Here is a 57,671-nt window from a genome sequence, read left to right on the forward strand (position 1 = left end):
AGTCAACGGCTTTCGCTGGGGTTTCGCGCCCGACTTTCGAAGGCGGACTGGGCTTTGGCTTTAAATGGAACATGGGCTGGATGCATGACAGTCTGCATTACATCAGCAAGGATCCAGCTTATCGCAAGTATCACCATGGTGAGCTGACCTTCTCAATGGTTTATGCCTACGATGAGAACTTTGTATTGCCTCTGTCCCATGATGAAGTGGTGCATGGTAAGGGCAGTATCTTGCGGAAAATGCCAGGTGATGAGTGGCAGGCTGCGGCGAATATGCGCGCTTATATGGCCTTCATGTACGCCCACCCGGGTAAAAAACTCAATTTTATGGGTAATGAACTTGGCCAGGCTGAAGAGTGGAATCATGACAGTTCTGTGCAGTGGCACCTACTGGACTATCCAAAGCACAGCGGTATTCAAAATCTATTTAGAGATTTGAACCATGCTTACCGTGATACGCCAGCTATGTATGAGCTGGACACTAGTCATGAAGGCTTTGAATGGGTGGACCATGAAGATGCCGATAACAGCATCGTGTCATTTATCCGTAAAGCGAAATCGATAGATGAAGATGTGATTGTCATTTCTAACTTCACTCCAATTCCTCGTGATGGTTACCGTTTGGGAGTTAATCTGCCCGGCCGATACCAGGTTATTGTCAATAGTGATAGCGAGTATTACTGGGGTAGTAACTACGATTGTGGGGAATTTTTCGAAACAGAAGAGATGCCGTGGCATGGTCGTGAACAATCTCTGATGATTAACTTGCCAGCACTGTCTACACTTTATCTGAAAAGGGTAAAGTAAAATAACTCGCAGTATTGAGGCCACCCTAGGGTGGCCTTTTTTATTTTGGGGAGGCGAATATGGATATGGCCGCTAAACGATCTAAAGATACAAAGGCGTGCTTGTCGACAATGACGACAGGGGTGCCGCAGCCATTAGGAAGCTCTTTGCAACAGAATGGTTGCAACTTCTCTGTGTATGCTCCTGATGCTGAAAAGGTTGAATTGTGCTTGTTTAACGAGGCGGAAGAGGAGGTTTGCCGCCTCTCCATGCCTGGTAAAACAGGCGCTTTCTGGCATGGTTTTGTGCCCGGACTATTGGCCGGAGCACTTTACGGTTATCGCGTGCATGGTCCAGATAATCCCAAACCCGGCACTGCTTTTGATGGCACCAAATTGCTTATAGATCCTTATGCCAAGGAGCTTAATCGCCCAGTCATTTGGCATCCAGATCTGTATCAGGGTGACAGTCAATTTATGGTGCCCAAAGGGGTTGTCATTAATGATGATTTTGATTGGCAAGGCGTTAGCAAACCCAGGATCGCAGACCATGAGCGGATATTGTACGAATTGCATGTAAAAGGTTTTACCAGGCTAAAATCCAAGTTACCTAAATTACAACGTGGTACCTATTTAGGTTTGGCTCACACGGAAACTTTAAAGTACCTAAAATCGCTGGGGGTAACCTCATTACAGCTGATGCCAGTGGCGAGCTATATGAGTGAGCCAAGGTTGCAGGAGATGGGGTTAAGCAATTTCTGGGGTTACAACACGATTAACTTTTTCGCTCCTGATGCCAGGTATGCTGCGGATAGTCCGGTGGTTGAGTTTAAGACCATGGTTCGTGAGCTGCATAGAAAGGGGATAGAAGTAATACTGGATGTTGTCTTTAATCACACCGCTGAAGGGGGGGTAGGGGGCCCAACCATCTCCTTTAGAGGGCTTGATAATCGTGGTTTTTATCTGTTTGAGCACCAGCACGGTGAGCCCGATTATGAACGTAGTGTCAACAACACGGGATGTGGTAATAGCGTTAATTTCGATAATCCCGAAACCCTGACCATGGTGCTTAACGCCTTACGTTATTGGGCGACAGAGATGCAGGTTGACGGTTTTCGTTTTGATTTGGCGGTCAGTTTGGCCAGAGAGCATGGTCAATACAAACACAGCTCCGCCTTTTTTAAAGCTATTTATCAAGATCCTGTATTAAGTGAATGCGTGCTGATTGCTGAGCCTTGGGATATAGGGGAGGGGGGATACCAGCTCGGTCAGTTCCCCGAGCCTTGGCTGGAATGTAACGATCGTTATCGCGATACGCTACGCGCCTTTTGGCGCGGAGATGCTGGTTATATTGGCGACTTCGCCACTCGGGTGGCAGGCTCTAGGGATATTTTTTGTAAAGGCGTCAGGCCTGTCAATGCGTCAGTGAATTTCATTACTTATCACGATGGTTTTACCCTCGAAGATACTGTTTCTTATGCTGAACGGCATAACTTGGCTAATGGCGAGAACAACCGTGATGGTCATAGCCATAATTTGTCATGCAATCATGGTGTTGAAGGTGAGACAGACAAAGCCGATGTCTTAGCCGCGAGGCAGCAACACAAACGCAATTTGTTGGCTTCGTTACTGCTTTCTGTCGGCACGCCGCACCTACTTGCGGGCGATGAAATCGGTAGAACACAACAGGGCAATAACAACGCTTATTGTCAAGATAATGCGCTTAACTGGCTAGATTGGCGCTTGATTGACGAACAGGGCACATTATTGCGTTATGTGCGTAAATTGATCCAGTTGCGGAAAAAATTACCGATACTGACGGCGCTTAACCTGCACGATGATCACTATTGGCACAACAGTTACGGGCATGAACTGCATTGGCATAAACCCGAAGGGGGGCTGCTGCATGAAGCTGATTGGCATGAGCCTGCCAATTGTGTGTTGGGGTTAGAGGTATTTGATCACGGCAATACGCATCACCCTGATACACAACGCATATTTCTAATGTTTAATGGCAGCCAATATCCGATCAGCTTTTTATTAATCGAGTTACCTAAAGGTCAGTATTGGTATCGAACGTTGGATACGGCTTCGGATGAGGGCTTAGCAAACAACCGGAGGATCCGCGCGCAACGCTATCTTTTACAGCCGCACTCCATCTCTTTACTGGAAAGGAGATTTATCAACGGCAGTTGAGTCTATATAATCGACCCTCTTTTGCCGACATCAACCGCTTTACCGGTCCTAAACAAGGAACTTTTTGCATGAGCGATCAACAACCACTTTGCGATATAGGCTTTATCGGCTTAGGCGTGATGGGGAAAAACCTAGTTCTAAACCTCGCTGACAATGGCTACAAAGTAGCTGCATTTGACCTTGATAAAGATAAGGTTGATGCAGTGCTGGCGGCAGAAGCATCGGAAAGAGCTGAGGGGATCGAGCAAAGGGTCTTTGGTTGTTCAGAGATGAACGAGCTGGTGACGAGGGTGAAAAAGCCCCATCTATTCATTCTATCTGTACCAGCCGGAGAAGCTGTCGATCGTGTTTGTAGTGCGCTGCTCGCTGCAGGTGTTGGTGCCGAAGATGTCATCATCGATACTGGCAACAGCTTATGGACAGATACGGTTCGGCGCGAAGCTAGCTATCGCGGTCAATTTGTATTTTTCAGTACCGCAGTGTCTGGTGGCGAAGTCGGGGCTCGTTTTGGTCCGTCGTTGATGCCTAGTGGTGATAAGAAAGCTTGGGCGATGATTGAGCCGGTACTAGAAGCGATCTCTGCCAAAGTGGACGCCAATAGCGGATTACCGCTGGAGCGCACGCAGCCGGGTCAAGTGATCACTGAGGGTGAGCCTTGTGCAACCTACATTGGACCTGCAGGCGCGGGCCATTATGTGAAGATGGTGCACAATGGTATTGAATATGCGGATATGCAGTTAATTTGTGAAGCTTACCATCTGCTCCGTGATGCTCTGGGCATGACTGCTAAAGAGATTGGTGAGATTTTTCAGACTTGGGACAAAGGTGTCCTAAATAGCTATCTGATGGAGATCAGTGCCGAGGTATTGCTGCAGGACGATCCGGAGACGGGTGCGCCTTTGGTTGAAATGATCCTGGATAAAGCGGGTCAAAAGGGCACAGGGTTGTGGACCGCTGTCAGTAGCTTAGAGCAAGGTACGCCAGCCCCCACCATCACTCAGGCGGTATTTGCTCGAGCCTTGAGTACGTTGAAGTCTGAACGTATCGCAGCAGCAGAGGTGTTGCAAGGGCCGAAGAGTGAACCGGTATCTGAAGCGGAAAAGCAGGCTTTTATTGAGTCACTCCATGACGCCCTATATTGCTCGAAGATCTGTGCTTATGCACAGGGGTTTGCATTGATGGCGTCAGCGTCTGACGAACACGATTGGGGGCTGGATTTTGCTGCAATAGCTAAGATCTGGCGGGCGGGGTGCATTATTCGGGCAGTATTTTTGCAGTCAATCACGCAAGCGTATCAGGCCAAACCTAAGCTAGCTAACTTGCTGTTAGATCCTTTCTTTCAACAACAGGTTGAGCAAAAGCAGATGAATTGGCGTCGAACCGTTGCTAAGGCGACGTTGATGGGCATACCTTGTCCGGCGTTTAGTTCTGCTATTAGCTATTTTGATTCTTATCGTACCGCGGTACTGCCAGCGAACTTACTACAGGGGCAGCGTGACTTTTTTGGTGCGCATACGTTTGAGCGAACGGATAAACCGAGTGGAGAAAAATTCCACCTTAACTGGTCCAGCCCTGCACGGGATCTGACGCAAGTTTAGCGGCCAGATAATTGAAAAAAGGAGGGCTAACTTTAAAAGTTAGCCCTTTTTCTTTGCGCATCATATGAATAACGCTACCATTTCGAAGAGTCTCTACAGGTAGTGATAATGAAGATTTGGGATATTAATCCGGGCTATTTAGGTCGTCAGCAGTTGTTAACAGAACACACTGAGCTGCACTCTCTTGCGCAAGTGATTGAGTCGCAACTCGATGGCGTTGGAAAAATGAACTCAGCGGTGTTGCGTTGGGCTTACCATCCGGCGGCGGTCGCCCTTCGTCACGCTATTGTGGTTGAAGAGATGAAAATGCGCGATATCGAGCATAAAACGCCTATCGCCGTGCCGTCCACTGCCTGTGAGTGGCCGACATTAGAGGGGGATTGGACTGCTGCTACGCAATATGCGGAGTTGGCAGATAAAGGTGTTGCGGGGCGGATCCCTTTGCCTATGTCTTCCGTACAGTTATGGGAGCAACATGCTTACTCGGTGATGGCTCGCGATTTACCGTTATTTAAAGAGTTACAGTCCCAGGTTGAGAGTAAAGCTATTGCCTTTGATGAATTAGCTGATCTATTGGTGGAGACATTGCGACGCCCGTGTCATCAACATCACTGGGATAAAGTCGTCATGGGTATGTGGGAGCCTTGTTTGGTGGCTTCTGAAGCATCTGACTATCGTTCCAGCTTTGGACGTCCCGATCGATTGCTTCGCGGTATACAATATTTGTCGGCTCAGTATCAATGGCCAGAACTTTGGCAGGCAACAGCACTGACAGAACTAGCATGTGCAGTGAGGGTGAATTAGTGAGTGATGGTGAAAAATGGCGGGAGCAGTTAACGCCAGAACAGTTTGCAGTTTGTTGGGAAAAAGGCACAGAGCGCCCATTTAGCGGTGCATTGCTGCATAACTCCGAAACGGGGATATACCACTGTGTTTGCTGCAACAGTGCGCTATTTGACTCAACATCTAAGTTCGACGCGGGTTGCGGTTGGCCAAGTTTCAATAAGGCGTTAGAGGGAGCGGTACGATATGAACGTGATATGACCCACGTGATGATCCGTACCGAGATATTATGCAGTCAATGTGGATCCCATCTGGGTCATGTGTTTGATGATGGCCCCCAGCCTACCGGTCAGCGTTATTGTGTTAACTCACTGTCTTTGGATTTTGCGAAGGGTAAAGGTTAAATTTTGGGTTCCGGCAGGCTAAATTTTCCCTCTTTTAGGGTGTCATAAATCTCTTCTGCTCTTTGGTCTAGTGCTCTGCGTTGCTCTGTGTTGACCCTTAAATATCTACTGTTTGCTTCGATATCTATAGATTCAACTTCAGCCAGTTCGCCTATCTTCATCCATAGGTAGGCGAGTTCATTTTTCCGTTGCTGGGTAAAAATGGTCGCTAACATAGTGATGATGCTGGCTTGGTACTTGGTTTCCCCTTGGCTCAGGTAAAGCGCCTTGTATAGCTTGTTAACTGCGACTTGTGGCTCGCTCTTGCTATATGCGCTTGCGAGGCGCATTTGCATGTCAGTGCGCTCTAGCAAGCCTTTTGCATCTTGCTCTAACAAAAGTTGATGCGCTTTCTTATCACCGTGTCTGCTCCAGTGGTAATAGAGTAGATCGGAAGTTGTATCCCCTTCGGTTTCTGCACTAACTTTCTCTATCTGTGCCAGTGCCGCGAGATAACCATTGACGCGCTGTGTTGTTTGCTCTTTGTTGTTGCTGTGCTGGATTTGGGAGGCGCGCTCTATACAGTCACGGTAGTCCTCTAGATGCATCAATAGTTGGTATCTATTGTCACCTGAGGGAGAGACTTGGACTTGATAGCGTTGCTTGATAAGGTCGGCGCGCTCATATCTACACCAGCCGTCCTTATTCAGATCGTCACATAGTTCTGGGAATTTTTTGCATATGCCCCTTACACTCCCTAAGTCCTCACAGGAAGAAAGTAGCATTACGCAAGCGATGACTAAAAACTGACGAAAATACATGGCGACTCCGAGCTGAATACGCCGCAACATTATGGCATATCAACTCTAAGTAATTGTTAATGTTTTCCTTACTTAGGAACCTATTCTGTTAACTAAGGTCAATTATGTTTCAACAACGAACAATTATTGACCCAAACAATAGGGATTTGTCACCCGCTATCGCTAATTCTATATTGATTGGTGATATCATTGGCTTATAAGACAAATAGTAGACCCTTTGGGTCTTTAAATGAAAAAAGTCGTGTTCTTCTGCGAAGGACGCGAGCTTTTTGTTATCCCTAATCTAAGCTTGTTCAAAATAGCTTTTTCACGTTTAGTCCTATCGAGGAGATAAGCTGCATGCCTGGTTTTGAGTTATTCGGTCCCGAAGAGCAGAAAGAAGTTAAAGACGTAATGGAGCAGGGGTTCACCTTCCGTTACAACTTTGATGCCATGCGAAACGGTCATTGGAAGGCACGCGATATGGAGCAGATGCTCCAGGAAAAGATGGGTGTTAAACACGCGCACCTACTATCCAGTGGTACCGCTGCGTTACAGACCGCTTTAGCTGCATCGGGCATTGGTGCCGGTGATGAGGTGATTGTACCGCCGTTCACTTTTGTTGCTTCCGTCGAAGCTGTCATTATGGCCGGTGCTGTCCCCGTCTTCGCAGAAATTGATGAAACTCTATGTTTATCTCCCGAAGGGATTAAGGCCGCCATTACGCCACGTACTCGCGCGGTTAATTTAGTACATATGTGTGGCTCCATGGCGAAGATGGACGAGATTAAAGCTATCTGTAAGGAACATGATCTGGTTCTGATGGAAGACGCTTGTCAAGCCATTGGTGGTAGCTACAAAGGTCAGATGCTAGGCAGTATCGGTGATGTAGGTTGCTTCTCTTTTGATTCGGTGAAGACCATTACGTGCGGTGAAGGTGGCGCGGTTATCACCAACAATGAGGCTATCTATAATCATAGCCACATGTTTACTGACCATGGTCACGATCATGTGGGTAGTGATCGTGGCGCTGAAAGTCATCCCATCATGGGCTTGAACTTCCGTATCTCAGAGATGAATGCGGCCGTTGGTGTGGCGCAGTTACGTAAGCTGGACAAGATTGTTGAGATCCAGCGCCGCAATAAGAAGCTGATCAAAAGTGCGATGGCGGATATTGCTGATATCAGTTTTAGAGAGATCCCTGACGAGTCTGGTGATTCAGCGGGCTTCTTGAGTTTTATGCTTCCTACAGAAGCGCGTGCGGTAGAGATTAACCAAAAATTAGCTGAAAACGGCGTAGATGGTTGTTTCTATTGGTATGTGAACAACTGGCATTACTTGAAAAACTGGTCGCATATTCAAAATCTAAAGTCACCCGCCAAATTGGCGATAGAACTCTTACCAGAGCGTCCTGACTATACTCAAGTCTCCACGCCTAAGTCTGACGCTATCATGAGTCGCACGATTTCGATGTTGATTAAGCTGTCTTGGAGTGAAGAAGAGATCGCGCAACGTATAGAGAACATTAAGAAAGCTTTTGCCTAAAACGGTGACGGAGCCTACACCATGAGTTTTAAGAATTTTAAAGTTGTACCAAAAATGATTTTTGGCCGCGGGTCATTTGCTCAGCTGGATGAGGTTTTGGCTGAAGAGCGTAAGCAAGCCAATGACTTCGTTGTGTTTCTGGTTGATGACGTGCATAAAGATAAGCCGCTAGCTGACCGTGTGCCGGTAAAGCCACAAGATAAGCTTATTTGGGTTAATGTCGATGATGAACCATCCACCAAACAAGTGGATGAGTTAACACTGGAAGTGCAGGCGCATAGCGATTCTCTTGCTGTCAGCGTGGTTGGTATCGGTGGTGGCTCTGCTATGGATTTAGCTAAGGCCGTGGCGCTGATGTTAACCAATGAAGGTGGCTCTGCTAAGTATCAAGGGTGGGATCTGATTGAAAACCCTGCTGTACATCATATCGGTATTCCTACGCTATCTGGTACCGGTGCTGAAGCATCGCGCACCACGGTACTGTGCGGACCTGAACGTAAGCTCGGCATGAACTCTGATTACACTGTATTCGATCAGATCATCATGGATCCCGAGTTAATTAAAGATGCGCCGACAGATCAGTGGTTTTATACCGGTATGGATTGCTATATCCACTGTATCGAGTCGCTGGAAGGTACTTATCTGAATGAGTTTTCCAAAGCTTACGGTGAGAAGTCATTAGCACTTTGTCGTCAGGTCTATTTGGATGATCATCCTGAAAGTGATGATAAGTTGATGATGGCGTCGTTTATGGGTGGCATGAGCATCGCTTATAGTCAGGTTGGCGCATGTCATGCGCTGTCTTATGGTTTGTCGTATGTGCTTGGTTATCACCATGGGATAGGCAACTGTATTGCCTTTGATGTACTTGATGAGTTTTACCCTGAAGGGGTGAAAGAGTTCCGGCAGATGATGGAAAAGCATAACATCACACTGCCGAAAGGGATCTGCAAAGATCTGCCTGACGAAACCATCGCAAAAATGGTTAAAGTTGCCAAGAGCCTGGGGCCATTGTGGCATAACGTTTATGGTGATGGCTGGGAAGAGAAGGTGACTGACCAGTTGCTAACCGATCTGTATCGTCGCATTTAGTGAGCGGTATTATTCTTATTTGAGCCACGGCATGAAAAGTGTCGTGGCTCTCTTTCTATCAGGTAGATGAAAATGAGTGTAACCGTATTAATCCCTGCGCGTTATGGCTCTAGCCGGTTTCCTGGCAAGCCGTTGGCAATGATCCATCATAAACCAATGATACAACACGTTTATGAGCGTGCTTTGCAAGCCAAGTTAGTTGATGAAGTGTATGTCGCTACTGATGATGACTTGATTAAAAATACCGTAGAAGGATTTGGCGGCAAGGTTGTCATGACCAGTGCCGAAGCTGCATCGGGTACCGATCGTATTGATGATGCGGCAACTCGTTTAGGCTTGGTTGATGACGATTTGATTATCAATGTACAAGGTGATCAACCGCTAATTGATCCCGCATCAATAGATCAGGTCGTTGCGCTGTTCAACGATGGGGCTGCTGATTTTGAGATGGCTACCTTGGCCTATCGCATTACCAATCTCGCAGAGCGAGATGATCCCATGCACGTTAAGATGGTATTTGATAAGCGTTTTAATGCCCTCTATTTCTCGCGTTCATGTATTCCGTTCAACCGCGATGGCGATGAGGATTATCCGGTTTATAAGCATCTAGGTGTTTATGGCTATACCCGTCGTTTTGTTAAGGCTTTTGGCAAATGGCCGGTTAGTGAACTGGAGCACTTGGAGAAATTGGAGCAGCTAAGGGCACTAGAGTTTGGTGAAAAAATCAAAGTCGCCGTGGCTGCATCTGATTCGCCAGAAGTGGATACATTGGAAGACATCCGTAAATGTGAAGATGTACTGAACAGCCAAGAGTAGCCGTTAACTACCGCAGATGTAAAAAAGCCGAGCATGTTTTGCTCGGCTTTTTATTAACGTTGAATGACTGTTTAGCCGCCCCAGGTATCTCTTAGCGCGACAGTGAGGTTAAACACCAGTCCATCTTCGCTTGAGTCTTGGTTGTCGGCACAGAAGTAGCCTTCACGCTCAAACTGGTAAGCTTGTTCAACCTTGGCCATTTTAAGCGACTGTTCAGCAAATCCTTGCTTAATTACCAAGGACTCCGGGTTTAATACTTCATGGAAGTCGTCGGCTGCAGCAGGATTAGCTACCGAGAACAAACGGTCGTAAATGCGAAACTCTGCAGGCACGGACTGTGTTGCAGATACCCAGTGGATAACCCCTTTAACTTTACGACCATCCGCTGGATTAACACCCAAGGTCTCTGGATCGTAGGTACAATGGATCTCTTGGATTTCTCCCTTGTCGTCCTTGATAACCTCATCTGCACGCACCACATAGGCATTACGCAGACGAACCTCTTTTCCGAGTACCAGACGTTTATATTTCTTGTTAGCTTCTTCCCGGAAATCTGCACGGTCAATAAAGATCTCTTTAGTGAACGGCAGTTGGCGGACACCCATGCTTTCATCTTTGGGGTGCACCGGCGCACTGAGCATTTCGTTATGCTCTGGAGCTAAGTTACTGATAACCAGTTTTACTGGGTCAATCACTGCCATAGCCCGTGGGGCGCTGTGCTCAAGATCTTCACGGATACAAGCTTCTAACATGCCGATTTCAATCATGTTTTCTTGCTTGGTGATACCGATGCGCTTGCTGAACTCTTGAATCGACCCAGGTGTGTAACCGCGACGACGTAAGCCTGCAATTGTCGGCATACGTGGGTCATTCCAACCGGATACCAGCTTCTCTGTCACCAGCGAGTTAAGCTTGCGCTTAGACATTACTGTGTATTCTAGATTCAGACGAGAGAACTCATACTGACGCGGGTGGCAGTCGATGGTGATGTTGTCGAGTACCCAGTCATAAAGCTGGCGGTTATCCTGAAATTCTAATGTACACAGAGAATGGGTGATCCCCTCCAACGCATCAGAGATGCAGTGGGTGAAATCGTACATAGGATAGATACACCATTTGTCGCCAGTTTGGTGATGATGGGCAAACTTCACTCGGTAAAGCACTGGATCACGCATACACATGACCGGTGATGCCATATTGATCTTGGCTCTAAGGCAGCAACTACCTTCTGCAAATTCACCTGCACGCATCTTTTCAAACTGGGCAAGGTTTTCTTCCGGTGAAGTGTCACGATATGGGCTGTTCTTACCAGGCGCCGTTAGCGTGCCGCGATATTCACGGATCTCATCAGGTGATAATTTATCAACGTACGCCAAGCCCTTTTCAATTAGCTCGACGGCATACTGATAAAGTTGATCAAAGTAGTTTGATGAATAGCAAATCTCGCCATTCCATTGGAAGCCTAACCAATTAACGTCGTCCATGATTGAATGAACGTAATCGATTTCCTCTTTCTCTGGATTGGTATCATCAAATCGCAGGTTACATTGCCCTTGATAATCTTGCGCAATACCGAAGTTCAGACAGATCGATTTAGCGTGCCCAATATGCAAGTAACCATTGGGTTCGGGAGGAAATCGAGTGTGTACCGAATTGTGTTTACCTGACGCCAGATCTTTGTCGATGATCTGACGAATAAAGTTACTCGGTTTGGTCGTGACGGCATCCGCCTCTGACATGGAAAAGACCCCTAATGCTCAAAGTGACAGTTTAACCGGTCTATGATCCATGATTGTGGGCTTTAACTCAATAAAAATAGGGTAATGGTGCCGAATAGTGGCTAGAAGTTTGTAAAACGACGATGGCAGATCCTATCTACCATCGTCAATCAGCGATTATTGAATGTTGATATCGAGCTCTTTCACCAGTTCAGGCTTAATCAGCGTGGTTTCTGCTTTTATTGGGCTGAGCAGCTCGGTTTTCGCTTGGAACATCCGTTTGCCTTCAGCAACCTGTGCTTTTCTGGCGCGCTCATACCAACCATCTCGCATAACGTGCAGCAACGGCATATGTAAGCGCTGAGACTTGCGTTTCGCCTCATATTCGACGTTTATTTCTCGCAATGCGTCATCAAAGGCTCTAACAAATGCAGCGAGTTGTTCATCTTCATGATGCCCCACCAGCTCTAAGCGGAGTAGGTAGCGACTCTCTTCTGTATAGGCCTCAGCTTTGAAATGCTCCGCCAATACACCGCTGCTGATACTGGCTTTTTGCACCGCGTCTATCACCTGATTGACACTCAGCTTTTCGCCGGTGATATTGGTCATACCGCGTCCCTTTCTAAGGAAACGTATCTTAGGCGCGTTTTTATAGAAGCCCTCAACCGTTATTACGTCATTGATATCATAGCGGTAGAGTCCACCCGTGGTGGTTAGGAAAATATAGTATTCACCGCCAGTTTTAAGGCCATCGATGGTGATGAAGTTCCATTGGCTTGGATCATTCGGTGCGTTGAGTACGTCGTCTGCTTGTACAAATTCATAGAAATTAACATCTAATGCCAATGGCCCTGCACAGCCCCTGTCTGATAACGGTACCGAGCAACGAGCTTCACTGGATAAGAAACCCCAATCGCGAATTTGCTTTGGCGTGTTACCGTCGGGATCGAACCAGCTGGGAAATTTATCCAAATAGTGGCCAACGGTACCGCCTTTCCAACAACCGATCAGAGCCAACTCAGGCCAGTAATCACCGGGAAGTAATCGTCCATCTCGCTTGTCATGCTGCTGCTGTAAAAATGCAGCACGGTTTGGGTTGGGTTCAATCTTGGCTTCTAATGCCTGGCGTAATTCTGCCGCCATTTTGAATTTATTGTTGAGCGTACCCTGGCGGATATCATCTATTAGCAGCTGACCGTATTCGTCAGCTTTTTCGCACATCTTCAGGATGGAAGAGGGGTTAGCGGTTGCCAGTAGTGAAACCTTTTCACTGAGCGCAAAACGCATTAATGCGTAGTATTTTGACTCGTAATCCTCAATTTCAAACACTTCATAGGGGATGGCATATATCTTTTGCACGATCCCTGGCATCTGCCGGTAAATGTGGCCGGAGGTAGAGCCGAAGCTCAATCCTGATTCGGTATAGCCCTCAATGGCAGGGGAGACTAAAGAAACAATTTTTCCAGCATAAAGATCAGGGTGTGCCCGTTTAGCGTGATACATCCATGCTCGCATCATGTCAGATGATGCGGCGCGCTGACAGCTTGGGGTCACTGGAATGAATTTAGCCTTACCTGTGGTGCCACTGGTTTGAGCGAACATCACCGGCGATTCGGCAGTAAGAATATTGCTTTCACCAGCCGTCATTCGTTCGATTTCTGGGCGGATATCTTCATATGAAACGAGAGGTAATGCCGCTTGGTATTCGGCGATGGTGTTAATTTTCGAAAAGCCGTAACGTTTACCGTATTCGGTTTCGGCATTTTGCTTGATGATCCTGTTGAGTAGGGCTTTTTGCGTATCTAAGCCTCCTTCAGCAGATTTACGAAAACGGCTGGCAGATATTTTTGCCAAGAAATGAATGATGTAACCGATCATAGTGCTTGTCACTCCTTTAATTTGTGCCGTTATTTATGCTGTTTCGAGATATCTCTTCCAGCGTACTACTTCCGGTTGAATGCCAAAGCCTGTGCCTGCCTGCAAATTAGCCATCCCGCCGGCACCTAACTGAACAATGGGTTGCATAGGGTCATCTTCCAGCAATAGTTGCCCGAAGCAGCCTTCACGCCACTTTAAGGTAGGAACGAGGTTGGCGAGCACTAAACCCGCAGATGACAGTATGCTGGTTTCACCCACTTGGGCGCCTAATTGACAATCAATACCGTTGTCGGCCGCTTTCTTGGCAAGCGCCAGTGAATTGCTGATGCCGCCACATTTTGAAATGCGTAAATTGAACAGGTGGCACGCCTTTTCATCGATAAGCGTTTGCGCGTCTGCGCGACTGCAGATCGATTCATCGACCATCACGGGGGTGATATTGGCAGAAGTAAGTTGCGCCAGCCCGTTGATATCTTGAGCAGGCAAGGGCTGTTCAATGGATTCCATTTGGTATTTTGACAGTGCAGAAAGCTGCCGTTCTGCTTCGTCTGCTGATTGCCAGGCAGCGTTAGCGTCGCCTCTGAGTGACATTGAATCACCAAGCGCTGCTCTGACGGTGGTAAGAATTTTGTGGTTATGCTGCAGGTCTGAGACCAGTTTGACCTTGCATGCCTTGACGCCGAACTGCTTAATCATTGCCGCACTGGCTGCAACATTCTCTATTTTCTCACTAGCAATTACCGCGCTGTAACGTTGCGGTTGTTGCGGTTGGGCACTGAATAGCTGTAATACCGATTGTTCTGTACTGCGAGCATAGAGATCTAGCAGCGCCAGTTCTAATGTGCAAAATGCTGCGTGTTCGTTGCGCGGTAGTGTTGTCAGAGCGGATGCAATCCAAGCCTGCAATTCGCTAAAATTAGTGAACTTAAGCCCCTGAACTTTAGGAAACCAACGTTCATTCAACGCAGAGACCACGCTGTCGATGGATTCGCCACTTACATACTCGCGAGGGCAGCACTCTCCATAGGCTTTTAGACCGTTCTCGTCGGTCAGACAAACGATGACATTACGTGCCAGTGAGCGAGAAGCTAACGCGTGCTGTACTTCGAAATTCATTGGAATGGCGAGAATTGATATTTCCGCCTGTTTAATTTGCATTCTCAACTCCTTGTTGGCTTAACCATTGGGCGATTAGACGGCTAAGTTGGTCTGGGGTTTCAAATTGAAGTGAATGGATCTGGTCTTTATAGTCTGTTTGCTCAATTGATGAGCGACTTCTGTTTAAAAGTTCAACGACCCCCTGATTGTCGACAATATCATCGTTTTCTGCGAGGTGAAGTTGAATAGGTAATGAGAAGCTGTCTATTTCCGCGGCGATATAGTTATCGATGGTTCGCGTCGCCCACAGGAAGCTGGCACTGACACGGCTATTTCTGAGCGGGTCATTGCTGATATATTCGACGAATGCGGGATCGTCAGTGAACATTGAAGGGCTAATTAGTCCGGGAAATAACCGTTTGTCGCAGAGCCAAGCACAAAAGCCAATTTGCATTTTTTGCCATACTGAATAATCCACTTTGGCGACTAAGCCGGGCGTAATCAGTATCAAGCCGTCTATCTCGTCTGGATAGCTCATAGCGTAACGCAGTGCCAGCTTCCCCCCCCATGACAGGCCAATCAGATAACGTTTCTTATAACCGCGGGTGCGCTGTTCAACTAAATGCTGCAAATCTTCAATTAGTTGCAGTTCCGATGCAGCGTAGCCTGGACTTAGCCCCATATCTTGTCGATTGGTACCACTACCTCGACGGTCTGGCATGATAACGTCATAGCCCATACCGGCTAATCTGGCACCCACCAAATGAAACCAACCAGCGTGACTTTCTATGCCATGTAGATAGATAAGCGCAGTGTCGCTATCTGTTGCTGAAATATGCTGAAAGTAATTTAGCGGCTGCTCTTGGGCACCGATAAATTGTGCGGGTTGTCTATGGGTTAGCCATTGTTCAAGCTCTGCCTTTAGGGCTTGATTCTCTATATCAGTATTAGCGAGAGCCATGGGCGTCACCATGAGTGCGAGTAAAATAAAAACTGGATACAGGAAAAGATTCATAGGCTATTCAGTGCCTCTGATATGGGTTCTTTACTGGTCTCTTGCTTACTTAATAGTGGCGAAGAATACTTTTGCCACCAGTTTTTTGCGTGCTGTTGTGACCAAGGGTGTATGCGCTGAAGTGGTTCCAGTATTTCAATGATCTCAAAGATATCTCTGGGGCGCTGTGCTGGCTCTCGGCTGACACATTGCATCACCAACGCTGCTAACTTGGCTTCAATCGGACTGGGGACTACCTCAGTGATTGGTACTGGTTTCTCTTTTAATGCAGCTAAGGCGATTTGCAGCGCGTTGGTGCCAGTAAACAGATCTTTTCCCGAAAGCATATTATAGGCCACAGCACCTAACGCATAGATATCGGTTCTGGGATCGCAGATCTTAGGATCTTGTAGTCGTTCCGGCGCAATGTAAGAGGGCGTACCAGCAATTGACTGTGTTTGTGTAAGCTGAGTTGCTTCCGGATCTGAGATGTCTTTGACTAAGCCAAAGTCGAGCACTTTGACATGGTCAAAAATTCCGCCTTGCTCTGACAGCATGATATTGGGCGGCTTGATATCTCGATGAATGAGACCGCGGCTATGCGCTTCAGCAAGTGAACCGCACACTTGTAACAAAATCGCGATCACTCGCTCCTGCGGCATAGCACCAAATTCACTGATGTAATCGGCGAGGGTAAAGCCGCGAACATACTCCATGGCGTAGTAGAAAGTCCCGTCAGGGCTTAGGCCATAGTCATAGACCTGGATTGTATTTGGGTGGCCAAGCAGTGCCGTTTGTTGCACCTCTAATTCGAATCGGTCAATGACCTCTTCAGAAAGCAAACTACGTTTTAGAACTTTAAGCGCTGTCGGTCGGCGCAATAGGGCGTGCTGCGCTAAATAGACGCTGCCAATACCACCTTCTCCAATTTTCTTTTCTAACTTGTACTGGCCCAATTTTTCAAAAGCGTTTACCTGATCATCCAGACGCCGCAAACGCATTTGATAAATCACCATGGCGATGGCACTGAGCGTCAGTAGAGCAAACATCATTAATTCGGTGAACAAGAGCGGTGAAAGCAGCTGCAGCATCTCCTCTTTATTTACCTCTACAACTAGACCGATATTGAGCTCATCCACCCAAATCCAAACGCCAAGCACATCTTCATCGCGGTAGCTGCGGTAATGCTCAAATTTTGTCGCGTTGCCGATCGATAAAGCATGTTGAACAGGAAATATTGGCAGTTGACTCTTGCTCACCGGATCGACCAACTTAACATTGAGGATCGTTGAATTGATCTGGTCGTTGAGCAGCAATCCTCGCTGTTTTATCTCTGCCAAAAGCGGGCTTTCAGAGATCATCAAACCGTCGCTATTGAAATAGTACATCTCGATCTGTTCGTCACTGCGATACAGTGAAGTGATGGCATTAAACTCAATGGATGCGTCCAGCAATTCCACCAGGTAGTAATACCCTCGGTTTTCCATCTGCTCTATACGCGTGGCTATCAGCAAGATTGGGGGAAGGTTTTGGTCTGGCAAAAAGTCGTCTGAATGCATCACTTCACTCAGCCTGAATGTGCTTTCACTGACAACTTCGATGAGCCTGACCGATGCCCGGGGCAACTGCTGGTTTATATGGCCTCGATTTGTGGATGCAACGACATAGCCGTCTTTGTTGATAATGAGAAAACCTGCAGAATCAGAAAATGACAACTCTTGGTCAACGATTTCACTTAACGACTTTTGTAATTCAGCTTTTTTTGTCACCGAGGCAGATTCTATCTGTTGTAGAAGCTTCAATACTCGATGACGTGACGCGATCCGCGTGGCGAGATTGGTCTCTGTTTTCAGCCAAAATTTCAGTGCTGCACTTTGCGAATCCAGTTGTTGCTTAATTTTTGATTCAAAAAGATCTTCGGCGGCTTCGATAAGGTGAAAACGCAAGAACAAGCCGAGTGCAATGAGAATGATGCTGGTGATAGCGATATGTCGATAAAACGCCAACCTTCTCGGTCGTTGATAGTGCGTATTGTCTATCTTCGCGTAGGTACGCACCAAGCGTTGCTGCAGTTGTTTTGGAAGAGGAGGCTTTGCCAAGCTATATTTCCCTATAAAAATAGATGGTTAGCTTACAAAACCTGAGTTTAGCCGAAACCGCTCAATAGGGCGAGTTTTCGGCTAGATAGGCGTCACTATTTGTTCTTGTTGCAGCAATCTTCTTTAGTGCAATGGCCGTAGAGGTAGAGGCTGTGATTAGTGAGATCAATGTTGTGGGACTTTGATATCTCCCGCTGGCGTTGTTCGATGGTTTCATCGACAAACTCTACAACGTCGCCGCAATCTAGGCAGACTAGATGATCATGATGATGGCTGGTGGATAATTCAAAAACAGACTTACCGCCTTCAAAATGGTGGCGAGCAACAATACCAGCGTCGTCAAACTGGTTAAGTACACGATAAACGGTCGCCAAACCGATCTCTTCACCGTGATCAATCAACTTTTTGTAAAGATCTTCAGCGCTTACGTGTTGATTGTCAGGGTGCTGCAACAGCTCAAGTATTTTAACCCGGGGCAAGGTTACCTTAAGTCCGGCTTTCTTGAGTGCTTGGTTTTCGTCGGTCATCCCAAATCCCATATTCTTATGAAGCACAATCGCTGTGCATTTATCTGTCTGATTATATGTTTATCCGCCCTAAAATAAACCACAAATCCGGTAACTTATTCTGTTTCTCTTGAATTATGGGGTACGCCTATAATATCTTGATTGTGGTCAGACCAGTATGAGTGAAAAATGAGAGCAGTATTTAAACGACCACAGTTACTGAAAACGTTATTAAACCTTTGGCCACCTTTTCTTTTTTGTGGCATTCGGATTGAATCACTGAGCGATGATTACCTAAAGTGCCGTGTTGGCTTGAGGCTCAGTCGTTGGAATCGGAATGCTAACGGTACCCATTTTGGCGGCAGTCTGTTTTCGATGTCAGATCCTATTTATGCACTGATGTTAATGGGGTTATTGGGTGACCGCTATCTGATTTGTGATCAATCAGCTGATATCAATTTCATTAAGCCCGGTAGAGGCCGCGTTTATGCCGATTTCGAGCTGACACAGCAACGTATCGATGAGATCCGCGAAGCCACTGCTGCTGGTGCCAAACATCTGCCTGAGTTTGTGATTAACGTGATTGATGAACAGGGTGATCTCGTTGCCAAACTGCGGCGCACCCTTTATGTGCGTCATAAAAAGTCCAAGTAGTTTTAGCTAGGGAAGGACACAAAAAAGGCCGCGTTTGCGGCCTAGAGACAGTTTGCTACAGACTTGTTTGTTAAGCAAAAGAGTCCAAAGACATCTCTTCGCTGATCTGTTTGCACCATTTTTCAACGCGTTCCTGGGTGAGTTCAGGCTGACGATCTTCATCGATCCCTAAACCTACGAAATGGTCTTCGTCCGCCATCGCTTTGGACGCTTCATAGTCGTAACCTTCGGTGCTCCAATGGCCGACGATGGTGGCGCCTTTCGCTTCGACGATATCACGGATAGTTCCCATGGCGTCGAGGAAGTACTCTGCGTAGTCTTCTTGATCGCCACAGCCGAAGATGCCGACGATTTTATCACTGAAATCTACCTGCTCAAGCTCGGGAAAGAAGTCGTCCCAGTCGCATTGGCTTTCGCCGTAATACCAAGTCGGAATGCCTAATAGGAGGAAATTGTACTTATCGATGTCATCGCGGCTGACTTTAGCAATGTCATGTATGTCAGCGATCCCTTTACCCAAATTCTTTTGGATCATCTTGGCCACGGCTTCCGTGTTACCAGTATCGCTTCCGAAAAAGATACCTACAATCGACATGAATATTTCCTGTACGCTTTGATTTTTAGTTACTTTAGTAGAGGACCTTGCTTAGGCAAAGTCGTTCATTCCGATAATGCATTTTGCAATATTAACGCGATCATGGCACTTCGATTCAGTGCGTGTTGTTCGCATTGTGCATCTAACTGATCAATCAGTGTTTGATGCAGTTTAACTTCTACGCGTTTCAGCCCATTGGCTTTGTCGCGTTTAAGTTGGTTACGTTTATTGATCTTTAGTTGGGCATCACGGGACAAAGGACTGGTTTTAGGGCGTCCTGGACGTCTTTGTTGCTCAAATAGATCTATGGTTGTTCGGTCGGTATTTTCTTTAGCCATGTTCAGCCATTGACTCCACTACCACTTTCCATAATGAACTGAATAACTCCCTTTGCAATGAACCCTGCACAACCAAAAAACAGTACCAACCAAACTACTGCGCGCCCAAATTTAGGCACATCGCCTTTTTTCAACACATCTTGAATGGCAAGTCCGATAAGTAAGAAGATGGCTGCAAAGAACAGGTTAAGGCCAATCGCCTCTATCTGTTCAAAATGCTCTGCGAGCATATCAGGCTCCTGATGGCAAAGAGGCGCGCACTATATCACAGGGATAAAGTTGGGTTAATCCTCATCTGGTAGCAAAAACTGTTCAACTAAGCGATTAAACAAGCCTGGTTTTTCGGCATGCAGCCAATGCCCTGTTCCCTGGATGATTTTCGCTGTTGCATTAGGGAATCTCGCCATAATGGCTGGACGATGTTCCGGCAAGATATAATCGGACTGCTCACCTTTAATAAACAGGGTAGGTCCAATAAATGCGGGCTGCGCTGAGGTCGGCTCTCGGATAGCGTCGTAACTGGCTAAGGTACCGCGGTAATTGAATTGCCATATCAAGCCGACATCTGAGCGCGTGACATTTCGCAACAGAAACTGGCGTACGCCGACATCGGGTAAAAATTCCTGCAAAATCTGATCGGCTTGCTGTCGGTTTGCCACGGGTAACTGCTGGTTGAGAGCGGCCAGCCCTTTTAACACCTGAACATGATGGCTGGGATATTTAACTGGGGCGATATCTGCGACGACTATTCGTTTAAAGCGGTGGGGGGCTAGCATGGCTAACTCCATGGCGACTTTGCCGCCCATAGAGTGACCAACACAATGCGCTCGCTCAATGTTTAGCGCGTCCATAGTCTCTATTATGTCGCCCGCCATATCGATGTAGTTGGTGGCATCCTTATGACCAGAGCGACCATGGTTGATCAGATCAACACTGACGACATCAAAATGAGTTTGTAGATGTCGGCTCAGGGCGCCTAAGTTTTCCAGGCTGCCGAATAGGCCGTGAATAAGGATAACGGTAGGTCCTTGACCTTGGCGCTGAAAATGTAATTGCATGCTCTGTTCTCGTTTCTTTTAGCGTGGCGAAGTTTGCCTTTGGAATCGGGGCTGGGCAAGTAATCATTGCATTGGCTGAATTAGCGAAGTGGGAATTTCAGTGCGGGTATGTATAATGTTGCCCATTTTGTGCCAGCGCAAACGGAAGCGGTGACAAGAAGAATGAAAACCATCGAAGTAGATGAAGACCTATACCAGTTTATAGCGAGTAAGACGGAGCGCATCGGTGAGAGTGCTTCGGATATCCTCCGCCGCTTAGTGGCAATGGACGAAGAAGCGGCCAAGCCGGTTGAAGAAACGTCCGTTGGTGCGCCAAAAGAGGTGGTGCCTACCACTTCAGATTTTTCCATTGATAGTCGCCAACTAGCCAGTCAAAAAGGGGCGGTTGGGCGGTTCGTTTACCTTTTATCTTTGCTTCATAAGTATGCGCCTAAGCAATTCTCGTCGGTACTAGAAATCAAGGGGCGTAACCGCATCTATTTTGCCACCAGCCAATCTGAGTTGATGGCGGCGGGGAGCAGCACTGCGCCTCGTCAAATCCCAGATTCCCCCTATTGGGTTATTACGAATACAAATACCGGAAAGAAACGCGCCATGCTTAAGCGTGTTGCGGGCATGTTGGCGTTGAATGAAACACAGACCGAGCTGTTATTAAAAAGCTTGCCTGTGGTCGCCGGCAAGAAATCCAAGAGATAGTTTCATAATAGAGTAGGGTAGGTAATACCTATGGCATTACATCCACAAGCCGGCAAACCCGCTGGTGCAGAGCAGTTGTGTAATATTCCACGGCTAATGGCTGCGTACTATCAGTATCAGCCTGACGTCAGTGAAGCATCACAATTGGTGAGCTTTGGTACCTCTGGGCATCGAGGCTCTTCATTAAAGCGTTCGTTTAACGAAGCGCACATTCTCGCTATCACTCAAGCTTTAGTGGAATATCGTGCAGAACAAGGCACGACTGGACCTATGTTCGTAGGTTTTGATACCCACGCATTGTCTGAAGCTGCGTTTGGTTCAGCACTGCAAGTGCTTATAGCAAATGGTATTGAGGTGCGTTACCAAGAAGGGTTGGGATACACTCCTACGCCAGTGATCTCCCATGCGATTTTAAGCTACAACCAAGATCGTAGTGAAGGTCTCGCTGATGGTGTCGTGATCACGCCTTCTCACAATCCACCTGAAGATGGCGGTTTTAAATATAACCCCACCAACGGTGGACCAGCAGATGGCACGGCAACGGCCATCGTTCAGGCGAGAGCTAACCAGCTGTTGGCTGCCCACTTGGATGGCGTTAACATCGTCACCACGGAAGAGGCGATGGCCTCTCCGCTTGCTGTCGCTTATGACTACGTCACGCCTTATGTTGATGATTTAGGAAAAGTTATCGACATGGAAGCGATCAAAAAGGCGGGTGTTAAGTTAGGTGTAGATCCTCTCGGTGGCTCTGGTATCGCTTTCTGGCCTGCGATTAAAGCCAAGTATGGTATCGATATCGAAGTCGTTAACGACCGTGTTGACCCAGCGTTTGCCTTTATGACCGTTGATAAGGATGGCAAGATCCGCATGGATTGCTCCAGCCCCTATGCAATGGCAAGCCTAATCGAGCTAAAAGATAAGTTTGATGTGGCAGTCAGTAATGATCCTGATAATGATCGTCATGGCATTGTGACAAAAAGCGTTGGCTTGATGAATCCAAATCATTATCTCGCCGTTGCCATCGAATACCTGTTTACCCATCGTAAAGATTGGGGCGCAGATATGGCGATTGGTAAGACGCTTGTCTCTAGCTCGATGATCGACCGCGTGGCGGAGAGTTTAGGTCGTAAGCTATGTGAAGTCCCTGTTGGCTTTAAATGGTTTGTTGACGGCTTGTTTGATGGCAGCTTTGGCTTTGGTGGTGAAGAGAGCGCTGGTGCCTCATTCCAGCGTTTTGATGGCACTGTATGGAGTACCGATAAGGACGGCATCATTCTGGCGCTACTCGCAGCAGAAATCACCGCTGTCACGGGGAAAGATCCAGGGCAGTTGTACCAGCAGCTTGAAGCTAAGTTTGGCAGTCCCGTCTATGAACGCCTAGACGCGCCAGCCAACCACGAACAGAAAAAAGTGCTCTCTAACCTCACTCCTGAGATGGTCGAAGCTGCAACACTGGCAGGTGAGCCAATTGTTGCTAAGCTGACACATGCTCAAGGAAATGGTGCAGCTATTGGTGGCCTAAAAGTGGTTACGGAAAATGGCTGGTTTGCAGCACGTCCGTCAGGAACGGAAGAAATCTACAAAATTTATACAGAAAGCTTCATTGGTCGAGATCATTTGAAGCAGATCCAAGAGGAAGCTCAGCAGATTGTTGCGGCTGCTTTTGCAAAATCAGGCTGTTAATGCTGCTTTTTTGTACTGTTTTCACGGTTTTATTGAAAAATGATGAAAACTCATTACAGTAAAGCCGCGAAAAATCAGACTTGGATCAAAAAAATATAGTGTGTCACCCGTTACGATTTGGCACCTTTGAAATTTTACAACAGAATGTTTGCTCGATTTTTAATCGGTAAGCAACAGTATGTCCCGTAACAACTTAACGAAGGACAGTAATACCATGGCAACCAAGAAAACTACTGCTAGTGCAAAAAAGAAGGCGGCTCCTGCAGCGTCATTCTCTTTGAACACAACAGATTTTAAGGAAAGCATCCTGAAGCATCTGCACTCAACTTTGGGTACAGATGAAAACAAGGCAAGCAATCGTGCATGGGCTGAAGCAACTGCTGCAGCTGCAAACGATTTCGTATACGAGCGTCTGCGTCAAACACAGAAAGCTCACTTCGAAGCAGATACCCGTGCAGTGCACTATCTGTCTGCTGAATTCCTTATGGGTCGTCTGCTTTCAAACAACCTCCATAACCTGGGTGTATTTGATGCAGCCGCAGATGCGCTTAAAGATCTTGGTCAAGACATCTCTGTAATTCTTGATGAAGAGCCAGACATGGCATTGGGTAACGGTGGTTTAGGCCGCCTTGCAGCATGTTTCATTGACTCGCTTGCAACCCTGAACTACCCAGCTATCGGTTACGGTATCCACTACGAGCACGGTTTATTCCGTCAGGAATTCCGTGATAACCGTCAGATTGAGCGCCCAGATGAGTGGCGTGAGTACGGCAGCCCGTTCGAAATCTGCCGTCCTGAGTCTGTACAGCAGGTTCCTCTGTTCGGTTACGTTGAAACTGTATTCGACGAAACTGGTAACATGAAGAAGAAGTGGCACCCTGGCCGCGTGATCAAGGGTATTCCTTGGGATGTTCCAATTGTTGGTTACGGTGCAGAAACTGTAAACATTCTGCGTCTGTGGGAATCACGTGCTTCTGATTTCTTCAACTGGGATGTATTCAACGCTGGTGGTTACATCGATTCACAAGCAGAGAACGCAGAAGCTGAAGCAGTTTCTAAAGTTCTTTACCCGAACGATGAAACTGAAGCTGGTAAGCAGTTACGTCTTATTCAGCAGTACTTCTTCTGTGCATGTTCACTGAAAGATATCATCCGTCGTTATAGCCGTGCACACGGTAACGATTGGAGCAAGTTCTCTACTCAGAACGTGATGCAGCTGAACGATACTCACCCTGCGGTAGCTATCCCTGAGTTGATGCGTCTGTTGGTTGACGAGCATGACCTGAACTGGGATGACGCTTGGACTATCTGTCGTGAGTCATTCGCATACACTAACCACACTCTGCTGCCAGAAGCATTGGAGAAGTGGGACGTATCTTTGTTCGAGCGTGTTCTTCCTCGTCACCTTGAGATCATTTACGAAATCAACCGTCGCTTCCTGGAAGACGAAGTTGAAGTTAAGTGGCCTGGCAACGATGAAATCAAAGCTAAGCTTTCTATCATCGAAGAAGGCGACTCTCGTAAAGTTCGCATGGGCCACCTGTCTGTTGTTGGTTCATTCAAGGTTAACGGTGTTGCTCAAATTCACTCTGAACTGGTTAAGAAAGACTTGTTCCCAGAGTACGACGCACTGTTCCCAGGCAAATTCACTAACGTGACTAACGGTATTACACCGCGTCGTTGGTTGAAGGCTTGTAACCCACGCCTGTCTGCATTGCTGACTGAAAAAGTTGGTGAAAACTGGCCGCGTGACCTTGAGTTGCTTCGTGATATCGCTAAGTACGCTGATGATCCTGCATTCCAAAAAGAATACATGGATATCAAACTTGCCAACAAAGTTGACATGGCTGCGACTATCCTTGAACTGACCGGTGTTGAAGTTGACCCAACGGCTATCTTCGATATTCAGATCAAGCGTCTTCACGAGTACAAGCGTCAGCAGATGAACCTGTTGCACATCTTGGCTCTGTACCGTCGTCTGTTGGAAAACCCAGACTACGACATGAATCCTCGTGTTGTTATCTTCGGTTCTAAAGCAGCACCTGGCTACAAGCTGGCGAAAGACATCATCTACGCACTGAACTGCATTGCAGAGAAAGTGAACAGTGATGCACGCATCAAAGGTAAGTTGAAGGTTGTATTCCTGCCTAACTACCGTGTAACTATTGCTGAGAAATTGATCCCTGCAGCTGACTTGTCACAGCAGATCTCTCTGGCCGGTTACGAAGCTTCAGGTACTGGTAACATGAAGCTGGCTCTGAACGGTGCCTTGACTGTTGGTACACTTGACGGTGCTAACATCGAGATCGCTGAAGAAGCTGGTGAAGAGAACGTATGTATCTTCGGTATGAACGTTGATGAAGTTCAGGCGTTGCAGGCTCAGGGTTACAACCCTTGGGACTACTACTACAGCAACCCAGAGCTGAAAGCTGTTCTGGATTGGTTAGATACTGACTACTTCACACCTGGTAAGCCTGGTGAACTGTCTAGCATCAAGCGCAGCTTGCTTGACGGTGGTGACCCGTACATGGCTCTGGCTGACTTCCAGTCTTACTCAGATGCTCAGAAAGATGCTGACAGCCGTTATAGCGACAAAGCTGGCTGGGCACGTGCAATGATCATCAATACAGCGACTATGGGTAAATTTAACTCAGACCGCTCTATGGAAGATTACGTACGTGACATCTGGAAGCTGACCAAGTGTCCAGTAAAATAATTCTTTAGATAATAAAGAACGTTGAAAAAGCCACCTTCGGGTGGCTTTTTTATTGCCCTAGCAGCGGCAACTGATTATCCATTTATGGTTGGTTGGTGTTGCAAGCAGGGAAATGGTTTGGCGGAGCGCTGAACGGTGGCTTACTAAATCGAATACTATTCAGCGACGACTTGGTTCCTACCGGAATCTTTGGCTTGATAAAGTCTCGCGTCAGCACGTTTTAGCCAACTGTCAGTGGTTTCGTTCAGTACTAACTCGGCAACACCAAAGCTTGCCGTTAGTTTTATATCGTTGGGTAATGCAATGTTTGTTATTGCATTACGTAGCTTTTCTGCCACAGCCATGGCATCCATCTGCTCGGTCTCAGGCAATAAGATGGCAAACTCTTCACCGCCAAAGCGGTACAGATGATCGGTTTTTCGTAGCTCTTTCTTTAAGCACTGGGTCGACAACTTAAGCACATCATCGCCGACAGTATGACCATGTTCGTCGTTTACTCGTTTGAAGTGATCAAGGTCAACACAGATAAGCGTGTAATGCCTGTGGTATCTGAGTTTCAGACGGATCGCCTCCTGCAGCGCGGGCTTCATTGCTCGGCGGTTCAGCGCGCCGGTGAGGGGATCCCGATTTGCCTGTTGTTCTAATGCGTCGTTTTTATCTTCTACCTGATAAGCGAAGAAGGCGGTAAAAATCAGTGATAGGGCTAAACCGATGGCAAATTTCAACACCATGATCGCGGGCGCACTATTGAGTGCTGCGAGCAGGGCAAAACTGGTAAAACAGATACTGAGTATTAAGCCGAGGCGGAAGCCAAAGACAAAGAACAGCATGGATGTTAAACCAAAACAGAAAATTAGCCCTCTAATACCGAGGAGATAGCAGATAGCAAGCATGCCTCCGCTGGCCAGTAAGATAAAAATGCGGCTGTAGAGAACGTTGTTTTTACTTTGGGCTAACCTGACTGTTGAAAGAATGAGTGGCAGTGCGATGAGCATCAGCAGAGTGCCGACAATGATGTTTTCTTTGAACAAGTGGTATAAGCCGTAGCCAACGATGGGCACCAGCATCACCAAATGCAGTGGAATAGATATTTTCTTCGACAGGCCTGAGCTCAGCATCCGTTTGATAAATAGTCCGCCGTACCAATAGGTTAAGCGTACTACCTATTTGTCTAATTAGTAGTAACTATCGCTGATATAGATAGGAAATGTGAGGGGGCTTACATATGTTGGCGGAGTGACCTGGTGCTAGTTGAGCGAGAAGGGGACGACTGATTGCCATCCCCGTTCTTAACGATTCAATGAAATTGGCGCATTTTAGCTTAGTGTCTCGGCGAGACGGGCGACTAAGGAGCGAGTGGCGCTGCGTGCTTCTGTTAATACCACAGTTATCTGGTCGGCAAGCTTCAATGCCACTTCCTGTTTTATTTTGAGGGTTCCGGCATCACGGTCGATCTCTAGCTCTTCTTTTTTACTGTGAATAAGAGAGGCCGGTACAAACGCCATCGCGCCATTATCAAGTAACCTTACGCGCGCGCCGCCACGATTAAGATCGATAATTTCTGCGCTGAATTCAGTTTTCTCTTTTACCGCTTTTTCGAGAAAATTCACATACAACCAATCCGACATAGAGCGCTCGGCTTGGCGGTTACGCTTGCGCTGAAGGGTAAGGTGGTCGACGAGTTCTGCAGTGGGTTTCGACACAACCTCGGTTTTATTGGCCAGAACCGCTTTTAATAACCGATGATTGATCATATCGCCGTATTTTCTGATTGGTGATGTCCACGTCGCATAGCTTTCGAAACCCAAGCCATAGTGTGGGCCCGGCTCATGGTGGATCAGGCTATAACTCTGTTTGGAGCGGATCCGCGCATCGAGGTAGCCGGTCTCCTGTGCATCAAGCCAACGCCGAAGATCGCAGAAGCCATCTAACGTCAGCAGGGTTTCGCGATTAAAATTGCCGCCTTGCTCATTCACTATCGCAATAACGTCATCAACCTTCTCTGGATCAAGCCCGTTGTGAACATTGAAGATGCCACTGTTTAGTTCTGCTTTCAGCCAGTTTGCAGCGCTTACATTGGCCACCAACATAGATTCTTCAACCATGCGATGGGCAATGTTTCTATGCTCAACATGGATTGCTTCAACCTCTCCCTGAGCATTCACTTCAAAGCGGTAATCGGGGCGTTCAGGGAATATTAATGCATGTTCGTGACGCCAATTGCTGCGTGCCAGGGTAAATTGGTGCAGCGCTTTAAGTTGTGCCGATAAAGCATCATCGGGTTGCCAGTTGAGGGTATCGTTGTCTGAGCTTTGCGCTGTGTTGTCACCTAAGAAAGCGGCGACATTACTGTAACTGAGTTTGTGTTGCGATTTAATCCAGGCGAGGAAGAATTCGCTATTTCCGCTTAGGGCGCCATCCTCATTTATGGTGACACGACAACATAATGCTGGGCGTTTCTCTCCTGCCACCAATGAGCATAACTCTTCGCTCAATTTCGGCGGTAGCATAGACACATTGTGTCCGGGAAGGTAGAGGGTAAATGCCCGTTGCTTAGCTTCTTCGTCCAGTGCAGAGCCATCTGCAATGTAAGCGGTTGGATCGGCGATAGCGATGGTCAGTTCCCAACCATTGCCCGTTTCGCGGATCATCAAGGCGTCGTCCATATCCTTGGTCGATGCACTATCGATGGTAAAGAAAGGTTGCTCGGTCAGGTCCAGACGTTCGCTTTCATCCTGAAGTTGCTCGTAGGCTTGTTCTGCCGGCGGTTGATCCGGTAACTCGTGCGTGGCTGGAACTACCTTCCATGCCGCCAGTTTATCATTTGCACTGGTGATCTTTCGTTCGATACTGGCAAAAAACGTGTTATCACCTTTAAGCGGATGGCGTTGCAGGCGAGCAACCACCCAATCTCCCTCTTCGAAAGTAACGTCTTGACCCGCCTCATTTCGAGCGTTGATCTGGGTTTTGATTTGCGGATGGTCAGCAACAAGCGCAGGGCGGCGGTCTTTACGATATTTAATGCGGGCGATAAATCTGTCTAGCCCTGCTTCGAGCAAACTGTCTGGCTCAACACTCTCTTTCTCGCCATCTTTACGCAGTACAGCGACAACCCGGTCTCCATGCAGCACGGTTTTCATTGCCGGAGGCGGGACAAAGTAGCGTTTGCCTTTGTCGGTCTCTAAAAAACCGTAACTTTTGTCTGTGCCACGAATTGTGCCTTCGACCTTAGGTGCAGCCGCTTTGATCTCGCTTTTCAGCTGTTGCAGAAGAGGGTTATCTTTAAACATATTTTTCCTAAATAAACTTTACTGGTCGCCGAGATAGAGACTATCAAGGAGATTAATGCACCGTGTTAGTAGAAGAGGCCTCGACTGGAGCTTCTTCATCATTCGGCATCAATACACCATTATCATTACACTCACCAACGACCTGCTCGATTATTTCACTGGTCTGGGTAAAGAAATGTTCAAACTGTTTGAGCGTGACCCCTGCGCCCACATACAGGGATTGACTGACGACAAGGCGGGGTAAAGTCGAATCCTGAATATCGACAAAGATCTTCGTGGTGGGGTAAGTTGCATTGAGATTCCCCATTTCTCCCAGCAGCGGCAGTAAGCCCGTGGGTTTTAATTCTGCCTCACAGGAAAGCAATACCCATTCAGGATCGGTGAATAGGCGTGCTTCCATTACCCCTTCGCAGCGCTGCAAAGCGGTTAAGTGAATAGCTTGGCAGTTGTCGCAGAGATAGGTTTCTACGCTGAAAGAGTCGAGCCAATGCTGAATTTGATCCCGGTCGGGACGGATTAAGGTGTCGACCATCTATCTGGTGATCCCGTGATGATAAAGTGAAGAGTGTAGGTGAGAATACTGGATAAAAACCTACACCTGTCATACAGACGTTACAGCGCCGAAGTATACGCATTTTGCAGCTTTTAAGACAGCCCTTGCCGCGTGTTGTAACGCCGTTATAGTAAAGGTCTGTTGGCACTTAGCTGTGAAAAAGGATAAAAGCTTGAACGCTCAGCACCTACTCGATAATAGTGATTTTCTAACCGAGCTTCTTTCTGCAGCAGGGAACGACTCTGCGCAACTGAACTGGCAACATCGTGGCGTTCAATATGCTTGGCTCGGCGAGGGCATACTCTTGTTGGAGCCATTAGCTAAGGCCGCGCAGACAGATTTGGTGTTGTCCTGTGGGATCCATGGGAATGAAACGGCGCCAATTGAGATCTGCAACCGACTGGTGAATGCGATCGTGAATGGCACATTGACGTTGGGCGTTAGGCTACTGGTGATTGTTGGCAATATTCCAGCGATGAAGCAGGGCACCCGTTTTGTTGATGAGAATTTAAATAGGTTATTCAAACCCGAACAGTTAACGGGTGATGCCAATCAGGAGCAGTGTCGGGCCACTGAGCTGATGGCGGTATTAGATCAGTTTTATACTGCCGCAGGTGCTGGCCGGCGTCGTATTCATCTGGATCTACACACGGCAATTCGTGGTTCTAAGCATGAGAAATTTGCCGTACATCCTTTCCTTCATGGTCAACCTTATTGTGCCGAATTTATCCAGCTACTGGCTGCACTTGAGTGCTCGGCCATCCTGTTGTCCCACGAGCCAACCGGGACATTTAGCTATTTCAGTTCGCGGCAATATGCTGCTCAAGCAGCTACCGTTGAGCTTGGAAAAGTAAAACCGTTTGGTGAAAACCGACTGCAAGATTATCTCGCTACTGAGCATGTTTTGCAGGAACTAATCGCTGAGCGATTCTCGCCGTCATCTGCTGGCTTGCCATCTACTGTGAGCTTCTTCCAGGTGTGCCGCTCTATTCATAAACGCTCTGACGAGTTTCACCTGAGTTTTGCTGACGATATTGATAATTTCACTGGTTTTGCCAAGGGAGAGCGCTTGTGTCATGACGGTGATGTTAGTTATGTCGCCGAGCATGAGGGTGAAGCGATAGTGTTTCCTAATGCTGGCGTTGCGATTGGTCAGCGCGCTTTATTGACGCTTAAACGGTTAGATGATCCGGTTGCGCATCTGCCCTTAGCATAAGCTGTCCCGTTTGAAGTAGCGCCGAAACATTAGATAACAATGATCCAAATGCCTCGCTCCCGGTGAATAACTGGTAAGCGCTCTCTATTTGTGAGAACAAAGCGGCGATATGCCGTGATATAATGCGCCCCCTTTTAAGTTTAAGCGGCGAGAGATTGGCATTTCATGATACCCAAGATAGGTCATCAACACCTGCTGGCGCCTGAGTGTCTGGCATACCTACAAGCCTTAGAGCAAGCCGGTTTTGAAGGCGATATTGAAAAGCAATATGGCAGTCGGTTAGCTGTTGCTACCGACAACAGTGTTTATCAGCAGCTTCCCCAAGGGGTTTTGTTCCCTAAGCATCATCAAGATGTGCAGCTGATGACCGCATTAGCCAATGAAAAACGTTTTCAGGCTATTACTTTTAGCGCTCGTGGCGGCGGTACCGGCACCAATGGACAATCCTTAACACCTGGCTTAGTCGTGGATCTGTCGCGACACATGAATCGCGTGCTGGAAGTCAACGCTGAAGAGGGCTGGGTTCGGGTCGAAACCGGTGTGGTTAAAGACCAACTCAATGATGCGCTCCGCCCCCATGGTTTGTTTTTCTCACCGGATCTCTCCACGTCAAACCGTGCCACCGTTGGCGGCATGATCAATACCGATGCCTCAGGGCAGGGTTCACTGGTTTATGGCAAAACCAGTGACCACATTCTAGGATTGCGATCTGTACTGGTCGACGGCACCGAAATTGACACCCTGCCGATCCCCCTGGCCGAGGCGGAAACCTTAGCTGCAGGTGAGGGCACGGTCGCCAAACTTTATCGTCAAATTCTGGCCAGTTGTCGTGATAAGCGTCAGGCTGTCTTGGATAAGTTCCCCCCATTGAACCGCTTTTTGACTGGCTATGATCTCAAGCATGCGTTAAATGATGATCAGACTGAAGTGGATGCAAGTCGCTTGCTGGCGGGCTCGGAAGGCTCTTTAGCAATAATCACAGAAGCCAAGCTTAATACAACGGTGATACCTAAGCATCGTGCTCTGGTTAACGTGAAGTACGACAGTTTTGAATCGGCCTTACGTAATGCGCCTGTAATGGTGAAAGCGGATGCATTGTCGGTTGAGACGATCGACTCAAGGGTACTGAATTTAGCCAAAGAAGATATCGTTTGGCACTCGGTGAAAGAGTTGATCACCGACGTTCCGGGTAAAGAGTTGCTTGGTATTAATATTGTTGAGTTTGCCGATCACAGTGCTGATGATCAGCAAGCCAAACTGCAGGCTTTACGTGTGCAGTTGGACAAACTGATCGCCGATGAGCAAGGCGGCGTGATTGGTTATCAGGTCACAGAAGATCTGGCTTCCATTAACCGCATTTATGGTATGCGCAAGAAAGCTGTGGGCCTGCTCGGCGCTGCCAAAGGGCGTAAAAAGCCGATCGCTTTTGCTGAAGATACCTGTGTGCCCCCAGAAAACTTGGCAGACTTCATCATGGAGTTTCGCCAGCTACTGGATGATCATCAGCTTAACTACGGTATGTTTGGACATGTGGATGCGGGTGTGTTGCATGTGCGTCCGGCGCTGGACATGTGTGATCCCGAACAGGAAGTGTTGCTGCGTAAGATCTCCGATCAAGTGGTGGCATTGACTGCCAAGTATGGCGGATTGATGTGGGGTGAGCATGGCAAAGGCTATCGTAGCGAATATTCACCAGCGTTTTTCGGTGACGAACTATGGGGTGAGTTACGCAAGATTAAATCCGCATTTGACCCATTTAACCGCTTAAATCCTGGCAAGATCTGTACGCCGTTTGAATCTGACGCTCAGCTGGTGTCGGTGGATGCAACTAAGCGTGGTTTTTACGATCGCCAGATCCCAGTTAAGGTGCGTGATAGCTTCACCCAAACCGTTGATTGCAATGGTAATGGCCTGTGCTTTAACTACGATCTGACTAGCCCAATGTGCCCATCGATGAAGATCACCAAAGATCGTCGTCATTCGCCGAAAGGGCGTGCCGGTTTAGTGCGCGAATGGTTGCGTTTAGCTGAAAACGAAGGGGTGGATGTACTCGCTCTCGAACAGCAAACGCAGCGTGGCGGATTAAGCATTAAGCATCTGGTAGATAAAGTGGGTAACACATGGCGCAAGTCGCAGGGCGAATACGATTACGCCCACGAAGTGATGGAAGCGATGAAAGGTTGCTTGGCGTGTAAAGCCTGTACCAGCCAGTGTCCTATCAAAGTCGATGTACCGACATTCCGTGCCCGCTTTATGAACCTGTATCACACGCGATATTTGCGTCCCGCGCGTGATTATCTGGTTGCGAATATCGAAAAAGCGCTGCCGTTGATGGCCAAATTCCCAGGGTTTATTAACTTCTTCCTTAAGCAAGCTTGGGTTAAGTTTTTGACCAAGAAAACCGTAGGATTTGTGGACGCGCCGTTGATCAGTACACCGACGTTAAAGCAGTCAATGCACGGCCATGCTGCCTTAGGCTATGAACTGTCTGATCTGCAGGCGATCCCAGAAGCGCAACGCGGTGAGTATCTGCTGGTGGTACAGGATCCGTTCACCACCTATTACGATGCCGATGTTGTCCGTGATCTGCTATTGCTGATCGAAAAACTGGGTTATAAGCCAGTGCTACTGCCATTCAAACCCAATGGTAAACCACAGCATGTGAAAGGCTTTTTGACTGCATTTGCCAAAACGGCTAAAGACAGTGCTGAGTTTTTGCAACAGGTCTATGAGCTGGGCATGCCTATGGTCGGGGTAGATCCATCGCTGGTGATGACCTATCGCGATGAATATGTTCATGCGCTGGGAGAAGCTCGTGGTGATTTCGAGGTGATGCTGTTCCAGGAGTGGTTCCTGAAAACCCAGCCGGAGCCGCCGAAACCGACAGTGGAACTGAGTAAGCAACCAGCCTACAAACTGTTTGGTCACTGCACAGAAAAAACCGCGTTACCTACCAGTGACAGCGATTGGCAGAAGATCTTCGAACTGTTTGGGATTCCGCTGGCAAATCAGCCAGTAGGGTGTTGTGGCATGGCGGGTACCTATGGTCATGAAGCGCCAAACTATGACAATTCGAAAGGGATCTACGAACTTAGTTGGCAAGATCCAATTAAGGATAATCCTACTGAGGCTGTACTTGCTACCGGTTACTCATGCCGTAGTCAGGTGAAGCGTTTTGACGGCTTTAAACCTAAGCATCCAGTGCAAGCGTTGTTGGCGCTTTATCAATAGGCCCTAGCGGCACGCATCGCATGTTGTGTTAATAAAAGCCACTTGGGTCAAACCAAGTGGCTTTTATTGTGGTGTCAGTTTATCGGATAGCGGGTTAGTGCGATAAGAAATTGATTGACTGATGATTTTTGGCTGTTTTTAAATGGGTCTAGTTGTGGGCGTGTTTATATCAGTGCATGATCCGGTTAAACGCGGTGAATAGTGTTGCCGCTTACATGACAAATTATGTGTGCCAGTGGGCGCTGTTATTTTAGATATAAGGGAAGCTGATGGAAGACCGTCAAATGGATGATGACAAAAAATATCAGGGAATCGGAGGGTGGCTGATCTTAGTGGCTATCGGTGTGGTGCTGAAGCCCATAGTTTTACTTGTGAAAACCTTACCTATCTTTGTTCCTATTTTTATCGACGATACGTGGCAGCAGCTAACCACGGCCGGCTCTGAGTATTACCATCCAATGTGGGCACCATTAATTATTGGTGAGGTGACGTTCAACATAGGGATGCTGATTGCTTCTGTTGCGCTGCTGTATCTGTTTTTTACTAAGCACTACCGTTTTCCGTTGCTGTTCATTCTGGTTTCAGTTGTTTCATTGGGTGTGTTGCCTTTGGACGCATGGCTTACCTCATTCCTATTTCCAGATGAACCGATATTTGACCCGGCAACTGTGAAAGAGTTAGCGCAGACAGCGATTGTGGCGCTTATCTGGATCCCTTACATGTTGGTGTCAAAAAGAGTGCGAGCGACCTTTATCGAGAAACGGCCAATCGCTGCTGATGGCCTCACGGAGCAATCAAGCGTCAATACTATCGGTTAATGTAAGCATGTTTCTGTACTATATTTTGCGGTTAGCTCTGGCTCATGTGGAATTTTTGTATTGAAATCCTTGCTTGGTGTGCTGGCTGTGCGTGACTTAGGAGCAAGTCAGCACAGCAAATTTGCCATTGATCAGACGTCGTAAATCAGTTGCAGCCAGCTCGATCTCTAATCCCCGTTTTCCGGCGCTGACATAGATGGTATTGAAGGCGTTTGCTGACTCATCGATTAGCGTGCGGAGGCGTTTCTTTTGCCCTAAGGGGCTGACGCCACCGAGGATATATCCGGTCGCTCTTTCTACCGCTTGTTGCGGTGCCATGACTGCTTTCTTGGCGTTACAGCTTTTCGCTAACGATTTCATACTGAGTTTATGACACACAGGGATCACGGCAACGACAAGCTCCTTAGTCTCTAGCTGTACAACCAATGTTTTGAATACCTTCTCAGCGTCAACGTCGAGTTTCTCCGCTGCTTCCAGGCCATAGGAGTCAGTTGCGGGATCGTGTTTGTACTGATGGACCCAGTGCACTATCGCCTGCTGCTTGGCAAGGTTAATCGCTGGCGTCATTGGTCATTCTCGTTAGGTTAGTCATTGGTTATTCAGTTACCCCTTATAGTTCGTGCGGCTATTATTTATTTCTAAATAATATTTTTAAACTTTTCAACGCAATAGCTGTTTTCGATGCTCTCAGGTTCGCCATCTACCGCTTTGTTGTCTAGGGTCTGTATAGGGTAGTTCCCAATCGACGTAACAGGGATGTGGCGACATGATTGCAGATGCACTGGAGTATATACGCAGAGAGGTCAGAGAGTATCTCAGCCTTGCAGATACTGAGGTGACGCTGGGACATGCCCATGAACTAAAAGATATTGGTAGTGCGGGTGTCCGGCTTACTCTGGTGAGTCTGGCTGAAGAATCAGCCCTTAGAAATCAAAGTCACACGGTAAGAACGCTCAACTCATTCGAATATCAACAGCCCCCTGTATTACTCAATTTGTTTCTATTGATCTCATTTGATTTTAGCCAATATGAAACCAGCCTTTTGCGTTTGTCGCAGACGGTTGAGCGGTTTCAATCCCAGCGCTATTTTGATCATAACAATGCCTCTGATCCCAACCTTTGGCCCGCCGGGCTGGAGCGACTTGTATTCGATCTGCATAACGTCGGATTCGAGCAGTTAAACCAGTTATGGGGGGTCTTGGGGGGCAGCTACTACCCGTCGATTTTGTACAAAGTGCGACTAGTGAAAATCCAAGCGCAAGAATCAGTGTCAGGCCCTGAAATTACCTCAATGCAAGTGAATACGAGGTTGATTAAGCCATGAGTTTTCGCCGTGATTATCTGCCTCTGTTTAGTATCGAATTAGTCGACAATGACAGCGGCTTGCCTATTGCTGCTAGATTCTCTCCGACTGGGCGTTGTAGTAAGCGAATGGCCAATCACGGTTTGCTATTTAGGAAACGCAACAATATGGCTGAGGTGTATTACAGTCGTAACCCGTGGGCGGAGTCCCCCGTTATTGGCGCGATCAGCGCGCTAACCCAGTTTGATTTTTCTATCCGTTTACCTGACGGCTTTTATCAACGCTATCAAGCTGATTTCGCAGGCCTTGGCTTGCGACATATGCACCTGCAGAACCGGGCTGCCGATGGCAGTCTTCGCCAAACGGCAGTGGCTTCTCTCAGTCAAACAGCGCTGCTGGGTGAGCAGGATGGTGCACTCATTGTTTCCCAGCACTACCAAGCGCGTATGAACTTGCCTATTGGCGCTTCAGCGATAGATATCAGGGCACAATTTTCGGAAACCATTGTGAAATCTATTGCGGTAACACAGGTAGGTAGCGATACCCCTGTTTCTGTCGATTTTTCCGGCTTGCCGTTTGGCCGATACACCTTGGCGCCTAACAATGCGCCGGCACAAAGGCTGACAGTTTATTTTGACGATAATCTGGTAGGCGATGGGGGGCATGGATTGGTGGCGGTATTTATCAATCAATCTCAAGCGCTCGCGCCTGCCCAAGGTTATCGTTTTGTGGCTCGTGTAGAACCCCGTTAGCAAGGGACCTTGTCCGAAGTCTGTTGATGGTATTTAACAACCGTTAACCCTGTGGCTAATGAAAGCCGCAGTAAGAGGACTGATTATGGCTTCGTATAATACCCCCGGGGTCTATATTGAAGAGATCACCAAGTTCCCTCCCTCCGTTGCCGCTGTGGAGACTGCCATTCCTGCCTTTATTGGATTTACCGAAAAGGCGGAGGATGAAAATGGCAACCCGATCCCCAATACCCCCACTCGAATTACCTCCATGGTGGAATATGAGGCGCGATTTGGGCGGGCGCCATTGCAAGCTTTTAGTGTCGATGTCTCACAGAAGGTGTTGAGCACCGGCAATAAACTGCTTTCAACCACGGTGAGCTTTGATGGCACTAAGCCAAGGTTTCCCCCTTATATGCTCTATTACAGCATGCTGCTGTACTTTGCCAATGGTGGCGGCCCTTGTTATGTGGTCTCTATTGGTGACACATCCAGCACGGCGTACAGCACGGGGTTGTTTACGGCAGCGATCACCAAACTGGAAGAGTACGATGAGCCGACGCTTTATCTCTTTCCTGATGCCTGTTCTCACCGCGCCAGCAATGAAGGCACGGACAGCGGGGTGGGGGATATTATTGATGCGGCTTTGACTAGCTGCGCCAAACTGCAGGATCGGTTTACCATTGCCGATGTCCGTAATGCGGTTACTGGCGGCACAGATACGAATGCAGAAGTCACCACCCATCTGCGAGGGCAGGTGCTGTCTGACAAAGATATCATCAAGTATGGCGCCGCCTACTTTCCTTACCTTGATACTTCGATCGATTTCCTCACCGGCGATGGCGCGATCACTATCAATACCCACACAGTGATCAGCGTGGCTGATGATGGCACAGAAACCTCCGCTCCAGGCCCGATCGCTGCGGATACCCTGCTCAGCGACGCGTCAGTGGTGCAGAGCCAAACCACGGTTTACAACGCGGTCAAAGCCTTTCTTCGAAACAACGGCAAAGTGACTCTGCCGCCAAGCGCTGCAGTGGCCGGTGTGTATGCCCGCGTTGATGCCAGCCGAGGCGTATGGAAAGCGCCTGCAAATGTCGGCTTAGCCCTCGTCGATAAGCCTGCGGTTACTATCACCAACGATATTAACGACGGGCTCAACGTCGATCCGGGGTCGGGTAAGTCGGTCAATGCGATCCGTGCGTTTGCCGGTAAAGGTGTGTTGGTGTGGGGCGCTCGCACCCTGGCCGGTAACGATAATGAGTGGCGCTATGTGCCAGTCAGGCGCTTTTTTAACTTTGTTGAAGAGTCGATTAAGAAAGCCACCTCGGCGTTCGTGTTTGAACCAAATGACGCTAATACCTGGGTCAAGGTCAGAACCATGATCGAAAACTTCCTGGTACTGCAGTGGCGCGATGGCGCGCTTGCTGGCGCAAAACCAGAAGATGCTTTCTACGTCCATATAGGCCTCAATCAAACGATGACAGCCGACGACATTTTGAATGGTTACATGAATGTCGAGATAGGTATGGCGGTAGTGCGTCCTGCGGAGTTCATTGTGCTGAAGTTCTCCCACAAGATGCAGGAATCATGAGCGGTTACCCAACTTTGAATGTGAGGAATGATCATGGCTAATAACTACCCCTTACCCAAGTTTCACTTTTCCGTGGAGTGGGGCGGACAGTCCATCGCTTTTTCAGAAGTGAGTGGGCTGGATGTTGAAACCGAAGTGATTGAATACCGCAGTGGCGCGCATCCCGAATACAGCAAAATCAAGATGCCCGGTATGCAGAAGTTCAGCAACGTCACCATGAAGCGTGGTGTGTTCAAGTCTGATAACGAGTATTTCGCTTGGTACAACAGCGTCAAAATGAACACCATTGAGCGCCGAGACGTCATTATCAGTCTGCTGAATGAAGAGCATGAGCCCGTGATGGTTTGGAAAATCAAGAACGCGTGGCCAACTAAGATCCAATCGACTGATTTGAAAGCGGAAGGTAACGAAGTCGCGATAGAAAGTATCGAGTTGGTGCACGAAGGTTTGGTGATCCAAAACGACTAGCGAGGGTGCTTGAACGATGGTGCAGTCTGGCGTTGGTTATCCCATGGTGGGGTTTCATTTCCGAGTGGAGTTCGCTCTCTCCTCGGCCTCCTATGATATGCAGTTTCGTGATGTCTCTGGCTTATCGATGGAATTAGATGAGGAGAGTGTCACCGAGGGGGGAGAAAACCGTTTTATTCAGCGCCTACCCAAGCGAGCCAAATATCCAGACCTGGTATTGAAGCGGGGCATGCTGCAGGACTCAGAGTTAAGAGAGTGGTGCCGAGCCGCGATCCAGGAAATGGATATTCAGCCGGTCACGGTCTGGGTCACTCTGCTGAATGAACAACATGAACCCCTGCAAACCTACACCTTTATTAACGCTTGGCCGAAGCGTTGGCAGCTGTCGGATCTGAACGCCGAAAGTAGCGCGGTCGTTATCGAAACCCTAGAGCTGGCTTACCAGTATTTTACCGTGAATTGATGCGAATAATGCTTACTCATACTCCCACAGGAGGTTGCGATGCCCATTGTCATTGATGAATTGATCGTGACAGCTGAAGTGACGTCACCTTCGGGTGCAGAAACAACGACGGAGCAGGCGTTGTCTGATCTCGATCGTGAGCAGTTGATCCGCGAGTGTGTGGATGAAGTGTTGGCGGTATTAGAACGTCAGTCAGAACGATAGTGGCAGACAGATAGAGCGGAGAATCTATTGTGGTTGATGGTTACCTCGAAAAGCTCAAAATTACCCCCTTTTTACAGGGCGAAGGCGTTCAGTCCTCCTTACCTGGTGGTGCGCCGTTTCTTGTTCAATTTAATCCAGAGAGCTTTTCTGTCAAAAACGATGTCAAACTCAATAGTGGTCAGGTTGCCACCGGAGCAACAGCGAAAGAAGCGAAGCAGGTATCTATCCCGCCCCGTGAATTCAATTTTGATTTCCTGCTTGATGGCACAGGTGCCAGTGGCCCAAGCCCTGATGTGACGGTGCAAATAAAGCTGTTTGAGAAGACCACCGGATTCACCGGGCAAACCCATAGGAACCACTTTTTGGTATTGCAGTGGGGGCAGTTTGTCGTCAGTTGCGTACTGAAGTCATTCACTATCAAGTACACGCTATTTCGTCCCAACGGTACGCCATTGCGAGCCAATTTGTCGGCGGTGTTTGTTGAGCATAAACCGAAGCAGCAGCAGAACCTTGAAAACAACCTCAAGTCCCCTGATGTGACCCATACCCATCGGGTTCAGGGCGATGAACACCTAGCGACTTTATGCCACCAATATTACCGCGATCCGACGCTCTACTATCGGGTGGCTGCCGCTAATCAGTTAAATAATTTGCGGCAGATCAGCGCCGCCGACGAGCTGCTCTTCCCACCAGTAGAAGGGAAGCGCTGATGCCAAGAACCCTACCTAATACAGGCGACCTCATTACTTTCACCCTAAAGTCAGACGGTGTTGCGCTATCCGCTGACTATGAAGTCGAGATGCTTGATATCCGCCGTCATGCCAACAAAATCGCATCCGCGACCCTCGTGCTGATAGACGGAGATCCTGCCCGTGCGACGTTTGCCCATAGCAGTGCTGCAACGTTGGTGCCGGGTGCAGAGATTGAGATCCTGGTGGGTTACAACAGTCGCGAGACATCCTTGTTTAAAGGGATTTTGCTGCGTCAACAATTGAAGGTGACTGAAAACGGAACCAGTCGGTTGAAAGTGGAGTGCCGAGATGGCGCGTTCGTTATGGCGCAGGCTGCTAAGTCCCGCTACTTTCAGCAGTTGTCTGATTCAGGCTTGTTCGACCGTTTACTCTCCGACTACTCAGGTCTGACCTTAACTGCGGTAAACACCCAGTTTACTCATCCAGAAATTGTGCAATTTCGGCAAAGTGATTGGGAGCTGATGTTGCAACGTGTGGAGCTCAATGGCCTCTATATTGCCACTGAGGATGGCACCGTGCGGATCAGTGAAGTCGCTGATGAAGTGAACCCAATCGCCGTGAGATATGGCATTGATGTGATCGAATGTGATTTCCAGCTGGATGCGCGTAATCAGTTTAGTGAGGTGACCTGTCATGCATGGTTACCGGCAGATCAGCAGATGACATCGGCGACCGGTACACCTGTTAATTTCAGTGCACCGGGAAATATCCCGCAGCAGGCATTGGCGCAAGCTGCTGGGAACCAACCAATGAGTCAAACAACCAGCGGCAGCTTTGCTATCGAGCAACTGCAATCGGCCAGTAATGCTCTGGTTGCTCGGCAACAGCTGGCTAAAGTTCAGGGAACAGTCACGGTACAGGGCGTGGCAGCGTTCCAAATCGGTAGCTGGGTTGAATTGCAGGGATTTGGTGAACGTTTTAATGGCACCGCTTGGGTGGGGGGGCTCCGGCATGTGGTTAGTCGTGGAAATTGGTTAACCACGCTACAAGTGGGGATGAGCCCGCAGCCGCAAACTGAACATTGCTTGATGCCGCCAACGACTAAATCGCCGTTTGCTACTGCTTCGGCAGCCGGTTTTGTGTCGGGATTGCAGATAGGAGTGGTAACACAATTACAAGATGATCCCATGGGCGAAGAGCGGATCTTGGTAAAGCTACCCAGTATTGATGCTAACCATGACGGCATCTGGTGCCGATTAGCGACACTGGACGCTGGTGATCAGCGGGGCGTTGTTTGTCGTCCAGAGATTGGTGATGAAGTGGTCGTTGGGCTATTTGATAACGATCCCCATTCCGCAGTAGTACTTGGCAGCCTACATAGCAGTGGTAAGGCACCTCCGATTGCAGCCTGTGATGATAACCATGAGAAAGGGTGGACGACCCGCTCCGGGATCGCTTTCACCATTGATGATGAGAAAGCGAGCGTGATGGTGGCAACCCCTGCGGGCAATAGCCTCACCATCAGTGATGACCAAAGCACGATCGTGGTCGAAGACCAACATGGCAATAAGATCACCATGGAGCAGGCGGGGATCAGCTTGTCTTCCGCTAAAGACCTGACGCTGAGTGCCAGCGGAGATATCAAATTGGAAGCAACAGGTATCGATATCGCTGCCAACGGAGAAGCTAATCTCAGCGGGCAAGCCGGCACGAAAGTAGAAAGCAGTGCCAATACCGTGGTCAAAGGCTCCTTGGTTCAGATTAATTAGTGAGTGGCATTTATAAGAGGGATTTTCGATGAAGCCAGCAGCGCGAGTGAATGACTTTCATACGTGTCCGATGATCAGTCCCGGGCCGGTGCCGCATGTTGGCGGCATCATCTCGCCTCCCGGTGCCGTCAGCGTGTTGATTGGTGGCATGCCTGCTGCTCGGGTTGGTGATATGGCTATCTGTGTTGGCCCACCCGATACCATTGCATCGGGCTCATCCACGGTATTGATTGGCGGTGCTCCGGCGGCACGACTGGGTGACAGTACGGCCCATGGTGGTGTCATTGTTGCTGGTGATCCGACCGTGTTGATAGGAGGCTAATCATGGCTGATTCGGAGCAGATCATTGGACGCGGCTGGAGCTTCCCTCCAAGTTTTGATCGTGGGCGAGGGGAGGTGGCTATGACCACGGGTATCGATGATATCCATGCCAGTCTGCAGATAATCTTTTCCACCTCGCTGGGCGAGCGGCTGATGCAACCCATCTTCGGTTGCAGTTTGCAAAGCATGGTGCAAGAGCCGATGAATAGCGGCAACCTTGGCTATATCAAATACCTGATTGAGACCGCGATCCTCTATCACGAACCGCGTATTGATGCGGAGGAGGTGGGGGTGAGCTTTAACGCCGAGCAGGGGGTATTAGATATTGCGATCTCATATTTGGTGCGCGGCTCTAACTCCCGTTTCAACTTTGTTTATCCCTTTTACATCAATGAGGGCGAAGCATAGTGACTGACTCATGTAAACGAGACAATCCGCTGCATCGTAGAGGCTCTGATCAGCAGAGTCGACAGCTTGCTGCGCTGTCACCCGATCATTTTAAAGTCGATGAGCGAACTCTGGCTGACTTTTTACTGTTTGCCAGACGCTACAGTGAACAGATCCGTTTTTATGGTCCCGGCGCGAATGCAAGCAGCGACTGGAAGCCGTTTTTCCAACAAGATGTCAGCGTTGTCTTGGCAGGGTTAAGCCAGTTACCTTATCGCCAGTACCTTACTTTTTCGCAGGCGCTTAAAACCTTTCTCGCCAGTGATCCTAATGCTGATAGCAGTGTGCTTAATCAGTATTTCTTGCTGCAAATACATCTGCCCCTTCTGCTCCTCGCAGAGGTGAACGACAGCTTGAAGCTATTGCCACAGGATCATCCACTAGTGTTCCAGTCTGATGCGTGGGTGAAACGCCATTTAAGTTCGCCACTGACCAGCTTGATGGGATATTACAAAGGTGCACTGGCTGCTCCCTTGCAGGGGTTTAGCGACCAGCCCTTAGATACGAATTTACTTAATCTTGGTTCCGATCCTTTATCGCCGTACCTATTGCTACCTGGCTCTGTGGCTTCCCGTTTATCTCCGTTAACCTGGCCATCGCTATGGCAGCAGCGCTGTGCCGATCTAGCTGATTTGGCTGCTATTGATTATGCCTCGATTGCGGCGGTGACCAACCCTTACCTACAAGCAAGTGGCACCTTTGAGCAGATCCAGGATGCGTTGAATTACAACCTGTTGGTTAACTCGGTCGAATCGATTATCACGGCGATGGCGGTGATCGTTGAGCAAGCGAACGCTGCGTTGTCGCAGTCTTTGTTGCAAGGGGATCACGCGCCCCACTATGGTCTCTGGTTAGCCTTTGTAAAACTTTACCAAGAACCGCAAAAAATACTTAATCGCTTCACTGGTCGGCACCTTGATTACTATTACCGCGACATTTTGCAGATCCCACCACAGCCTGCGGTACCAGCAAAAGTCGCTGTGGTATTGACCCCAGCCAAGCAGGTTAAAAGTCACCTGCTGGCCAAAGGCAGCTTGCTCGACGCCGGTAAGTCTCCCAGCGGGCAGCCGCTGCAGTTTGCTTTGCAAAGTGACTTTGTGGTTAATCGTGCCACGGTCAAAGAGCTACGGGGCTTTCGCCGTGTTGTCACCGATAATGGCGAGATCCCTTATACCTCATCAGTTGCTAATAGTGCTGATGGTCAAGGCCAAGCCCTGCCAAAATCGGATCCCAGCTGGCCAGCTTTCGGACCTGCTAATGACAGCAATCAGGCTGAATTGGGTTTTGTAGTGGCTGATCGTCAGCTGCTGTTGTCCGATGGGCAACGCTTTATCCGCTTGATAGCACAACTGTCTGCACCAGCGTCAGCAAGCTGGGCGCTGGCATTTAAAGCTGCGATCACCACCGAAAAAGCGTGGTTGGATCTTGACTCAACGCAATTGTCTGTACAGCGGATCGGCGATGATCTGGAGTTTGTCATTCGTTTAGAAGGTAGCGTTCCTGCGATAACTTGTTACAACCCCAAAGTACATGGCTCCGGTTACAAGCAAGGAACACCCGCACTGCGGATCTGGATCGATCCAGACTCAGGCCAGTTCGCCAACCTTATCGACCTCAAATTTAGCCATTTGCTGCTTGATGTGGCAGTGATTGGTAGTCGTCACTATTCACTTAGTGGCGATCACGGCGTGCTGGATCCCAGTAAGCCGTTTATGCCGTTTGGGCCGCAACCCAAGCCCGGAAGTCAGTTAATACTCGGTGGCAAAGAGCTGTTTGGTAAGCCATTGCAGTTACTGGTGCTCCGTGCCTCGTGGCAGGAGTCATTCGGTTATCAGAGCCACTTTAAAGCGCATATCACCGCGCTGAATGCTCACTGTCACGTCAGTACGTTAGCGCAGGGGGTTTGGCAACCCATTCCCGTCGCGGCGGAAGTGCCATTTTTCGTTAACGCTGCAGACCAGTTTGACATTCATGCCTATCTGCAGTTGGTAAATAGCTCTGGCCACGCCAGCGAAGATGAGAGTAGCTTTGCGCTGTTATCGCAACTGGACTATTTGACCCGTCTTGCTTTCGCTCCGTATCTAAAAGGGATCTGGCTCGATAATTTGGACACGGTGGCTGATCTCAATAGTGATGGTGACAGCTATCAAACCAGCAGCATTAGCGGTTTTGTTAAGTTCACCCTGGGCTCTAATTTTGGTCATCATCAGTTCGCTGCTGAAAATAGCTTGGCGCTGATCGGCAAAACCGTGACATCACCAGCGTTCACTCAGAAGAGCTATTACAGCTACGACAGCGCTATTCCGAAACCGCCATACACACCGGTGATGACTGAGCTACTGGTGGATTATTTAAGTGTGGCGGCGACGCAAACGGAGTTTTATCACCATGACCTGTTTGGGGTCAGACAAATTGACCTTGCTGCTACATCTACCGTCGAACATCGCTTGTTTCCAGAACATAAACAGGCGGGCGAGCTCTATCTCGGGATCGCCGATCTGCAACCGCCGCAATCCTTGTCATTGCTATTTCATGCTCAAGAAGGCAGCGCTAATCCGCTGAAAGAGCTGGCGACCCTGCAATGGGATTATTTAGTCGGCGACCAGTGGCAGCCATTTGATAACCCCAAACCCATTGATGGCAGCTACTCGCTTTCAGGCTCCGGCATTATCACGCTGGTGATCCCGGAAGCTGCGGATACACAGCACGCTATTCTGCCCTCAGGCTTACATTGGTTGCGGTTATCGGTGACTGAAGATGTCGATGCGCTTTGTCGTTTGATCGAGGTGCTACCGCAAGCCACAACAGCGTATCAGAGCAGCGCATTGGACGAGGTGGCGACCCTGCCTGCAGGAACGATCAGTAAGCTGGTGTTGAGTGACAGCGGTATAAAAGCGGTGAACCAGCCGCTGGCTTCATATGGTGGCAGCACAGCAGAGCCTGATAGCGGATACGCGCTTCGGATCAGCGAACGGCTGCGACATAAACAACGGGCGGTATCACCCTGGGATTACGAGCAGTTGGTGTTGGCACAGTTCCCCGAGGTGTTTCGGGTGCGTTGCCTGAACCATAGCGCCTTGTGTGAAGGCGCATCGCAACCGATTGTGAATGGCCGTAAACCCGGTTCAGTCCTGATTGTGCCGATTCCGCAGATGATCGACGGACATTTTCAGGCGCCTAATCGTCCTTATAACACGCGTCAAACCTTGGCAAAAATTGCTGAATATCTGCGTTCTAGGATCAGTCCCTTTGTGCAGTTGCGTGTTGAAAATCCGCAGGTCGAAGAGATCAAACTGCAGCTGAATGTCGCATTTAAGCCAGAGATCCTAGATACCGACTTTTATATCGAGCAGTTAAAGCAGGAGGTTGATCGCCATCTGATGCCGTGGGCGTATGGTGACGGCGCGCAGCTGGACTTCGCAGGTAGCTGGCATAAATCGATGTTGATCAATTTTATCGAACAGCAGGCTTACGTCGATTACGTGACCGATGTGTTGATGTTCCACCGTGTTGATATCAATGACAGTGATCCCAGCTGGTTAAGCCGAGACCTCGATCTGATAACTGCGTCGTCGGCGCGGTCAGTATTGGTTTCCCACCTTAACCATAACTTCTCAATTGCAGGGTGTGCGTGATGGAATCCTTAACCCTCACAACTGACACTAAGCTGGAAACCGGCCAGGACTACGGGCAATTGCGTGCCTTGGGTATGGAGTATATCCAGCAGTTTTGCGCTGAAACCTGGAGTGACCATAATCTGCATGATCCAGGGATCACCACCCTGGAACTGCTTAGCTATGCTTTGACCGATCTTTCGTACCGCGCCTCGTTTAGCACGAAAGATCTGTTGGTGCCAGAATCTGGTTACATTAGTGACAGCCAGATCTCAGGGTTTTTCCCTGCGCAGGATATTCTCCCCAACACCACGTTAACTCAACTCGATTATCGTCAATTACTGCTGAAAATTGAGGGGATTAGGAATGCCTGGCTACAGCCCCTGACCGATCCGCAAGCGCCAGCGAGTGAAGTGCCCATTTATCTCGATCATTTGGCCGAGCGTTTAAGCCTAGATCCGAAAAATTCCTCAGGTCAGGATAATGAGTCGCTGCATCTGTCCGGCTTATATCAGGTGTTGCTGGAGTTAGAGCCGGATCCTGAGCTGGGTACATTGAACGAATCAGAGCTGACATTTGTTTTGCGTAGTACCTTGTTTAAAGGGCGTGATGGGGCGCTGGATTATCTGCAAGCAACGGCGTTGCTGTTGACCTCTGATGCTTTGCAACAGTGGGCTGCAGCTGCCGAATGGCTGACACAAGAGGTGCCAACTGTCACCCTTGAGCCTGTGAGTTTATGGCGGATCAATGTGCGGGTCTCGCTCAGTACAGGTGATCTAGCGCCGTTAACCTTGCAACTGCAGCAACCGGCACCTGATCCTGCTGTTGACGATGATTGGTTGATGCTTCTATCGCCCGCCGGAGACGATCTATTGCTGCGTTTCGCCCGCAAGCAGGCGCAGATCTTGAAGGTGTTGACCTATGCTTCCGCAGCGCTACACGACAGCCGTAACCTGTGTGAAGACTATCGTGCTGTGACCACGGTGGCTGCCGATTATATTGCTATCTGTAGTGATATTGAAGTTGCGCCCGCTGCTGATCTCGAGCTGGTACAGGCGCATGTCTATTTTGCGGTGGAACAGTATCTTAATCCGCCAGTGCACTATTACAGTTTGAGTGAGATGTTGGCGGCGGGGATCCCTGCCGATGAGGTCTATACCGGCCCCTATATCAATCGTGAGTTGCAGGTTTCCGACACTGCGTTAGGGATTGAAGCGCAGCCGGTGTTTACCAAACCTGGCTTTAACAAAGCCGATGAACTTGCCAACAGTGAATTACGCACCGCCATCCACAGCTCTGACATTATTGCCGCTATTATGGCGCTGGATGACGTCGTGGCGGTAAAGTCATTGAGTTTACGTAAGTACAGTGCGGCGGGGCATCCTAGCGGCGATAGCGAACGCTGGTGTTTGTCTATCAGCCCCGGCCATCAACCCGTGCTGACAATTGCTCATTCCAAGGTGCTGTTTTTCAAGCGTTCCATCCCCTATTTAGGCCAGAGCAGCGAGTTTCAGTCTACTTTGCGTTATCTACGGGCTGCGGCGGCTAAAGCCAGCTATAGCGGCTCAGAGGAGGCGTTGATCGCCCCGGTGGGTGAGTACCGAAACACCAAGGATCATTATCCGGTTCAACATGATTTCCCGCAAACCTATCAAATTGGCGAAGCGGGACTGAAAGCCGGTGCTGAGCCTCAGCGAATTGAGCAAGCTCGGCAAATGAAGGGGTATTTACTGTTTTTTGAACAGGTACTGGCTGACTACCTGGCACAACTGGCCAATCTTCCCCACCTGTTTTCTCTCGACAGCGGCGCTGAACACTCCTATTACAGCCAATACCTATCCAATATTCAGGCCACATTAGGCACCTTTGAAGATGAGTTCTATATCGACAAAGGCAAGTTGCAGGATGAGCTGCAACGGAGCGCATTGTGGGAGGATGAAGCGAGTTATCAGGCGCGGAAAAACCGCTTGTTGGATCATCTGTTGGCGCGCTTTGGTGAGCAGTTCAATGACTATGTGCTGATGCTCTATCAGCAAAATGGCGACACATTGAAGAGCAACCAAACGCTGATCACAGACAAAACCCAGTTCCTGCAGTCGTTGCCTGTGATTAGTCGTGAGCGCAATCGCGGCTTTAACTATCGTCCCACAGCTCTTGCAGCCATCTGGAACAGTGACAATGTCTCAGGGCTGGAAAAAAGGGTCGCGTTGTTAACCAGTATGGACAATTTCGCGCGGCGGGATCTCAGTTGCGACAAGTTGCTTACAACGCTTTTCGACACGCGTAAGCATGGCAATGAGTTCCGCGTCGAGATAAAAGATCCATCGCAACATTTGCTGTTTAAGTCGGTGGAGCTGTTTGTTAGCAGAGACGAAGCGATGGCGCAGGCGGTTCTGCTTTATGGCGGTCTGGATGCAGATAACGCCATTCTCTTGAGTGAGCCTGACAGCGACGGACACCAGACGCTGACGATAGAAGTGGACGCCGTTCGCTTGACCCATGATGCCGAACTGAGCGTTGCAGATGCCGCGGCACTAGCCACAGCGATCCGCCAGCGCTATACGGCGGTTAGCGCCGAGGCAACAGAGGAAGACCCTGCCAGCGTGCTGTTTGATACCCGTCAGACCGGCAATGATTATCGTCTTGAGATCAAAGATCGCCAACAGTTTATTCTTTTTAAGTCGGTGGCGCTGTTTGCCAGCAGAGAGGAGGCGATGAGCCTCGCTGCTCGCTTGTTTGTCGGCGTGCGTGAACGGAAGAATTTCCATATTGATAGCAGTGGCGGACCCGGAACGATCGAGTTATCTCTGCGGGTTGGTGATGATTTGTTGGTGCATGAGCAGGGCTTCGATACCGTGGCCGATGCTGATCAAGTCGCCAGAGATGTGATTGATCGTTATCGCGAGATCCTCGGCGGTATTCATTGTGCCAGTGAAGGGTTTTATTTAATTGAGCATCTGCTGCTCAGACCTCGCACCGACCAAGCCCGTTTACTCACCGCGTGTATCGATAGCAGTAGCGGCTGCGGTGACGAAGATCCCTATTCGTTCCGTGCCTCGGTGATTTTGCCCTATTGGCCAACTCGCTTTCAGCAAGCTGGCTTCCGCCGTTTCTTTGAACACACCATTCGCGAGCAGGCCCCGGCCCATATCCATTTAAAGATCTGCTGGATAGATCATCATCAGATGGAGCAGTTAGAGCAGGTTTATCAGCAGTGGTGTCAGCAGATGGCGACACAACCATTCGACAGTGCCAGTTTGACGCAGGCACAGAACCAATTGATCACACAGTTAGCACAATTAAAGAGTGTCTATCCTGCGGCAGTACTTCATGACTGCCGAGATGATGATACGACTACACCCGTTCGCCTTGGCAGCACTAATTTGGGCGTTGACTAGACAAGGAACAGCTTACGCTGGGTAGCATTATGCAAACATTCTATCCCGTTTTTGAAAGTGGCCAGGTATTGACGTCGTCGCACCTCAATCAGCTTTCTACCTGGTTAAATGATCAGGACACATCGACGCGGCGCTTAATGTTAGGCATAGGCCGGGTATGTGGTTTAGAGGTAACGCGCGGCAGTGGCAATGCTATTTCAATTGGTCGTGGATGTGGCGTCACCTCAAATGGGCTGCTGATGTTGCTGCCTGATGCCGAGACCTATAGCCATAGTCGCAGCTATCAGCTGCCGACCGCGGTGATGGTGGATGATGACGGCTTCAACGACAGAGTCGCACAAGCTGGCGGCCTGTTAGGCGACAACAACTTTGACCTGTGGGAATTGGTCACTGACGAGTACATAGAAGAGCCTAACAAACCCGTTGCTACGGCGCTAACCCCACAGTTCTTGCAAGACAAAGTGGTGTTGCTGTTGCTGGAGGTCAACGTCGAGTCGCTGAAACGTTGTGACCTTAACGATTGCTCTGACAAGGGGGCGCGTGAGCTGCTTCCGGTTCGGCGTTTACTTATCTCGAAGCAAGATGCCCGTACCTTGTGGGCGCAGGAAACCGCTGAACGAGAATTTCTGACCCCCAGAGATCTGGATTGGCAAAGTAAGCGCGAAGCGTTAGCGCCCCTGTTTGCTCCCACACTCAATATGGCGGCGACCAATAGCCACAGCTTATTGCAGCTACGTCAGTTAGCAGTGCAGAAAGCACAAGCATTGTGGCAACAGCTATCGCAGCAGTTGCAGCTCAGTTTTGAGGTTTACCAGTATCTACTCCATGAGATTTTTCCGGCCACCGAATTCCCCAACGGCCCTTGGTTTGGTTTGGCTCCGGTACCGGAAACCAACATAAGCAATTTACCGCAGCTGTTTACCGATATTCATCAGCTCGACCGGCTGAAAGATATCGTGAGTTCATACAATGAATTTCTCGAACTGGCACTGCAACATCAGGGGATATGCTGCCCGCAGCCGACGCGATTCCCATTTCATTTGCTGCTTGGTGCACCACAAATTAAAGCCCATGCCGATAATCAAACCAAGGCGCAACCAGCAGATATAGATTTTGCGCTGGGGGGCAAGACGGAACCGATTCCTCTGCGCCACGGCTTTTACTCCAGCCCGCAACTGAACAATCAGCAACAGATCGCGAGCCTGCTGAAGCAACGCTATTACCGCACGTGGTTGTTGATGAAGCGTTTCTACCTTGATGCGTTGGAAAATCAGTCGTTGCGGATCACGCCCAGTCGATTGAGTGCGTCATTGTCACAACAGGCAATACCCTACTATTACCAGTTACGGCCATTGGATGATCTGCATCGGAACTGGCATGGGGAAGCGACTTCAAATCAGCGTTTGCAGCAGGTGTTTGGCTACGCTTTTACCGGTAGCTCGCCTCATCCTCTGACACATGAATTAGACGACCACGATTTCTATCGTGTTGAAGGACTGTTGGGCAAAGGTTTGGGGCAAGCCATCGCAGCGTTAAAGCTACAAAAGATGCAATACGGTTTGCCATTCAGTATCGAGCCGGTGTTCGCTTCGGTTGAATCGATGACAACACCGGAAGCGAAGCTTCAGGCTTTTCAGTTGCTGCAGAAAGATCAGACCTTAATGCGTCTGTTTAAATGCAAAACCGGCGATCTGGATATGCTGCTGTTACTGGTGCTGTCACTGATATTTCAGCTGTTGCTTGCCTTGTTATATGCCTTAGCGAGGGTGTCATATTCGCCGCAGATGCTGGTGATGAATGTGATGGCAGCAGAGGAGAGTACAACAGAACAACCCGAACCCAGCAGAGAGACCGCATCAGACCAACCTGCAGATAGCGTCCCTCTGATGCGTCTAGAACGCGGCCACAGAACCTTTAATACCGTTGAAGCCAAGCGCATGGATGATGAAAGAAGCCGGGCGATCACGGCAATAGCAGCGCAGTCTATGCAATCCAACGATATCGCAGAGATGGTGCTAGATGAGGTGAAGCAGGGCGATCTGGAGGTGCAGTATATTCTCGACATGCTGGATGATGATGAAGATAAGCAGAGTGAAATCAGTACTCTGTATAAGTCAGTCAGAGCCGCCGAAAACAGCAGCAGCTTGTATGACCGGATGCGGCAGAAAATGGGCGCAGAGGCGTCCAATGACGAGGTCGAAGAGACATATGAAACCGTCAGAATGATCGCCCATACCGAAGCGCTGATGGCCAAGGCGTCGGTGAGCAGCGGTGCAGATTTCGATTTCGATGATTTTGATACCGAAATGAAGGGGCTCAGCGAAGCGTTTCAGGCATTTCAGGCGCGTCCGGCAGAGGGTGACGGTGCCAAGCTTCGTGCCAGTATTAGTAATCAGGTCAGCATGTTGAGTACATTGACCTCCAGCGCATTGTTGAAAAATCTGGCAGGGGAGATGCAAAAACGGGTGAAACAGATTTTTGCCGAGTTTTCACTGCAAGGGTACTTGAATAAGCATCCGGGGTTGGCTCACAAGTGCGGTGTGCCAAAGGGAGGCACCTTAGTACTCGTATATACCCACCGCTCTATGTTGGATGCGCTCAATAAGAAATTGCAAACAGTAAAAGAGACCGACGAGCCTGCTTTTAATGTGGCTGAAATGCTGCCGAATGCGATGCTTTCTACCGAGTTTGTAGCGTCTCTTGCCCACCGTGTTAGCGACAGTGATGACAGCGAACGAGCGATGATCAGGGAGATCTCTGAGGTAATGCGTCGTCATGGCAATGAGGAGCGACTGATGGCTATGCAGCCAGCGGCCAATCGTTCCGCGCCAGAAGTGGCCACTGACACAACCACTGATGCGATGCCAGCAATGGCGCGAAGTGTGCACGTCGCCACTGTAGCGAATGAGTCTAACCATGAAGCGGCCGTGGCGATGGCTGCGCCGCGGGATGAAGTGTCGTTGCTAAGCGAGGCGGTGGTGATGGATCGCTTGGAGAAGTTAGATGCCGTCAGAGCCGTGGCGCCAGATGACCCGATAAACGAGTGGGTGGTAGTGGCGGATTTCTGTTTGCCAACCAGCTGTTGTGACAGTGATTGCACCGATCTCGATTACGTACCTAAGCCAAAACCTATACCTAAGAAAATCAAAGTGTCTGGCCGCGTTGTGGTCGCACGGAGTGTTGCAAGTAAACCGGCGAAGTCTATTGTTGCCCGCAGCAAACAGGAAGTGATCCCTCATGCCGTGCTGACGGTGGTTGATCGTGAAGAACAAGCGGTGAAGGTGAAGATGGCGAAAGGGCACTTTGTGTTCACTGCGGCACCCGGTGTTTATCAAGTGACTGTGTCTGCCAAAGGGTTTGTTACACAACAGCGGGAGACAGAACTGATGACCTCGCCGCGCGAAGAGGTCATTGTGCAACTGCAACCCAGTAAAACCCGTGGCTAAGCCACTTTTTGAACGGGTACTGGTATGGATGACAGGGTAAAGATCCGGCGAACCAGACTACAGATATCAACGGCTGAACAGCCGGAGACTGGTGCGCGCTGGCATCAGCACTGGGCGAGTCGATTTCAGCGTGTTTATGCGCCCTGTATTCAGCAAGCGCTGCTAGCTCAGTTAAAGCGGCTTAACGAGCAAAGCGATGGCAGCGATGACGCTGCCGTTATCCATATTCCACGGCTAACCCTGCGGTTGGGTGATTTGCCGCCAGAGGACACCGCAGAGCAAGCATTAGCCGGGATGACGCGGGAGATTGAACGTCAGATTTATGATCAACTGCAGCCAGGGACAGACACGCAGCTCTATACCCACTCCAACGCAGAGTGGTTAATCAACGGTTACCTGAGCTATTTGCAAAACGGATTTTTCCATAACGGTGCCGACTTCGGCGCTATCAGTGAGCTGGAAACCAGATTAATGGCCAGTGCCGGTGACTCTGGGGATCTGTTGCAGCGGTTACGTCAACATGGCATTGACGACAATCAGATTTGCCGGATGGCCCTGCAACATTCTGCGCGTTTTATTCATTGGCTTGTGGCCACAGTGTCTCCCGCACGACAGCGCTACCTTGCAGAATTGGAAAGCCAAAGTACAACGGAAGCAACGCAGCTGATGTGCCGGTTATTTGCTGTTTGGATCGGTGTGCGCGAACCACCAAACAGCCAGCTGTCTGCGGTTAATTGGCGTGAGTTAACGGCACTTTCGGCGGCAACCCCTGTGGCTGGTGATATCACAGGCGCAGAGAGTACCGCTGTTTCTCCTGATAACGCTTTTAGCGGGGTCAGTCAGGCGCAGCTACTCGCGACGCTAGCGATGTGGAGCAAACGCCGCCATGGCGAGCCGCAAGCAAACGAACTGTTGCAGCAACACTCGTCGTCAACAGCATCTTCTGATGATTTACCCCCAACTTCAAAGCAAGCCCATGACCCACCAGCGGAGGCGAGTTCCTGGTTGGTTTGCCACTGCGGTGTGCTGCTGTTGCATCCATTTTTACCAACGTTATTTCAGCGGTTGGGATGGCTGCGCAGTGACAGCCCTGAGCGTCTTGCAGATGCCCACCAACTGCAGGCGTTATTTGCGCTGCACTATCTCGCGACGGGTCAGCAGCAGGCAGAGGAGGGGGAACTTGTTTTTGCCAAGTTTTTACTGGGGATGGAATTTAGTGAGCCGGTGCCGCACGCTCTGGCGTTGCCGCCAGCGGTATACAGCGAGTTAGATAGACTGCTTTGCGAGGTTATCTCCCACTGGTCGATTTTAAAGAACACATCGGTGGCGGGCTTACGTGAAACCTTCCTGCAACGCTCAGGGTGTTTAATGCCTTTGGATGAAGGCTACCGCTTAAAGGTGGAACTCCGTTCTGTCGATCTGTTGCTGCAGCAGTTGCCTTGGACCTATCAGTTGATTGTGTTGCCGTGGCTAACTAAGCCGCTGTTTGTTGAGTGGCACTGACCATGCCAGTGAAAACGCTTGCCATCGCCCCTGAAAGCAGTCGTCAGCGCAGTCGCGTGCTATCGGCAACTACGCAGCGCGATACTCACCCCAGCCTAACCCTTGCCAGTGCAAGACAAGGCCGCCAGCCAGCTCATTCAGAGGGGCAAGTCAGCAGGGAGGGGCGTGTCATCACGACGTCGCAACCACAGGTTGTAGGACAAGATCCAGCGTCAGATGGGCAGCCGCGAGAGATGCCGCACAGAGAGTCGCCAACAGCCGCCGTGGCAGAGGTGGTTACCGAGAATAGCTCGTTGCAGGGAGAAGCCGCTAACCAACAGCAGCGTACAGATGGTGCAGAGATAGCAGAAGCGGAGCCTGCCACGGATGCCACTCCTATATCGGCAAATGAAGTGCGACAAACCGAACAAGCGGGTGCCGCACAAAATAGCAGGCAAACGCAGTCGCAGCAGAACAGCGCCGTACTAAGTACTGCTCACCAAAACACAGCCTCACAAAGCGCAGCAACACAAAATATTGCTCACCAAAATACTGTTCATCAAAATACTGCTCCCCAAAATACGGCGCCGCAAAACGCTGTACCCGCCAATGCAGCTCCAGCCACCAACGGGCTGCAAGCGGTATTACAGCCGCAGGGGCAAACTCACCGTGAACAGCCAACATCAGAACAAGCCGCGGCGCTGGCGAAAGTTAATGATGTCAAGGTCATCAAGCCGCACAGCGGTGCGGCCGATCTGCCTGCCTCTGCCCACCAGCCAAAAGAAAAAGACGAGCAGCAAAGTGAAACAGCAAAACCGGGAGCCAAGGAAGCAGGGGCTGAGCAGTCTGCGCAGGTGACAGTAAAGCTCCCCGCTGAAGTTTCTGCGCCGCCAGCGGTTGCGGCAAAGATAGCGCCGCTCGCCCTTAGTGGCGCTTCCGATAATGTCGTACAACAGTTTAGTTCTGCTTCGCCGTCGCAGATGGCGGTTAACGCTGCCAAACTGGGAACCAATGTCAGTGCTTCATTGACCAGCGAACACCAGAAAGAAGTTAAAAACGTCCCCGTGCTGAAAGTGGACTTGAAAGGCAAACAGCCAGTTAAACAAAAAGCAGGAACAGAGCAAACAACGCCCCAGGATATTGCCTCCGGGGTAACCGCGCCGAATCCGACACCTGCAGTGCCCACTCCTCATAAGGATAAAGCCCCCGCACCGAACAACAGTGCATCCCTTAAGCAGCTGGATGCTGAACCAAGCCGCAAAGGAATGAACTTCTGGGAGTGGTTAAAAGCGAAAGTGCTTAGCTTGACCGCCAATATTAAAACCACAGATCCCGGGGTGAACACCAAAGCAGGCAGTGCGAAGAAAGTGGCGTTAAAAGGGGAGGCTGATCCTGATCGTGTGGTTCGCCAGCGCAGTGACGCTCGGCGTCAAGTCTCCACCAAACAGCAAGCATTGGTGAGCAGCATAAAAGCCAACCCTGGACAGGATAAGATCCAGCCAAAAACGGTGCAGCAGGATTGTAGTGTGGTCATGGTGACTCCTGCGCCTGCACCTTTGGTGACAGCATCTAACTCGCATCTCACTGACTACGCCAGTGCGGTGATCCCCGCAGAGGTAAGAGAGAAAGCAGACCAGACCTTGAAACAGAAGATGAATGCGCGTTTGGACAAAGCGCGTGTACAGACCAAGCAAGCGGTTAGCAAGCGGGACGGTGATAAGGGGAAAGCGTTACAACAGGCGAAAACAAAAACGGCCGCCATTAACCAGCAGGCAGAAGCTAGGCAACGCCAGCAGGTCTTAGACAATCGCAAGCAGGTAGCCGCAGAACAGCGTGCTGGCATTGCAGAAACAAACAAGCAGCTGAAGCAGTTCGATCAGGAAGCGAGTAAAGAGCAAAGCTCGGTGGACAGTGCGGTTAAGGCGAAAGTTAAAGGTGCTGAGAAAGGCGCTGCAGACACCCTTAAGAAAGCGGAACAGGATGCGGATAAACGTAAACAGCAAGGAGAGGCTGACGCCGCGGTAAAGAAAAAGCAATTGAAAAAGGCGCAGAAGAAAAAGAGTTGGTGGCAAAAGGTAAAAGGGGCAATTAAATCTGCGGTGAAAGCGATCAGCAAGGCGATAGACGTTGTTTTTACCAAAATGCGCCAAGCGGTCAAGTTCATTATCGATAAGGCGAAGAATGCGGCCATTGGCCTGATAAACAAGGCTCGCAAATGGGTGGTGGACAAGCTAAACAAGTTTCGTGACTGGGCGAAAAAACAGGTCACCCGTTACATCGGCAAACTATTTCCTAAGCTTGCCAAGGCGATCAATAAGCTGATCGACAAGGTAGTCGATAAAGCGGTGAAGGCGGTTAACGCGATCGCCGACAAAGCGATTGCCGGTGTGAAAGCCGTTGCCGGGTTTATCGGCAAGGCGTTGGATAAGATCCTTGCGGTGTTCCAAACCGCATTAAAAGCCGCAGTACAAATTGTTGGTGCCGTGCTCACGGGCGATTTTACCGAAGCGCTAAAAATCGCGATCCGTGCCGCCTGTGACATTGCCGGTATCAGCCCTAAGCCTATTTTCGATTTCATTAATCGTGCGGCTAGCAAGGTTG

Annotated in this window: 45 protein-coding genes (2 of these 45 only partly in view); 30 read left to right on the forward strand and 15 right to left on the reverse strand. The window is 49.2% G+C overall.

What is annotated here, in order from left to right:
- The 5 genes from glgB to msrB form a co-directional block, all read left to right on the forward strand.
- On the forward strand, positions 1 to 806 hold the end of the coding sequence (gene glgB / locus DU002_RS08875; RefSeq protein WP_114338013.1) for a 1,4-alpha-glucan branching protein GlgB. Its footprint begins 1,387 nt before the window's first position; only the last 806 of its 2,193 coding nucleotides appear in the window; its start codon lies off the left edge, out of view; the stop codon is at positions 804 to 806.
- A gap of 59 nt (positions 807 to 865) precedes the next feature.
- A complete protein-coding gene (gene glgX, locus DU002_RS08880) occupies positions 866 to 2,980 on the forward strand; it encodes a glycogen debranching protein GlgX (protein ID WP_233496455.1) in 2,115 nt (704 codons plus the stop codon).
- A gap of 68 nt (positions 2,981 to 3,048) precedes the next feature.
- Positions 3,049 to 4,578, forward strand: a complete 1,530-nt coding sequence (gndA, locus tag DU002_RS08885) for an NADP-dependent phosphogluconate dehydrogenase (protein WP_114338015.1) — start codon at positions 3,049 to 3,051, stop codon at positions 4,576 to 4,578.
- A 108-nt stretch (positions 4,579 to 4,686) separates the two neighbouring features.
- Complete coding sequence (locus DU002_RS08890) at positions 4,687 to 5,382, forward strand: pyrimidine dimer DNA glycosylase/endonuclease V (RefSeq protein WP_114338016.1); 696 nt, start codon at positions 4,687 to 4,689, stop codon at positions 5,380 to 5,382.
- The gene (msrB, locus tag DU002_RS08895; protein ID WP_114338017.1) at positions 5,361 to 5,765 is read left to right on the forward strand and encodes a peptide-methionine (R)-S-oxide reductase MsrB; all 405 of its coding nucleotides are present in this window, start codon (positions 5,361 to 5,363) and stop codon (positions 5,763 to 5,765) included. The genes DU002_RS08890 and msrB overlap by 22 nt, the downstream gene beginning before the upstream one ends.
- Here the strand turns inward: msrB and DU002_RS08900 are convergent.
- A complete protein-coding gene (locus DU002_RS08900; protein ID WP_114338018.1) occupies positions 5,762 to 6,595 on the reverse strand; it encodes a DUF2989 domain-containing protein in 834 nt (277 codons plus the stop codon). The two genes, msrB and DU002_RS08900, sit on opposite strands and share 4 nt — an antisense overlap.
- Before the next feature lie 309 nt (positions 6,596 to 6,904).
- On the opposite strand from DU002_RS08900, the gene DU002_RS08905 reads away from it, so the two are divergent.
- The 3 genes from DU002_RS08905 to kdsB all read left to right on the forward strand — a co-directional run bounded on the left by DU002_RS08905 (position 6,905) and on the right by kdsB (position 9,997).
- Positions 6,905 to 8,089, forward strand: a complete 1,185-nt coding sequence (locus tag DU002_RS08905; RefSeq protein ID WP_114338019.1) for a DegT/DnrJ/EryC1/StrS family aminotransferase — start codon at positions 6,905 to 6,907, stop codon at positions 8,087 to 8,089.
- Between the two features lie 21 nt (positions 8,090 to 8,110).
- Entirely contained in the window at positions 8,111 to 9,181 is a 1,071-nt protein-coding gene (kdnB, locus tag DU002_RS08910; protein WP_114338020.1) for a 3-deoxy-alpha-D-manno-octulosonate 8-oxidase KdnB, read from the forward strand.
- Between the two features lie 72 nt (positions 9,182 to 9,253).
- Positions 9,254 to 9,997 carry a 3-deoxy-manno-octulosonate cytidylyltransferase gene (kdsB, locus tag DU002_RS08915; RefSeq protein WP_114338021.1) on the forward strand — a complete coding sequence of 248 codons (744 nt, stop codon included), beginning with the start codon at positions 9,254 to 9,256 and terminating at the stop codon, positions 9,995 to 9,997.
- Positions 9,998 to 10,068: 71 nt separating this feature from the next.
- Here kdsB and glnS read toward each other — a convergent pair whose 3' ends face one another.
- The 6 genes from glnS to fur form a co-directional block, all read right to left on the reverse strand.
- On the reverse strand, positions 10,069 to 11,736 hold the full coding sequence (gene glnS / locus DU002_RS08920) for a glutamine--tRNA ligase (RefSeq protein WP_114338022.1): 1,668 nt from the start codon (positions 11,734 to 11,736) through the stop codon (positions 10,069 to 10,071).
- Between the two features lie 156 nt (positions 11,737 to 11,892).
- A complete protein-coding gene (locus tag DU002_RS08925; RefSeq protein ID WP_114338023.1) occupies positions 11,893 to 13,593 on the reverse strand; it encodes a GH3 auxin-responsive promoter family protein in 1,701 nt (566 codons plus the stop codon).
- A gap of 33 nt (positions 13,594 to 13,626) precedes the next feature.
- Positions 13,627 to 14,751: a mandelate racemase/muconate lactonizing enzyme family protein gene (locus DU002_RS08930; RefSeq protein ID WP_114338024.1), complete on the reverse strand. Its 1,125-nt coding sequence runs from the start codon at positions 14,749 to 14,751 to the stop codon at positions 13,627 to 13,629.
- A complete protein-coding gene (locus DU002_RS08935) occupies positions 14,741 to 15,652 on the reverse strand; it encodes an alpha/beta fold hydrolase (protein WP_158538011.1) in 912 nt (303 codons plus the stop codon). The genes DU002_RS08930 and DU002_RS08935 overlap by 11 nt, the downstream gene beginning before the upstream one ends.
- 50 nt (positions 15,653 to 15,702) lie before the next feature.
- Entirely contained in the window at positions 15,703 to 17,784 is a 2,082-nt protein-coding gene (locus DU002_RS08940; protein ID WP_114338026.1) for a serine/threonine protein kinase, read from the reverse strand.
- A gap of 95 nt (positions 17,785 to 17,879) precedes the next feature.
- Positions 17,880 to 18,311 carry a ferric iron uptake transcriptional regulator gene (fur, locus tag DU002_RS08945; protein WP_114338027.1) on the reverse strand — a complete coding sequence of 144 codons (432 nt, stop codon included), beginning with the start codon at positions 18,309 to 18,311 and terminating at the stop codon, positions 17,880 to 17,882.
- A 168-nt stretch (positions 18,312 to 18,479) separates the two neighbouring features.
- Between fur and DU002_RS08950 the strand changes: the two genes are divergently transcribed.
- Positions 18,480 to 18,944: a DUF4442 domain-containing protein gene (locus DU002_RS08950; protein WP_114338028.1), complete on the forward strand. Its 465-nt coding sequence runs from the start codon at positions 18,480 to 18,482 to the stop codon at positions 18,942 to 18,944.
- Between the two features lie 70 nt (positions 18,945 to 19,014).
- On the opposite strand, the gene fldA is transcribed toward DU002_RS08950, so the two are convergent.
- From fldA to DU002_RS08970, 4 genes are all read right to left on the reverse strand, one after another.
- Positions 19,015 to 19,539, reverse strand: coding sequence for a flavodoxin FldA (fldA, locus tag DU002_RS08955; protein ID WP_114338029.1), 525 nt, complete (start codon positions 19,537 to 19,539; stop codon positions 19,015 to 19,017).
- Between the two features lie 65 nt (positions 19,540 to 19,604).
- On the reverse strand, positions 19,605 to 19,877 hold the full coding sequence (gene ybfE / locus DU002_RS08960; protein WP_114338030.1) for a LexA regulated protein: 273 nt from the start codon (positions 19,875 to 19,877) through the stop codon (positions 19,605 to 19,607).
- A gap of 2 nt (positions 19,878 to 19,879) precedes the next feature.
- Positions 19,880 to 20,107: a DUF2788 domain-containing protein gene (locus tag DU002_RS08965; protein WP_114338031.1), complete on the reverse strand. Its 228-nt coding sequence runs from the start codon at positions 20,105 to 20,107 to the stop codon at positions 19,880 to 19,882.
- 54 nt (positions 20,108 to 20,161) lie between these two features.
- Positions 20,162 to 20,935, reverse strand: coding sequence for an alpha/beta fold hydrolase (locus DU002_RS08970; protein ID WP_114338032.1), 774 nt, complete (start codon positions 20,933 to 20,935; stop codon positions 20,162 to 20,164).
- Positions 20,936 to 21,097: 162 nt separating this feature from the next.
- On the opposite strand from DU002_RS08970, the gene seqA reads away from it, so the two are divergent.
- From seqA to DU002_RS08985, 3 genes are all read left to right on the forward strand, one after another.
- A complete protein-coding gene (seqA, locus tag DU002_RS08975; protein WP_114338084.1) occupies positions 21,098 to 21,631 on the forward strand; it encodes a replication initiation negative regulator SeqA in 534 nt (177 codons plus the stop codon).
- A gap of 30 nt (positions 21,632 to 21,661) precedes the next feature.
- Positions 21,662 to 23,314: a phosphoglucomutase (alpha-D-glucose-1,6-bisphosphate-dependent) gene (gene pgm / locus DU002_RS08980; RefSeq protein WP_114338033.1), complete on the forward strand. Its 1,653-nt coding sequence runs from the start codon at positions 21,662 to 21,664 to the stop codon at positions 23,312 to 23,314.
- A gap of 214 nt (positions 23,315 to 23,528) precedes the next feature.
- Positions 23,529 to 26,030, forward strand: coding sequence for a glycogen/starch/alpha-glucan phosphorylase (locus tag DU002_RS08985; RefSeq protein ID WP_114338085.1), 2,502 nt, complete (start codon positions 23,529 to 23,531; stop codon positions 26,028 to 26,030).
- Between the two features lie 155 nt (positions 26,031 to 26,185).
- Here DU002_RS08985 and DU002_RS08990 read toward each other — a convergent pair whose 3' ends face one another.
- The 3 genes from DU002_RS08990 to DU002_RS09000 form a co-directional block, all read right to left on the reverse strand.
- Positions 26,186 to 27,148, reverse strand: coding sequence for a GGDEF domain-containing protein (locus DU002_RS08990; RefSeq protein WP_114338034.1), 963 nt, complete (start codon positions 27,146 to 27,148; stop codon positions 26,186 to 26,188).
- A 198-nt stretch (positions 27,149 to 27,346) separates the two neighbouring features.
- Entirely contained in the window at positions 27,347 to 29,320 is a 1,974-nt protein-coding gene (locus tag DU002_RS08995) for an exoribonuclease II (RefSeq protein ID WP_114338035.1), read from the reverse strand.
- A 52-nt stretch (positions 29,321 to 29,372) separates the two neighbouring features.
- Entirely contained in the window at positions 29,373 to 29,852 is a 480-nt protein-coding gene (locus tag DU002_RS09000) for a type III secretion system chaperone family protein (protein WP_114338036.1), read from the reverse strand.
- A gap of 193 nt (positions 29,853 to 30,045) precedes the next feature.
- On the opposite strand from DU002_RS09000, the gene astE reads away from it, so the two are divergent.
- The 3 genes from astE (at position 30,046) to DU002_RS09015 (ending at position 35,138) form a co-directional block, all read left to right on the forward strand.
- The gene (gene astE, locus DU002_RS09005; RefSeq protein WP_158538012.1) at positions 30,046 to 31,089 is read left to right on the forward strand and encodes a succinylglutamate desuccinylase; all 1,044 of its coding nucleotides are present in this window, start codon (positions 30,046 to 30,048) and stop codon (positions 31,087 to 31,089) included.
- A 165-nt stretch (positions 31,090 to 31,254) separates the two neighbouring features.
- Complete coding sequence (ydiJ, locus tag DU002_RS09010; RefSeq protein WP_114338038.1) at positions 31,255 to 34,320, forward strand: D-2-hydroxyglutarate dehydrogenase YdiJ; 3,066 nt, start codon at positions 31,255 to 31,257, stop codon at positions 34,318 to 34,320.
- A 269-nt stretch (positions 34,321 to 34,589) separates the two neighbouring features.
- Positions 34,590 to 35,138, forward strand: coding sequence for a DUF2569 domain-containing protein (locus DU002_RS09015; protein ID WP_199405204.1), 549 nt, complete (start codon positions 34,590 to 34,592; stop codon positions 35,136 to 35,138).
- Positions 35,139 to 35,234: 96 nt separating this feature from the next.
- On the opposite strand, the gene ybaK is transcribed toward DU002_RS09015, so the two are convergent.
- Positions 35,235 to 35,705 carry a Cys-tRNA(Pro) deacylase gene (ybaK, locus tag DU002_RS09020; RefSeq protein ID WP_114338039.1) on the reverse strand — a complete coding sequence of 157 codons (471 nt, stop codon included), beginning with the start codon at positions 35,703 to 35,705 and terminating at the stop codon, positions 35,235 to 35,237.
- 199 nt (positions 35,706 to 35,904) lie between these two features.
- Here ybaK and DU002_RS09025 point away from each other — a divergent pair, with 199 nt between their 5' ends.
- The 15 genes from DU002_RS09025 to DU002_RS09090 all read left to right on the forward strand — a co-directional run.
- Positions 35,905 to 36,462: a DUF4255 domain-containing protein gene (locus DU002_RS09025; RefSeq protein ID WP_114338040.1), complete on the forward strand. Its 558-nt coding sequence runs from the start codon at positions 35,905 to 35,907 to the stop codon at positions 36,460 to 36,462.
- Positions 36,459 to 37,193 carry a hypothetical protein gene (locus DU002_RS09030; RefSeq protein WP_114338041.1) on the forward strand — a complete coding sequence of 245 codons (735 nt, stop codon included), beginning with the start codon at positions 36,459 to 36,461 and terminating at the stop codon, positions 37,191 to 37,193. The genes DU002_RS09025 and DU002_RS09030 overlap by 4 nt, the downstream gene beginning before the upstream one ends.
- Before the next feature lie 85 nt (positions 37,194 to 37,278).
- The gene (locus DU002_RS09035; RefSeq protein WP_114338042.1) at positions 37,279 to 38,766 is read left to right on the forward strand and encodes a phage tail sheath family protein; all 1,488 of its coding nucleotides are present in this window, start codon (positions 37,279 to 37,281) and stop codon (positions 38,764 to 38,766) included.
- Between the two features lie 33 nt (positions 38,767 to 38,799).
- Positions 38,800 to 39,234: a phage tail protein gene (locus tag DU002_RS09040; RefSeq protein ID WP_114338087.1), complete on the forward strand. Its 435-nt coding sequence runs from the start codon at positions 38,800 to 38,802 to the stop codon at positions 39,232 to 39,234.
- Positions 39,235 to 39,250: 16 nt separating this feature from the next.
- Positions 39,251 to 39,697 carry a phage tail protein gene (locus DU002_RS09045; protein WP_114338043.1) on the forward strand — a complete coding sequence of 149 codons (447 nt, stop codon included), beginning with the start codon at positions 39,251 to 39,253 and terminating at the stop codon, positions 39,695 to 39,697.
- A gap of 39 nt (positions 39,698 to 39,736) precedes the next feature.
- Entirely contained in the window at positions 39,737 to 39,901 is a 165-nt protein-coding gene (locus tag DU002_RS19355) for a DUF5908 family protein (RefSeq protein ID WP_158538013.1), read from the forward strand.
- A gap of 29 nt (positions 39,902 to 39,930) precedes the next feature.
- Positions 39,931 to 40,611, forward strand: a complete 681-nt coding sequence (locus DU002_RS09050) for a CIS tube protein (protein ID WP_114338044.1) — start codon at positions 39,931 to 39,933, stop codon at positions 40,609 to 40,611.
- Positions 40,611 to 42,362 carry a type VI secretion system tip protein VgrG gene (gene vgrG / locus DU002_RS09055; RefSeq protein WP_114338045.1) on the forward strand — a complete coding sequence of 584 codons (1,752 nt, stop codon included), beginning with the start codon at positions 40,611 to 40,613 and terminating at the stop codon, positions 42,360 to 42,362. Before DU002_RS09050 ends, vgrG begins: the two co-directional genes overlap by 1 nt.
- Positions 42,363 to 42,390: 28 nt before the next feature.
- Positions 42,391 to 42,684: a PAAR domain-containing protein gene (locus tag DU002_RS09060; protein ID WP_114338046.1), complete on the forward strand. Its 294-nt coding sequence runs from the start codon at positions 42,391 to 42,393 to the stop codon at positions 42,682 to 42,684.
- A gap of 2 nt (positions 42,685 to 42,686) precedes the next feature.
- Positions 42,687 to 43,091, forward strand: coding sequence for a GPW/gp25 family protein (locus tag DU002_RS09065; protein WP_114338047.1), 405 nt, complete (start codon positions 42,687 to 42,689; stop codon positions 43,089 to 43,091).
- Positions 43,091 to 46,765, forward strand: coding sequence for a baseplate J/gp47 family protein (locus DU002_RS09070; protein ID WP_114338048.1), 3,675 nt, complete (start codon positions 43,091 to 43,093; stop codon positions 46,763 to 46,765). Before DU002_RS09065 ends, DU002_RS09070 begins: the two co-directional genes overlap by 1 nt.
- The gene (locus DU002_RS09075; RefSeq protein ID WP_114338049.1) at positions 46,765 to 50,142 is read left to right on the forward strand and encodes a baseplate J/gp47 family protein; all 3,378 of its coding nucleotides are present in this window, start codon (positions 46,765 to 46,767) and stop codon (positions 50,140 to 50,142) included. Before DU002_RS09070 ends, DU002_RS09075 begins: the two co-directional genes overlap by 1 nt.
- Before the next feature lie 29 nt (positions 50,143 to 50,171).
- Entirely contained in the window at positions 50,172 to 53,588 is a 3,417-nt protein-coding gene (locus tag DU002_RS09080; RefSeq protein WP_114338050.1) for a carboxypeptidase-like regulatory domain-containing protein, read from the forward strand.
- Between the two features lie 24 nt (positions 53,589 to 53,612).
- The gene (locus DU002_RS09085) at positions 53,613 to 55,091 is read left to right on the forward strand and encodes a contractile injection system tape measure protein (protein ID WP_114338051.1); all 1,479 of its coding nucleotides are present in this window, start codon (positions 53,613 to 53,615) and stop codon (positions 55,089 to 55,091) included.
- Positions 55,092 to 55,093: 2 nt separating this feature from the next.
- Positions 55,094 to 57,671, forward strand: partial view of a DNA/RNA non-specific endonuclease gene (locus DU002_RS09090; RefSeq protein ID WP_114338052.1) — the 5' portion only. The gene runs 2,009 nt beyond the window's last position; the window shows 2,578 of its 4,587 coding nt (coding positions 1-2,578); the start codon lies at positions 55,094 to 55,096; its stop codon lies beyond the right edge, outside the window.

Source organism: Corallincola holothuriorum (assembly GCF_003336225.1).
Taxonomy (GTDB): domain Bacteria; phylum Pseudomonadota; class Gammaproteobacteria; order Enterobacterales; family Neiellaceae; genus Corallincola; species Corallincola holothuriorum.

Excerpts from the sequence above, each read along its gene's own strand:
- glgX (WP_233496455.1), top strand. The coding sequence starts at position 866 with ATGGATATGGCCGCTAAACGATCTAAAGATACAAAGGCGTGCTTGTCG.
- gndA (WP_114338015.1), top strand. The coding sequence starts at position 3,049 with ATGAGCGATCAACAACCACTTTGCGATATAGGCTTTATCGGCTTAGGC.
- DU002_RS08890 (WP_114338016.1), top strand. The coding sequence starts at position 4,687 with ATGAAGATTTGGGATATTAATCCGGGCTATTTAGGTCGTCAGCAGTTG.
- msrB (WP_114338017.1), top strand. The coding sequence starts at position 5,361 with ATGTGCAGTGAGGGTGAATTAGTGAGTGATGGTGAAAAATGGCGGGAG.
- DU002_RS08900 (WP_114338018.1), bottom strand. The coding sequence starts at position 6,595 with ATGTTGCGGCGTATTCAGCTCGGAGTCGCCATGTATTTTCGTCAGTTT.
- DU002_RS08905 (WP_114338019.1), top strand. The coding sequence starts at position 6,905 with ATGCCTGGTTTTGAGTTATTCGGTCCCGAAGAGCAGAAAGAAGTTAAA.
- kdnB (WP_114338020.1), top strand. The coding sequence starts at position 8,111 with ATGAGTTTTAAGAATTTTAAAGTTGTACCAAAAATGATTTTTGGCCGC.
- kdsB (WP_114338021.1), top strand. The coding sequence starts at position 9,254 with ATGAGTGTAACCGTATTAATCCCTGCGCGTTATGGCTCTAGCCGGTTT.
- glnS (WP_114338022.1), bottom strand. The coding sequence starts at position 11,736 with ATGTCAGAGGCGGATGCCGTCACGACCAAACCGAGTAACTTTATTCGT.
- DU002_RS08925 (WP_114338023.1), bottom strand. The coding sequence starts at position 13,593 with ATGATCGGTTACATCATTCATTTCTTGGCAAAAATATCTGCCAGCCGT.
- DU002_RS08930 (WP_114338024.1), bottom strand. The coding sequence starts at position 14,751 with ATGCAAATTAAACAGGCGGAAATATCAATTCTCGCCATTCCAATGAAT.
- DU002_RS08935 (WP_158538011.1), bottom strand. The coding sequence starts at position 15,652 with ATGGCTCTCGCTAATACTGATATAGAGAATCAAGCCCTAAAGGCAGAG.
- fur (WP_114338027.1), bottom strand. The coding sequence starts at position 18,311 with ATGACCGACGAAAACCAAGCACTCAAGAAAGCCGGACTTAAGGTAACC.
- DU002_RS08950 (WP_114338028.1), top strand. The coding sequence starts at position 18,480 with ATGAGAGCAGTATTTAAACGACCACAGTTACTGAAAACGTTATTAAAC.
- fldA (WP_114338029.1), bottom strand. The coding sequence starts at position 19,539 with ATGTCGATTGTAGGTATCTTTTTCGGAAGCGATACTGGTAACACGGAA.
- ybfE (WP_114338030.1), bottom strand. The coding sequence starts at position 19,877 with ATGGCTAAAGAAAATACCGACCGAACAACCATAGATCTATTTGAGCAA.
- DU002_RS08965 (WP_114338031.1), bottom strand. The coding sequence starts at position 20,107 with ATGCTCGCAGAGCATTTTGAACAGATAGAGGCGATTGGCCTTAACCTG.
- DU002_RS08970 (WP_114338032.1), bottom strand. The coding sequence starts at position 20,935 with ATGCAATTACATTTTCAGCGCCAAGGTCAAGGACCTACCGTTATCCTT.
- seqA (WP_114338084.1), top strand. The coding sequence starts at position 21,098 with ATGAAAACCATCGAAGTAGATGAAGACCTATACCAGTTTATAGCGAGT.
- pgm (WP_114338033.1), top strand. The coding sequence starts at position 21,662 with ATGGCATTACATCCACAAGCCGGCAAACCCGCTGGTGCAGAGCAGTTG.
- DU002_RS08985 (WP_114338085.1), top strand. The coding sequence starts at position 23,529 with ATGGCAACCAAGAAAACTACTGCTAGTGCAAAAAAGAAGGCGGCTCCT.
- DU002_RS08990 (WP_114338034.1), bottom strand. The coding sequence starts at position 27,148 with ATGCTGAGCTCAGGCCTGTCGAAGAAAATATCTATTCCACTGCATTTG.
- DU002_RS08995 (WP_114338035.1), bottom strand. The coding sequence starts at position 29,320 with ATGTTTAAAGATAACCCTCTTCTGCAACAGCTGAAAAGCGAGATCAAA.
- DU002_RS09000 (WP_114338036.1), bottom strand. The coding sequence starts at position 29,852 with ATGGTCGACACCTTAATCCGTCCCGACCGGGATCAAATTCAGCATTGG.
- ydiJ (WP_114338038.1), top strand. The coding sequence starts at position 31,255 with ATGATACCCAAGATAGGTCATCAACACCTGCTGGCGCCTGAGTGTCTG.
- DU002_RS09015 (WP_199405204.1), top strand. The coding sequence starts at position 34,590 with ATGGAAGACCGTCAAATGGATGATGACAAAAAATATCAGGGAATCGGA.
- ybaK (WP_114338039.1), bottom strand. The coding sequence starts at position 35,705 with ATGACGCCAGCGATTAACCTTGCCAAGCAGCAGGCGATAGTGCACTGG.
- DU002_RS09025 (WP_114338040.1), top strand. The coding sequence starts at position 35,905 with ATGATTGCAGATGCACTGGAGTATATACGCAGAGAGGTCAGAGAGTAT.
- DU002_RS09030 (WP_114338041.1), top strand. The coding sequence starts at position 36,459 with ATGAGTTTTCGCCGTGATTATCTGCCTCTGTTTAGTATCGAATTAGTC.
- DU002_RS09035 (WP_114338042.1), top strand. The coding sequence starts at position 37,279 with ATGGCTTCGTATAATACCCCCGGGGTCTATATTGAAGAGATCACCAAG.
- DU002_RS09040 (WP_114338087.1), top strand. The coding sequence starts at position 38,800 with ATGGCTAATAACTACCCCTTACCCAAGTTTCACTTTTCCGTGGAGTGG.
- DU002_RS09045 (WP_114338043.1), top strand. The coding sequence starts at position 39,251 with ATGGTGCAGTCTGGCGTTGGTTATCCCATGGTGGGGTTTCATTTCCGA.
- DU002_RS19355 (WP_158538013.1), top strand. The coding sequence starts at position 39,737 with ATGCCCATTGTCATTGATGAATTGATCGTGACAGCTGAAGTGACGTCA.
- vgrG (WP_114338045.1), top strand. The coding sequence starts at position 40,611 with ATGCCAAGAACCCTACCTAATACAGGCGACCTCATTACTTTCACCCTA.
- DU002_RS09060 (WP_114338046.1), top strand. The coding sequence starts at position 42,391 with ATGAAGCCAGCAGCGCGAGTGAATGACTTTCATACGTGTCCGATGATC.
- DU002_RS09065 (WP_114338047.1), top strand. The coding sequence starts at position 42,687 with ATGGCTGATTCGGAGCAGATCATTGGACGCGGCTGGAGCTTCCCTCCA.
- DU002_RS09075 (WP_114338049.1), top strand. The coding sequence starts at position 46,765 with ATGGAATCCTTAACCCTCACAACTGACACTAAGCTGGAAACCGGCCAG.
- DU002_RS09080 (WP_114338050.1), top strand. The coding sequence starts at position 50,172 with ATGCAAACATTCTATCCCGTTTTTGAAAGTGGCCAGGTATTGACGTCG.
- DU002_RS09085 (WP_114338051.1), top strand. The coding sequence starts at position 53,613 with ATGGATGACAGGGTAAAGATCCGGCGAACCAGACTACAGATATCAACG.